Origin of the sequence: Floridaenema fluviatile BLCC-F154 (assembly GCF_041929135.1) — a bacterium.
Classification (GTDB): domain Bacteria; phylum Cyanobacteriota; class Cyanobacteriia; order Cyanobacteriales; family Aerosakkonemataceae; genus Floridanema; species Floridanema fluviatile.
Genome location: NZ_JBHFNS010000017.1, coordinates 1 through 57,671, shown reverse-complemented (window position 1 = coordinate 57,671; position 57,671 = coordinate 1). Strand labels below are relative to the sequence as shown.

Annotated in this window: 52 protein-coding genes, 2 tRNA genes and 1 pseudogene (1 of these 55 running past the window's edge); 28 read left to right on the top strand and 27 right to left on the bottom strand. The window is 40.6% G+C overall.

What is annotated here, in order from left to right:
• Together ACE1B6_RS02585 and ACE1B6_RS02580 are read right to left on the bottom strand one after the other, a co-directional pair.
• Positions 1 to 186, bottom strand: the 5' portion of a protein-coding gene (locus ACE1B6_RS02585; protein ID WP_413255669.1) for a type II toxin-antitoxin system TacA family antitoxin. 105 nt of this gene lie to the left of the window's left edge; only the first 186 of its 291 coding nucleotides appear in the window; it begins with the start codon at positions 184 to 186; its stop codon lies off the left edge, out of view.
• 89 nt (positions 187 to 275) lie between these two features.
• Positions 276 to 677 carry a helix-turn-helix domain-containing protein gene (locus ACE1B6_RS02580; protein WP_413255668.1) on the bottom strand — a complete coding sequence of 134 codons (402 nt, stop codon included), beginning with the start codon at positions 675 to 677 and terminating at the stop codon, positions 276 to 278.
• Positions 678 to 944: 267 nt separating this feature from the next.
• Between ACE1B6_RS02580 and ACE1B6_RS02575 the strand changes: the two genes are divergently transcribed.
• The 3 genes from ACE1B6_RS02575 (at position 945) to ACE1B6_RS02565 (ending at position 2,084) form a co-directional block, all read left to right on the top strand.
• A complete protein-coding gene (locus tag ACE1B6_RS02575) occupies positions 945 to 1,343 on the top strand; it encodes a hypothetical protein (protein WP_413255667.1) in 399 nt (132 codons plus the stop codon).
• A gap of 159 nt (positions 1,344 to 1,502) precedes the next feature.
• Positions 1,503 to 1,811 (top strand): type II toxin-antitoxin system RelE family toxin, encoded by a 309-nt coding sequence (locus ACE1B6_RS02570; protein ID WP_413255666.1) that lies wholly within the window; start codon positions 1,503 to 1,505, stop codon positions 1,809 to 1,811.
• A gap of 3 nt (positions 1,812 to 1,814) precedes the next feature.
• Positions 1,815 to 2,084: a type II toxin-antitoxin system Phd/YefM family antitoxin gene (locus ACE1B6_RS02565; protein WP_413255665.1), complete on the top strand. Its 270-nt coding sequence runs from the start codon at positions 1,815 to 1,817 to the stop codon at positions 2,082 to 2,084.
• A 619-nt stretch (positions 2,085 to 2,703) separates the two neighbouring features.
• Here ACE1B6_RS02565 and bchB read toward each other — a convergent pair.
• Positions 2,704 to 4,230, bottom strand: a complete 1,527-nt coding sequence (gene bchB / locus ACE1B6_RS02560) for a ferredoxin:protochlorophyllide reductase (ATP-dependent) subunit B (RefSeq protein ID WP_413255664.1) — start codon at positions 4,228 to 4,230, stop codon at positions 2,704 to 2,706.
• Between the two features lie 492 nt (positions 4,231 to 4,722).
• On the opposite strand from bchB, the gene ACE1B6_RS02555 reads away from it, so the two are divergent.
• Both ACE1B6_RS02555 and ACE1B6_RS02550 read left to right on the top strand, forming a co-directional pair.
• The gene (locus ACE1B6_RS02555; protein WP_413255663.1) at positions 4,723 to 5,214 is read left to right on the top strand and encodes a hypothetical protein; all 492 of its coding nucleotides are present in this window, start codon (positions 4,723 to 4,725) and stop codon (positions 5,212 to 5,214) included.
• A gap of 74 nt (positions 5,215 to 5,288) precedes the next feature.
• Positions 5,289 to 5,735 (top strand): DUF29 domain-containing protein, encoded by a 447-nt coding sequence (locus ACE1B6_RS02550; RefSeq protein WP_413255662.1) that lies wholly within the window; start codon positions 5,289 to 5,291, stop codon positions 5,733 to 5,735.
• Between the two features lie 136 nt (positions 5,736 to 5,871).
• Here ACE1B6_RS02550 and rph read toward each other — a convergent pair whose 3' ends face one another.
• On the bottom strand, positions 5,872 to 6,618 hold the full coding sequence (rph, locus tag ACE1B6_RS02545; protein WP_413255661.1) for a ribonuclease PH: 747 nt from the start codon (positions 6,616 to 6,618) through the stop codon (positions 5,872 to 5,874).
• Positions 6,619 to 6,640: 22 nt separating this feature from the next.
• The gene (locus tag ACE1B6_RS02540; protein ID WP_413255660.1) at positions 6,641 to 7,204 is read right to left on the bottom strand and encodes an adenylate kinase; all 564 of its coding nucleotides are present in this window, start codon (positions 7,202 to 7,204) and stop codon (positions 6,641 to 6,643) included.
• 348 nt (positions 7,205 to 7,552) lie between these two features.
• Here ACE1B6_RS02540 and ACE1B6_RS02535 point away from each other — a divergent pair, with 348 nt between their 5' ends.
• Positions 7,553 to 8,113: a P-loop NTPase family protein gene (locus ACE1B6_RS02535; protein WP_413255659.1), complete on the top strand. Its 561-nt coding sequence runs from the start codon at positions 7,553 to 7,555 to the stop codon at positions 8,111 to 8,113.
• Positions 8,114 to 8,208: 95 nt separating this feature from the next.
• On the opposite strand, the gene ACE1B6_RS02530 is transcribed toward ACE1B6_RS02535, so the two are convergent.
• The 6 genes from ACE1B6_RS02530 to ACE1B6_RS02505 form a co-directional block, all read right to left on the bottom strand.
• Positions 8,209 to 9,846, bottom strand: a complete 1,638-nt coding sequence (locus ACE1B6_RS02530) for a vWA domain-containing protein (protein WP_413255658.1) — start codon at positions 9,844 to 9,846, stop codon at positions 8,209 to 8,211.
• Positions 9,847 to 9,960: 114 nt separating this feature from the next.
• Positions 9,961 to 10,491 (bottom strand): deoxycytidylate deaminase, encoded by a 531-nt coding sequence (locus ACE1B6_RS02525; RefSeq protein WP_413255657.1) that lies wholly within the window; start codon positions 10,489 to 10,491, stop codon positions 9,961 to 9,963.
• Positions 10,491 to 11,981 (bottom strand): thymidylate synthase, encoded by a 1,491-nt coding sequence (locus ACE1B6_RS02520; RefSeq protein WP_413255656.1) that lies wholly within the window; start codon positions 11,979 to 11,981, stop codon positions 10,491 to 10,493. Before ACE1B6_RS02520 ends, ACE1B6_RS02525 begins: the two co-directional genes overlap by 1 nt.
• 59 nt (positions 11,982 to 12,040) lie before the next feature.
• The gene (locus ACE1B6_RS02515) at positions 12,041 to 12,508 is read right to left on the bottom strand and encodes an ATP-binding protein (protein ID WP_413255655.1); all 468 of its coding nucleotides are present in this window, start codon (positions 12,506 to 12,508) and stop codon (positions 12,041 to 12,043) included.
• A gap of 15 nt (positions 12,509 to 12,523) precedes the next feature.
• On the bottom strand, positions 12,524 to 13,294 hold the full coding sequence (gene sfsA, locus ACE1B6_RS02510) for a DNA/RNA nuclease SfsA (RefSeq protein WP_413255654.1): 771 nt from the start codon (positions 13,292 to 13,294) through the stop codon (positions 12,524 to 12,526).
• A gap of 6 nt (positions 13,295 to 13,300) precedes the next feature.
• Positions 13,301 to 14,509, bottom strand: a complete 1,209-nt coding sequence (locus tag ACE1B6_RS02505) for a DUF3095 domain-containing protein (RefSeq protein WP_413255653.1) — start codon at positions 14,507 to 14,509, stop codon at positions 13,301 to 13,303.
• A 64-nt stretch (positions 14,510 to 14,573) separates the two neighbouring features.
• Between ACE1B6_RS02505 and murJ the strand changes: the two genes are divergently transcribed.
• Positions 14,574 to 16,211: a murein biosynthesis integral membrane protein MurJ gene (gene murJ / locus ACE1B6_RS02500; RefSeq protein WP_413255652.1), complete on the top strand. Its 1,638-nt coding sequence runs from the start codon at positions 14,574 to 14,576 to the stop codon at positions 16,209 to 16,211.
• A gap of 64 nt (positions 16,212 to 16,275) precedes the next feature.
• Here the strand turns inward: murJ and ACE1B6_RS02495 are convergent, their stop codons facing one another.
• The 6 genes from ACE1B6_RS02495 to moaC all read right to left on the bottom strand — a co-directional run bounded on the left by ACE1B6_RS02495 (position 16,276) and on the right by moaC (position 18,399).
• Positions 16,276 to 16,581 (bottom strand): DUF3181 family protein, encoded by a 306-nt coding sequence (locus ACE1B6_RS02495; protein WP_413255651.1) that lies wholly within the window; start codon positions 16,579 to 16,581, stop codon positions 16,276 to 16,278.
• 99 nt (positions 16,582 to 16,680) lie between these two features.
• Positions 16,681 to 16,965, bottom strand: a complete 285-nt coding sequence (locus tag ACE1B6_RS02490; protein ID WP_413255650.1) for a 2TM domain-containing protein — start codon at positions 16,963 to 16,965, stop codon at positions 16,681 to 16,683.
• Between the two features lie 195 nt (positions 16,966 to 17,160).
• Positions 17,161 to 17,331 carry a hypothetical protein gene (locus tag ACE1B6_RS02485; RefSeq protein ID WP_413255649.1) on the bottom strand — a complete coding sequence of 57 codons (171 nt, stop codon included), beginning with the start codon at positions 17,329 to 17,331 and terminating at the stop codon, positions 17,161 to 17,163.
• Between the two features lie 3 nt (positions 17,332 to 17,334).
• A complete protein-coding gene (locus ACE1B6_RS02480) occupies positions 17,335 to 17,508 on the bottom strand; it encodes a hypothetical protein (RefSeq protein ID WP_413255648.1) in 174 nt (57 codons plus the stop codon).
• A gap of 270 nt (positions 17,509 to 17,778) precedes the next feature.
• Positions 17,779 to 17,889 carry a DUF2887 domain-containing protein gene (locus ACE1B6_RS02475; protein ID WP_413255647.1) on the bottom strand — a complete coding sequence of 37 codons (111 nt, stop codon included), beginning with the start codon at positions 17,887 to 17,889 and terminating at the stop codon, positions 17,779 to 17,781.
• Positions 17,890 to 17,898: 9 nt separating this feature from the next.
• Positions 17,899 to 18,399 (bottom strand): cyclic pyranopterin monophosphate synthase MoaC, encoded by a 501-nt coding sequence (moaC, locus tag ACE1B6_RS02470; protein ID WP_413255646.1) that lies wholly within the window; start codon positions 18,397 to 18,399, stop codon positions 17,899 to 17,901.
• 40 nt (positions 18,400 to 18,439) lie between these two features.
• On the opposite strand from moaC, the gene ACE1B6_RS02465 reads away from it, so the two are divergent.
• A tRNA-Arg gene (locus ACE1B6_RS02465) sits at positions 18,440 to 18,513 on the top strand.
• A 112-nt stretch (positions 18,514 to 18,625) separates the two neighbouring features.
• Here the strand turns inward: ACE1B6_RS02465 and ACE1B6_RS02460 are convergent.
• The 3 genes from ACE1B6_RS02460 to ACE1B6_RS02450 form a co-directional block, all read right to left on the bottom strand.
• Positions 18,626 to 20,206, bottom strand: coding sequence for a glycosyltransferase family 39 protein (locus ACE1B6_RS02460; protein WP_413255645.1), 1,581 nt, complete (start codon positions 20,204 to 20,206; stop codon positions 18,626 to 18,628).
• A gap of 685 nt (positions 20,207 to 20,891) precedes the next feature.
• Positions 20,892 to 21,911 (bottom strand): glycosyltransferase family 2 protein, encoded by a 1,020-nt coding sequence (locus ACE1B6_RS02455; protein ID WP_413255644.1) that lies wholly within the window; start codon positions 21,909 to 21,911, stop codon positions 20,892 to 20,894.
• Positions 21,912 to 21,941: 30 nt separating this feature from the next.
• The gene (locus ACE1B6_RS02450) at positions 21,942 to 22,910 is read right to left on the bottom strand and encodes a UPF0104 family protein (RefSeq protein ID WP_413255643.1); all 969 of its coding nucleotides are present in this window, start codon (positions 22,908 to 22,910) and stop codon (positions 21,942 to 21,944) included.
• Between the two features lie 543 nt (positions 22,911 to 23,453).
• Between ACE1B6_RS02450 and ACE1B6_RS02445 the strand changes: the two genes are divergently transcribed.
• Positions 23,454 to 25,193, top strand: coding sequence for an ArnT family glycosyltransferase (locus ACE1B6_RS02445; RefSeq protein ID WP_413255642.1), 1,740 nt, complete (start codon positions 23,454 to 23,456; stop codon positions 25,191 to 25,193).
• Positions 25,194 to 25,297: 104 nt separating this feature from the next.
• On the opposite strand, the gene ACE1B6_RS02440 is transcribed toward ACE1B6_RS02445, so the two are convergent.
• Complete coding sequence (locus tag ACE1B6_RS02440; protein WP_413255641.1) at positions 25,298 to 25,990, bottom strand: C40 family peptidase; 693 nt, start codon at positions 25,988 to 25,990, stop codon at positions 25,298 to 25,300.
• Between the two features lie 106 nt (positions 25,991 to 26,096).
• Between ACE1B6_RS02440 and ACE1B6_RS02435 the strand changes: the two genes are divergently transcribed.
• The 3 genes from ACE1B6_RS02435 to ACE1B6_RS02425 all read left to right on the top strand — a co-directional run bounded on the left by ACE1B6_RS02435 (position 26,097) and on the right by ACE1B6_RS02425 (position 29,072).
• Positions 26,097 to 27,032, top strand: a complete 936-nt coding sequence (locus ACE1B6_RS02435; RefSeq protein WP_413255640.1) for a serine hydrolase — start codon at positions 26,097 to 26,099, stop codon at positions 27,030 to 27,032.
• 209 nt (positions 27,033 to 27,241) lie between these two features.
• Positions 27,242 to 28,126, top strand: coding sequence for a hypothetical protein (locus tag ACE1B6_RS02430; RefSeq protein ID WP_413255639.1), 885 nt, complete (start codon positions 27,242 to 27,244; stop codon positions 28,124 to 28,126).
• A 193-nt stretch (positions 28,127 to 28,319) separates the two neighbouring features.
• On the top strand, positions 28,320 to 29,072 hold the full coding sequence (locus tag ACE1B6_RS02425; RefSeq protein ID WP_413255638.1) for a hypothetical protein: 753 nt from the start codon (positions 28,320 to 28,322) through the stop codon (positions 29,070 to 29,072).
• A 199-nt stretch (positions 29,073 to 29,271) separates the two neighbouring features.
• Here the strand turns inward: ACE1B6_RS02425 and ACE1B6_RS02420 are convergent, their stop codons facing one another.
• Both ACE1B6_RS02420 and ACE1B6_RS02415 read right to left on the bottom strand, forming a co-directional pair.
• Positions 29,272 to 30,603, bottom strand: coding sequence for an ABC transporter substrate-binding protein (locus ACE1B6_RS02420; protein WP_459562960.1), 1,332 nt, complete (start codon positions 30,601 to 30,603; stop codon positions 29,272 to 29,274).
• 184 nt (positions 30,604 to 30,787) lie between these two features.
• Positions 30,788 to 31,549: a 4'-phosphopantetheinyl transferase family protein gene (locus tag ACE1B6_RS02415; protein WP_413255636.1), complete on the bottom strand. Its 762-nt coding sequence runs from the start codon at positions 31,547 to 31,549 to the stop codon at positions 30,788 to 30,790.
• A 295-nt stretch (positions 31,550 to 31,844) separates the two neighbouring features.
• On the opposite strand from ACE1B6_RS02415, the gene ACE1B6_RS02410 reads away from it, so the two are divergent.
• The 4 genes from ACE1B6_RS02410 (at position 31,845) to ACE1B6_RS02395 (ending at position 37,813) form a co-directional block, all read left to right on the top strand.
• Positions 31,845 to 33,809: a PAS domain S-box protein gene (locus ACE1B6_RS02410; protein ID WP_413255635.1), complete on the top strand. Its 1,965-nt coding sequence runs from the start codon at positions 31,845 to 31,847 to the stop codon at positions 33,807 to 33,809.
• The gene (locus ACE1B6_RS02405) at positions 33,794 to 35,941 is read left to right on the top strand and encodes a PAS domain-containing sensor histidine kinase (protein ID WP_413255634.1); all 2,148 of its coding nucleotides are present in this window, start codon (positions 33,794 to 33,796) and stop codon (positions 35,939 to 35,941) included. Before ACE1B6_RS02410 ends, ACE1B6_RS02405 begins: the two co-directional genes overlap by 16 nt.
• Positions 35,942 to 36,035: 94 nt before the next feature.
• Positions 36,036 to 36,127, top strand: a tRNA-Ser gene (locus ACE1B6_RS02400).
• Between the two features lie 414 nt (positions 36,128 to 36,541).
• Positions 36,542 to 37,813 (top strand): glycosyltransferase family 4 protein, encoded by a 1,272-nt coding sequence (locus tag ACE1B6_RS02395; RefSeq protein ID WP_413255633.1) that lies wholly within the window; start codon positions 36,542 to 36,544, stop codon positions 37,811 to 37,813.
• Positions 37,814 to 37,870: 57 nt separating this feature from the next.
• Here the strand turns inward: ACE1B6_RS02395 and alr are convergent, their stop codons facing one another.
• On the bottom strand, positions 37,871 to 39,088 hold the full coding sequence (gene alr, locus ACE1B6_RS02390) for an alanine racemase (RefSeq protein ID WP_413255632.1): 1,218 nt from the start codon (positions 39,086 to 39,088) through the stop codon (positions 37,871 to 37,873).
• Positions 39,089 to 39,316: 228 nt separating this feature from the next.
• On the opposite strand from alr, the gene ACE1B6_RS02385 reads away from it, so the two are divergent.
• The 11 genes from ACE1B6_RS02385 to ACE1B6_RS02335 all read left to right on the top strand — a co-directional run bounded on the left by ACE1B6_RS02385 (position 39,317) and on the right by ACE1B6_RS02335 (position 54,418).
• A complete protein-coding gene (locus ACE1B6_RS02385) occupies positions 39,317 to 41,386 on the top strand; it encodes an adenylate/guanylate cyclase domain-containing protein (RefSeq protein ID WP_413255631.1) in 2,070 nt (689 codons plus the stop codon).
• Between the two features lie 232 nt (positions 41,387 to 41,618).
• On the top strand, positions 41,619 to 45,779 hold the full coding sequence (locus ACE1B6_RS02380) for a PAS domain S-box protein (protein ID WP_413255630.1): 4,161 nt from the start codon (positions 41,619 to 41,621) through the stop codon (positions 45,777 to 45,779).
• A gap of 283 nt (positions 45,780 to 46,062) precedes the next feature.
• Positions 46,063 to 46,560: an HNH endonuclease gene (locus ACE1B6_RS02375; RefSeq protein WP_413255629.1), complete on the top strand. Its 498-nt coding sequence runs from the start codon at positions 46,063 to 46,065 to the stop codon at positions 46,558 to 46,560.
• A gap of 373 nt (positions 46,561 to 46,933) precedes the next feature.
• Entirely contained in the window at positions 46,934 to 48,208 is a 1,275-nt protein-coding gene (locus tag ACE1B6_RS02370; RefSeq protein ID WP_413255628.1) for a DHH family phosphoesterase, read from the top strand.
• A gap of 106 nt (positions 48,209 to 48,314) precedes the next feature.
• Positions 48,315 to 48,809: a phosphohistidine phosphatase SixA gene (sixA, locus tag ACE1B6_RS02365; RefSeq protein WP_413255627.1), complete on the top strand. Its 495-nt coding sequence runs from the start codon at positions 48,315 to 48,317 to the stop codon at positions 48,807 to 48,809.
• A 95-nt stretch (positions 48,810 to 48,904) separates the two neighbouring features.
• Positions 48,905 to 50,047, top strand: coding sequence for a citrate synthase (locus ACE1B6_RS02360; protein WP_413255626.1), 1,143 nt, complete (start codon positions 48,905 to 48,907; stop codon positions 50,045 to 50,047).
• Between the two features lie 307 nt (positions 50,048 to 50,354).
• A complete protein-coding gene (gene nuoH, locus ACE1B6_RS02355; RefSeq protein ID WP_413255625.1) occupies positions 50,355 to 51,473 on the top strand; it encodes an NADH-quinone oxidoreductase subunit NuoH in 1,119 nt (372 codons plus the stop codon).
• Between the two features lie 148 nt (positions 51,474 to 51,621).
• On the top strand, positions 51,622 to 52,203 hold the full coding sequence (gene ndhI / locus ACE1B6_RS02350) for an NAD(P)H-quinone oxidoreductase subunit I (protein ID WP_413255624.1): 582 nt from the start codon (positions 51,622 to 51,624) through the stop codon (positions 52,201 to 52,203).
• A 189-nt stretch (positions 52,204 to 52,392) separates the two neighbouring features.
• Positions 52,393 to 53,013: an NADH-quinone oxidoreductase subunit J gene (locus ACE1B6_RS02345; protein ID WP_413255623.1), complete on the top strand. Its 621-nt coding sequence runs from the start codon at positions 52,393 to 52,395 to the stop codon at positions 53,011 to 53,013.
• 25 nt (positions 53,014 to 53,038) lie between these two features.
• Complete coding sequence (nuoK, locus tag ACE1B6_RS02340; RefSeq protein WP_413255622.1) at positions 53,039 to 53,344, top strand: NADH-quinone oxidoreductase subunit NuoK; 306 nt, start codon at positions 53,039 to 53,041, stop codon at positions 53,342 to 53,344.
• 153 nt (positions 53,345 to 53,497) lie between these two features.
• A complete protein-coding gene (locus tag ACE1B6_RS02335) occupies positions 53,498 to 54,418 on the top strand; it encodes an NAD(+) kinase (RefSeq protein ID WP_413255621.1) in 921 nt (306 codons plus the stop codon).
• Between the two features lie 82 nt (positions 54,419 to 54,500).
• Here ACE1B6_RS02335 and ACE1B6_RS02330 read toward each other — a convergent pair whose 3' ends face one another.
• From ACE1B6_RS02330 to ACE1B6_RS02320, 3 genes are all read right to left on the bottom strand, one after another.
• A complete protein-coding gene (locus ACE1B6_RS02330) occupies positions 54,501 to 55,343 on the bottom strand; it encodes a PEP-CTERM sorting domain-containing protein (protein WP_413255620.1) in 843 nt (280 codons plus the stop codon).
• 739 nt (positions 55,344 to 56,082) lie between these two features.
• A complete protein-coding gene (nblB, locus tag ACE1B6_RS02325) occupies positions 56,083 to 56,748 on the bottom strand; it encodes a phycobilisome degradation protein NblB (RefSeq protein ID WP_413255619.1) in 666 nt (221 codons plus the stop codon).
• Positions 56,749 to 56,892: 144 nt separating this feature from the next.
• A complete protein-coding gene (locus ACE1B6_RS02320) occupies positions 56,893 to 57,360 on the bottom strand; it encodes a CBS domain-containing protein (RefSeq protein ID WP_413255618.1) in 468 nt (155 codons plus the stop codon).
• Between the two features lie 245 nt (positions 57,361 to 57,605).
• Here ACE1B6_RS02320 and ACE1B6_RS30030 point away from each other — a divergent pair.
• A pseudogene (locus tag ACE1B6_RS30030) lies at positions 57,606 to 57,671 on the top strand (IS607 family transposase); the annotation flags it as partial.

Below are 57,671 nucleotides of genomic sequence, written 5' to 3'. Positions count from 1 at the left end.
TTCGGAAAGTGCGATCGCTTCTGGTTGCAAGGGTGTTTCTTCTGCTAGTTGCAATGCGGCTGCTAACAAATATTCGCTGAGAGTTTGAGAACTAATAGCAGCGGCTTTTTCTAGGGTTTCTTTTTGTTCTTGAGTTAGGGTTATTTCAATTGTGCTTCTTTGGTTGTTTTGGATGGGAGTTGACATAGCTACATCCTCTCATAATAACTAACGTTGTCTACAATTTCCATTTTTACAAGTGAGTAATAATTTCGTGCTTTTACCCTGTTATTAGTTTAAAAATCTAGTTCCTCTTCATTATTTTCATTATTTATTGTTCTGGATATTGATGCTCGTGATTTTGCAAAAGAAGCTTTGACCTTGTTGCGCTCTGCTTCTAAATTCGTATCGTACTCTGGCTCTTTCCAACAATTCCTGGGTGTCAGTTCATAAATGTCTGTTTTACCCTTACGAACTGTTTTTTGCACTAATCCTAATTTTTCTAGAGTTTTAAGAGCATATTGAGCCTTTCGGACGCTCATTTTACAAATTTTTGCAGTTGTTTGCAGGCTGGAGAAACATTCGCGTCTACGAGCTATGTGTGCATACAACCTGAACTCGTAAGGACTCAGACCATAGAGATCAAGGTCTGCGTGGACAAAAATCATTTGGCTGGAACGATTTTGTACTGTGTTCATAGGCTGATTTGTTGAATTTGATTATATGACATCAATATTTCTTTAACCTGCATGAGGTGCAGATGAAGTTACTTAAGGTTGCTAATATTAATCTATGATTATACCTTAAGTTTATTATTGAATCTACTTTATATGCACCAAAAACAGCACTTGCAGCATATCTTGCAGCCCCCTAAAATAAAAAAAGAAAGCCGACTGCGCCAACAGTCGGCTCTCGTTAACAAATTTTGTTGATTTCCAGTATTTAGCCCCTGGAGGTGGCCTTTTATGTCTAATTTTAACACAAATCCTACTGCATTGAGAAGCGAACACCTTGAACGTCTTCAAGAGTTCAACAAATGTTTAGCCAATGTCAAAGAGCTTGCTGGTGGTCCTATTGGCTTAGAACGCCTAGATCGCCTAATGCAATTCAGTGGGATTGACAATGTATCCTCTAGTGCATCAGCACTGACAGTTTCGGAAATTTTAAGCGAAGTAGAAGCTGCTGGAATCGAACTTACGCCCGGATTGGTGGTTTTAGTTAATTCTTCCTCACCTCAAAACGTTGCAAACGCGCTTAGTAATTACATTAAGGCTTATGGCAAGGGTGGAGGAAACAACCCAGCTAACTTGTTTTACTGCATTCTCAAAAATGAAAATCAGCGGAGATCGGAGGTGCAAGTTTAACCATTAAAGTTAAAGATGAAAGCCTCCTACAAGTGATTTTGGAGGGGGATTTCATTTTTACTATGGGCAATTTAAGACTTAATACGTATGCCTCAATAGTTTCTTCTGCTGCATACATCACTATGTTTTAGAATTGTTTAAAATATATACAGCTTAAAAATGCCTTATGAAATCCAGTTTACAACCGAATCTTTAGAAGACCTAAAACTTCTCAGACCGATCGATCGCAGCAAAGTAATCGATGCAATTGAAATTCATCTATTACACAACCCCACTCAAGAAAGTAAAAGTAGAATTAAACGCTTGCGGGGAATGGATAAACCACAATATCGACTGCGGGTTGATGAAATTCGTGTTTTCTATGACGTTGTAGATAATTTTGTGGAAATTATCGCCATTGTTGCTAAATCACAAGCAGCTGATTGGCTGTTACGTGAAGGTAAAACTACAGAACAAACGGAGGAATAGATTATGAAAACAGTAACTTTAACTGACTTACAAACCGATGTTTCAAAATATATCGAACTTGCTGAAGTGGAAGATATCATCATTTTGAAAGAAGGAAAGCCGATCGCTGTATTGCGGGGTTTTTCCGATGAAGAAGATGTGTTTGATTACGATTTAGAAAATCATCCCCTCTTTAAAAAAAGAGTCAAGAAATCTCGCCAGCAATTTCGAGAAGGAAAAGGAATTAGCTTAGATGATGTTAAAGCTGAACTCCTCAAAGATAATTTACTCTAAAACTGTCTTTGCTGTGGAGTGCGATCGCACATCCTCAATACATTATTCAGACCTTGTATTTCGTTCTATCCGACTTAGTAAGTCGATAATTGCTCTCAAATTTTCTGTAATTACGTAAATAACTACACAGCTAATTAAAACATTAAATAAAGAAAGGAAAAAGAATGGGCTGGTGAATCCTTGGTTAAAAAATAGTACAGAAGCATTAATTGCGACTACAATAAAATAACCGACAAACTGAAGTATTTTTAGATGAGTAAGGAATCTGGTGTACAGTCGATTTTGATTTGAACTGTTATTGGATATGTTACTGCTCATAAGTAAGTCCTTTTTTTACAATTTAAACTAAGCGAAAATTTCTGTAGGGTGAACATTGCCCACCCTACTAACGCAAGTTGCTAGTTATTAATTCTTTCGGAGTCCCCCCCTTGAGTAAGGGGGGTTAGGGGGGATCTAAGGCTGTGATTAGTAGGTTTAGATCCCCCCAAACCCCCGTGATGTTAATAGCGAAGCTTCCGCTGGTTCCCCCCTTATTAAGGGGGGCGGAGGGGGGATCAAAAGGGGGGCTAAGAAAGAGCCAGACTTGTAACTTGCAACTTGAGTTACTACTAACAGCTAACTAAGCGCCAACTGCTTCTTTTGCTGCATACATTACTTCAACAGTAATCTGCGAAATGTTTCTTTCACGGGCAAACTTTTCGGTATTTCGCTTCACTTTCCCTCGCACAAAACCAGGAACTTTATTCAATTCTGCTTGTGCTTCTTTTGTCCAACCTAAGTCGGAATCAGCAGAAATTCCTTTGGTAATTACTTCTTTGGTATCATGTCCGCCGAAGATTTCTAATAGGTGATCTTCCATTCCCAAGGTGAAGGAATTGTAGATTAAATCAACTATTTGATTTGTGCCTTCGTATCCGACGAAAGGTTTGTAGCCAATGGGGAAATTTTGAATGTGAATTGGTGATGCAATTACGCCGCAGGGAATGTCTAAACGTTTACCGACGTGGCGTTCCATTTGTGTGCCGAAAATGGCGGAAGGTTCAACTCTGGCGATCGCATCTCCGATCGCACCATTGTCATCACTAATAATTACTTCATCGCAATATTCACTAACCTGTTCCCGGAACCAATCAGCATCATATTTACAATAAGTTCCCGCCCAAACTACATGAATTCCCATTTCACGAGCGAGAATTTTCGTAATAGCAGCAGCGTGGGTATTATCACCAAATACAACCGCTTTTTTCCCGGTTAAATTCTGACAGTCAATGGAACGAGAAAACCAAGCAGCTTGGGAAACATACAAGGTTTGTTCGTTGATGAATTCTTCGTAATCAACTTCCCCACCTTGGGCATTAATTACTTGTTGAATTTTGCGGATACAACGCGCCGTTTCTACCACTCCCATTGGGGTGATATCTATATAAGGTGTGCCGAATTCTTGTTCTAAATATTTAGCTGCCATTAACCCAACTTCCCGATAAGGAACTAAGTTAAACCACGCTTTCGGCAGATTCTTTAAGTTCTGAACGGAAGCACCTTCGGGAATTACTTGATTAACTTCAATTCCCAAATCAGCCATTAATTTTTTCAGTTCCATGCAATCATGTTGATTGTGGAAACCTAGCGTTGTCATCCCAATAATATTAACCGACGGTTTTTCGGTTTTACCTTCAGGAAGATTGCCTTTTTTCCGCGCTTTCTCTATATAATATTGGACGATTTGATGCAAAGTGCGATCGGCTGCTTGCAGTTCATTCACCCGATAATGATTGACATCTGCTAACATCACATCGCCTTTCGCTTCAATCTGGGCGCGATCGACAAAATTCTGCAAATCTTCCTGTAAAATACTAGATGTGCAAGTCGGAGTTAACACGATCAAATCTGGGCGTTCTTCCTGATCTTTGCGGGTAATATTATCAACAACCCTTTCTTGGGAACCTCTGGCTAAAACGTGACGATCGACAATACTAGCAGTCACAGGTGTAAAATCTCTTTCCCGTTCTAACATCGATCGCATCACATTAAAATAATCATCCCCCAAAGGCGCGTGCATGATCGCATGAACATTTTTAAACGAACTAGCAATCCGTAGCGTACCAATATGTGCCGGACCTGCATACATCCAGTAAGCTAATTTCATAAACTTCTCCCTTATCCTGACAACCGAAAGATAATTGCTTGATTATCAAATCGTTTCTGATTCTCTCAGAGATACAGTCTTTTATGGAGTAGGTAATATTGCGGGTTTTGTTGGGTTTGCGATCGCTCAAATCCCTTTCCTGCCTGGAATTTAGCAGAAATTAAAACAACAAAATTGTTGTTTTAGAGCAATAAATCTTTATGTTTTAGTAAAATTTTGCAAAGCTTTCTTTGGCACAAATTTCCCCAAAAGTCAACCAAATTTAGCCATTCGTAATTACCAAAGAAACCCGGTTTCTGAACCTAATTAGATCATTTTTGTAGGGGCGGGTTTAGCAGATACCTCTTTCATCTAACAGATAACCTTTCAACAAAACCCGCCCTTACTAGCTGAGGCGACAGTACGGAAGTCTTACAGAAAACAAATCACAAAAACCTGAACCTTTTGGAAACCAGTCACGTCTAAAAGTGCAGTTTTTGTATTGGGTTAATTATGAACACCAAATTAATTGCAATTTTGGGAACAACCGCCACATTAGTAATGTCTACAGCTTGGGTAAATTTAGCCCAAGCCAAACCCCTTTCCAATACTTCCGAGCAACAGCTAATTTTGGCTCAAGGAAAAAGGAATCGACTCAATTTAACTGACGCGCAAAAAACCCAAATGCGCCAAATTCGGGAAGCAACTCGCCAACAAATTGAAAACGTTCTCACCCAAGAACAGAAAGACAAATTGCGTGCAGCCAGAGAACAAAGAAGACAAGAAAGAGGACAACAACAAGCACAAGAAGGTCGTCAACGTCGCGGTCAACGCGGTCAACTTTGGTCTACATTAAATCTGACTGCGGATCAACAAGCACAAATTCAACGCATTCGTCAGGAGTCTCGCCAAAAAATGCAAGCTGTTTTAACTCCTGAGCAACAACAACAAATGCAACAAATGCGCCAAAATCGTCAAAATCGTCCTCAACAACAACCTCAGTAAACTTCAGATCCCCAACTTCTTGAAGAAGTCGGGGATCTAGTTAGAATATATTTGCATTGCTAGAAAAGTAAAATATGCCAACTTTACAAGATTGGGAATGGTTAGCGGCGAGTTCGGAATATCAAACTGCTGTCTTAGTTCAGCAACTTTTGGAAGAGGGAAAGTTGATGGAAGCAAATCAGGGACTCTACACTTTAATCGAATCAATGGGAAAATCGAAAAAGTTGGCGCTGATGAGTCAATTAACTAGATTGATGGCTCATATCATTAAGTGGAAATGTCAGCCAGAAATGCGGAGTTCTAGTTGGAGTATTACCATTCGTTCTGCCCGTCTAGAAATTGCCGATATTCAAGAAGAAGTTCCAAGCTTGAATCGTAATTATATCGAATCTATTTGGCAGAAATGTTTCAAAAGAGCGATAAAAGATGCCGAAGATGAAATGGGTAAACGCTGCGAGTTAACTTCTCTTTCTTGGGAAGAGGTGTTTGAGGAAGATTACACCTTTTTTAAACCAAATTGAGTCATTTGTTCGCTGCAAAATTGCCTCAAAAAATTTTATCTTTTTACCCCTTGCTATTAGTTGATTTTTTTGGTATTATTTGACTCATAATGGAAAAGGTGCGCCCATATAACCCCCTCCCAAACTGAAATGCCCTCTACACAAGCACTTCAGATTTAGGTAAGGAAAGATTCAAGGTTTCCCGCTGCATTTCTAAGAGGTCACGAATACCTTTTTCGGCGAAATCGAGTAGTTGATTTAGTTGCGGACGACTGAAAAAACCATGTTCAGCGGTTCCCTGAAGTTCAATCATCGAGAGGTTTTCATTCATTACCACGTTAAAATCAACCTCAGCGGCGACATCTTCGGGATAGTTGAGGTCGAGGAAAGGTTCACCTGCGAGAAGTCCGACGGAGATAGCGGCGACTTGGTGAATAATTGGCGATCGCTCCAACTTACCTTCATTTAGTAATTTTGCGATCGCATCCGCCAAAGCTACAAAACCCCCAGTAATCGCCGTCGTTCGCGTACCAGCATCCGCTTGCAAAACATCAGCATCAACCACAATTGTTCGCTCACCCAAAGCATTCAAATCCAAAGCCGCCCTTAAAGAACGACCAATCAACCTTTGAATTTCTTGCGTTCGACCCGAAAGTTTCAAAAATTCCCGTTCTTGACGTTGGGGAGTTGCACCCGGAAGCATTCGATACTCCGCAGTTAACCAACCTTGACCCTTACCTTCCAAAAACTTCGGCACACTTTCTTGCACGCTCACAGTACAAAGAACTTGCGTATCGCCGCAGTGAGTCAACACCGAACCAGAAGCGAACCGAGTAAAATTGTGTTCAAACCGAATCGGGCGTAATTGATAAGGTTCTCTACCATCAGGACGTTGCCAAGACATCGCACTTGCCTCGAAATTTTAACTAGGATACAGCAGTTTGACTAATTCTTTTTAATATACTTTGCTGCACTTGTTCGGGAGTTTGCACACCATCGATCAATAACAGCCTTTCGCGATAACCGTAATAATCCAAAATCGGAACCGTTCGTTCTTGGAATAATTGAATTCGCCGCTGGATAATCTCTAGTTGGTCATCAATCAGTCCCCGCTTTAAACAACGAAATTCTAACACCGACTCAGGCACATCTAACCAAATTGCCCAATTTAGCTGTTGTCCCAAATCTGCTAACAGAAAATCTAACTCTTCTGCTTGAAAAGCCGTTCGCGGATAACCATCGAGTACCCATCCCTGAGCAACATCAGATAATAACAGCCTTTGCCGCATAAATTCAATCATAATCTCATCAGGTACGAGTTCCCCCTTTGCCACAAACGCCTGCGCCTGCTTCCCTAACTCCGTTTCAGTAATTATCGCATTCCGCAAAATATCCCCAGTAGAAATGCGAGGAATAGATAAATGAGCAGATAATCTTTGCGCTTGGGTTCCTTTCCCCGCACCCGCGCCTCCTAAAATTATTAATCTCATAGCACAACTTCTCCCAAAATTGGCATCAAAAATCGAAATTAGCTTAACATCTAATTTACTCTGGGATTTTCTTACTGATGATAGATGCTTAATTATTCCTAGAACTGTAGGGTGCGTCAGAGCAGAAAATTTTGCAGCTAATCAGTAAATTTAGTATTCTGACGCACCCTACGACTTGACGGGAAAGGTTAAGAATTTCCTACCAATTTTAGTATTGACTTAATTATATATATAGTGTTTTATTATGGATACTAAGCAAAAAATACACTATATTTTGTAAGGTAAACCCAATGACGGCACTAAATAAATAGTGTGGTCAGAAGGTTGCTGACCATCATTTGTTGACTTATGGTAGCCCAGATAGAAACCCCAACTGTTAGTTCTGTTCGTGAAAGTTACGAAACTACGCAGCATGACATATTACCGGAAATTGAAGGATTGGTACAGGTTTTTACCTCTTCCCATCGCAGTTTCTTCACCAGTGTCATGGCGCAAGCGTTAAGAATCGCCGGACAAGGAACGCCTGTTTTGGTAGTGCAATTCCTCAAGGGAGGAATCAATCAGGGGTATGAACATCCGGTTTGTTTAGGACAAAATTTAGATTGGGTGCGTTGCGATTTACCACGCTGCATTGATACGCCACAATTAGATGAAATCGAAATGCGTTCTTTGCGCGATTTGTGGAAGTATACTCAAAAAGTTGTCACCACAGGAAAATATGATTTGGTAGTTCTGGATGAGTTAAGTTTGGCGGTAAATTTTGGTTTAATTCCCGAAAAGGAAGTATTGGAATTTCTCGCTAAACGTCCCCATCATGTCGATATTATAATGACAGGCCCAGAAATGCCAGCCGCAATTTTAGATGTGGCAGATCAAATTACTGAAATTCGCCGCAGTCATCGTCCTTAGTTGATGCAGGGAAGAATTTTTTAACCGCAGATGAACGCAGATAAACGCAGATGGGATTTGGATAATTCATCTATGTTTGTCTGTTTTTTCTTGTTTCATCTTTGGGAAACAGCTAAGGATTTGGTTTTTTCTACTAAGTTAATGAACTCGGCGCGATAACCAGCTAAGTCTACATCTTTAGACTGACGCGCTAACTCTAAAACTTGGTCTAAGTTCGCCGTTCCTTTGAATTCGGAATCTCTTAAAATCATGCCAAATTCTGCTACTGCTGCGGCAAATTTTAAGTTATTTGAGGCGTTGGTGAATGAGACATTTTCATCGATTAATGGTTGAGTAATTAATTTAGAGATTGTGTCTTTAGGTTCTTTGTAACGCAGTTTCACCAACATTAATTCGTTATTTTGATACGCTTGGGAATCAACTTGATTTTGTTGGTAACGCAAAGAATCAACTGGGGACAATTTGACATCACTTTGCACGCCTACAGGAATTATTTCATAAAGTGCTGTTACCGAATGTCCTGCGCCTAATTCTCCGGCATCTTTCTTGTCGTTGTTAAAATCTTCTGCTTGTAACATTCGATTTTCGTAACCGATTAATCGATAAGCTTGCACTTTCGCTGGATTAAATTCTACCTGAATTTTCACGTCTTTGGCAATAGTGAAAATTGTTCCACCCATTTGGGTAATTAATACTTTCTTTGCTTCTTGGAGATTGTCAATATAAGCGTAATTGCCGTTACCTTTATCCGCGAGTTGTTCCATTTTAGCATCTTTCAAGTTTCCCATGCCAAACCCAAGAACGGTAAGAAAAACTCCCTGATTTCGGTAATCTTCAATTAATCGAACTAATTCTCCATCGCTGGAAATACCGACATTAAAATCACCATCGGTTGCGAGAATGACTCGGTTGTTTCCTGATGGGAGAAAGTTCTGTTTGGCTATTTCGTAAGCAAGTTTAATTCCTTCTCCTCCAGCAGTGGAACCTCCTGCTTTTAAGTTATAAATTGCCGAGATGATCTTGTTTTTTTGGTTTCCGGGAGTTGGGGGCAAAACTAATCCGGCATTTCCGGCATAGACTACTATGGAAACTGTATCTTTGGCGGTTAATTGATTGGTTAATAAACGAAAACTTGTTTGTAAAAGTGGCAGTTTATTCGGATCTTCCATCGAACCGGAAACATCGATTAAAAATACGAGATTGCTGGGAGGTATGTTTTCTGAGGCGATGCGTTTTCCTTGTAATCCAATTTGTACTAATTTATGTTTGGGATTCCAAGGTGTTTGGGAAATTTCGGTGGAAATGGTGAAAGGTCGATCGCCATTTGGTTGCGGATAATCATAAGTAAAATAATTGATCATCTCTTCAATTCGCACCGCATCTTTAGGTGGCATTTGTCCTTCATTAATGAATCTTCTCACATTACTATAAGATGCTGTATCAACATCAATGGAAAATGTTGATAATGGCTGATTTTTGACAGTGACAAATTGATTATCTTCAATCCGGTTATATTGCTCTGTATTAGGTGTAGGTTGAACTGCATTATCAGCACTACGAGTTATTGTTGGTGCTTCATCTATTGATGCTGCTGGTGTTGGTGGAATAGCAGATGATTGTGGTTTTGAAGCTCTCTCTCCTCGATCGCAAGCAGTTAAAATTAACAAAGGGAAGCAAAATAATAATAATTTTACTTGCCAATGTTGGCGATGGTTAGTTACTTTTTTGTTCATAGTTGCAGATTTTTTGCCTATTCTCTAAATGTCTCTTAGGAATTAATCTATAAGGCAACTACAATGCTAACCTCGCCAAATCTGAAATTACTAGTTTTTAACCTTTCGTTACTATCAACGTTTAATTGAAATCGGATTTAATAGGAAATTAGCCGCTTTTTGGGCTGTTGCTTCGGAAATGTGTATTTGTTTTAAGGTAACTAAACCATCTTTAATAAAGGAATCCCTGACAATAGCGTTATTGCCATTATTAAAAGTAGTTTCATAAAAAACTTCGTGAATTCCCGCAGAAATGATTAATTTTAAGCAAGAAAGGCAAGGTTCTAAGGTAACATAAATAGTAGCACCTTCTGTGGAAATGCCGTGTTTGGCAGCTTGTGCGATCGCATTTGCTTCAGCATGAACCGCACGGGAAGGCAAAGTACTACTAGCATCACAACTTTCTAACCCAGGATAACAAAAACCTTGGCTAATACAATGAGCCGTTCCCGAAGGTGAACCGTTATAACCTGTCGCCACAACTTGTTTATCTTTAACAATTACTGCACCTACCGGAAATGCTAAACAAGTAGATCTAGTAGCAGCTAATTTTGCCAACATCATGAAATATTCGTCCCATGTTGGTCTTGCTGAAGTTTCGTACATTATCGATCCTGAATATATTGTTTATCTGTTTTCAAACACTCCCACGCCTTCTGCAATTCTATTCCTAAATAAGCAGAATGTTCTGGCATAATTGCTGGAGAAGCAGCGCAAATTTCCCTCACAATTTTAAGTGGATATTTGCCACTATAAGAAGTAACAACCTCACCACTACCAGGAGTCATTTGCGTGACAACTATCTCATCATTTCTTGTTTCAATTAAAAAGTTTCCTGCTGGATCGTGATAGTCTCGTTGCTGGCAAATTGCGGCATATTGTTGTTCAATTAGGCGATCGGCATTTTCCCATGTATCATCATAAATATGCGCCGACTGACTAACAGTAATTAACGGCCCCATTTGCAAATTATAATCAGAACGCTTGGCAATTTCATCTCTAATATGTTTTTGCAATGCCCTTAATCCCATTGCATTTGCGGGCCATGCCATATACATATCATTACTGCGAAGAGTCGCTGTTAAATTTAATTCATTCTCCACAACTCTCACCCAAATATGATTTAAACAAGGACTCCCGCCTTTATCATGATCTTGCACATCCCAAAGAGACATTACGGCACTCGCCGCATCAATTTCTCCTATTAGTTTCTCAATCACTTGTTCAACTTGATCTTTGCCAAACCATGACCTTAAACGCTGTCCATAAGTATATTTAACTCCTTCTCTGTAAGGCGAATCATCTAAGATTTGGGAAATGTATTCTTCTAAGAAACTTCTATCAATTGGTAAATAGTTCGGTTCGGGGAAATAGAAGTTTTCTGGTTCATCGGTAACGACTGCGATTAAATCAATTAATTCTTGCCATTTGCCATCGTAACCTGTGGGTCTAATTGTGCCAGTTGTCTTAATTCGGTGAATGATTTTTACCCAAGTTTCGGCAATTGTTTTGCCTTCGATGCGATGTCCGTAACGATGTCCGGGTAATACGGTTGGAACAACTTCTACTTCGGGAAAAACTAACGGTTCTCCCCAAGGTTCTAAAGTTTCTTTTGTTGCATAGCAGTTGACTAAATCTACTGCTTCTGAAATTGATTTAACTTCTTTAACTTCAATACTTTGGCGTAATACTTCTAAAGCTGTGGCGGAAATTTCTATATCTATGTAACCTGCGATCGGCGATTTGATTACCCAACAATCTCGCCCGGTGTCGCTTTTTCCGGCGGTAAATCCATGAGTAAAAAAGTCTAATAAGCATTGACAACCACCAGCGTTTTTGTCTTCTTTGGTGGCGTTTAAAATTACTAATCTTCTAACGTAAGGATTAGCTAATAAATTGCGAATTAAAAAGGAAATTCCCCTAGTTGGACTGTATAAATTACCAATTACGGCGTAATTTTCCGGTGACAAATGTTTGGCAATTGTTTGTCTAACACTCCATCCGGTAATGATTGCGGTTTGTCCTTTGCCACAAATTAACTGATTGGGTTTGTAAAGTGCATTATATTTAAATTGAATAGCTGAATTATTAATCATATATTTACTTATTACACAATCTTTAATTGTACCAAATAATCCTATTTTTAGGTAAAATTTTAATGCTTTTGCTTCACAAGTAACAGACAGTTTCGCCCATCTTCGTCTCGATCGTAAGATACGCGATCGGTCAAACGGCGAATTAAAGACCACCCAAAACCACCTTCTTGCAGCGTACCTGGTTCTGGTTCTGGTAAAGTATTCGGATCGAAAGGTTCGCCTCGATCCCAAATCCGAATTTCTAAGCGATCGTCCCAAATAGTAAATTGAAGATCGATCGGAGTTTCTGAAGGTAACTCTTTGTGTGCATGACGTACCGCATTGGTAAAACCCTCATCAAGAGCTAATTTTATCTCATCTAAAGGTAGGTATTGGCGATCGCGTTTATTTCCTAACCAAGAAAGCTTCGATCGATTACGAAAACATAACTCATCAAACCATGATAATACTTGGTTAAGGAAAGCGAGATCGCTTTTAACCGTTAAATCCTCTTTGAAAAAGATGCCTTGGCGTTTCCACCACTTCATAAGAAGTACCTAAATTTAACTATGAGAATTAGCTGAATTTACACTCAATGTTGGCATAGTTTGTATAAAATTTGCTTTTCCCAAGTAGCGAATTCCTTCGGGTTTAGTTTCAAAGCGATAAGCTAAAACCTCCACACCTTTCGCTACTGCTTCTCTTAGCATTTTCCCATAAACCGGATCGACCAGATCTCCTGGGGCAAAACTGTCGCAGTCTCCCCTATTAATAAAATAAAGCATTACTGCCCGTCCTGTCGGTAAAATGGAAATTAATTCTTGTAAATGCTTTTGTCCTCTGGTAGTGACGGTATCCGGGAATACTGCTAATCTACCTTGCGACCAAGTTGTGTTCTTCACTTCTACATAAATAGGCAAATTTGCCTCGCTTCCTGATAATAAAAAATCAATGCGACTTTTTTTATCTTTTCCGTAGACTACTTCTGGTTTAATGTGTGTATAATCACTTAATTCCGGGAAAATTCCGGCTTCTAAACCTAGTTTAATAACTCGGTTAGGCAAGTTTGTATTAATTCCTACCCAAGTGGGTTCATTGTCGGAAACTTGAATCATTTCCCAAGTATAAGCCAGTTTTCTTGTCGGACTAGGATTGTGAGAAACTTGCACTAAACTACCAGGAGTAGAAACTCCAGTCATTGGCCCAGTATTAGGACAATGTGCTGTAATGATTTCTCCTGTAGCTAACTCAATATCGGCAAAAAATCGTTTATAACGTTTAATTAAAATCCCCGATAAAAGAGGAGGATACTGATAAATAAAATGAGAATTCATGCTGATTTATTCTAACTTTAGGACTTGCATTCTTTTTTTCATTGCCTTAGCTGCTAAGGCGTAACCGCCATCTGCACCATCGACAAAGTGTACTTGGCGACCATTGCGTTCAAAGACTAGACAGGTAACTATTGCTCGATCGGAACTATGTAAGCCATAAACTAATTTTCCTTGTTGATACTGTGTTTCTAAATAGTCAGCTAATTGCTGTCTTTGTTTTGAGTTACCAGCAATAACCATACGCAGTATATCATCAAACTTTTTATAATCTGTAGCATCTAAGAAGATTTCTTTATATTCTCCCCAATCCATTTCACTAACTTTTATTTTAAAATTCATCAAAAATGCTCCTAAATAGTTTTCTAGTTTGATTTTGGATAAATACCATTGCTGTTGTAACCAATTACCTACTGGCGACTCGCTTCCCCATCTCTTCGGGAATCGCACTTTCGCTTCGTACATCAGTTTTCTTTCATCAAAAGTCAGTTTCAAATTCGCTAAGGGAATCGGATGGAAATCTATTTCTTTACCATAAATTTCGCTAAATTTATCTAAAACTTGTCTGTAAATTTGATTAGCTTTTTTCTCTTCAGTAGTTGTTGCTAATACTAAAATACTGACAATTTCCCCACGCTGACTAGGAATATCTTGCCAACGACATTCTAAACCAGAAAAATCTGCTTCTGGTTCACATTCACGATCCTTAACTAAATAAATATCAGCATAAGCAGGATTTTTAACTAAATCTGTAGCATGAGTTAAACCATAGCTATTAAAAACTGCTTGGTGATAATTTTCCGAAACTTTGAACTTGGCAATTTTGATATTATAGGCGTTTTTATTGACTGCTGATACCGGGACAATTCCCACTCTTAAATCTAACTGAAACTCCTGCTTCGCTAAAATTTTAGTACCTAATAAAGCTTGTTTAGCTTGAGGTAAAAGTGAAGGTGGAATTAACAAGGAAGCACCATCTCCACCGAAGACAAAAGGCACTTCTAAATTTTTGGCAATATTTAAAATTGCGACAATCGAACAAGCACCAATTAAATTAACTTCCTTGTAACGACCGGACTCGATCGCTTTTGTAGAACCGATAATATCTGTAACGATAACTTGCCAGTCAGGAGGCACGGAAACATAATTGCTGGAATTAGTAATTTCCAGAAAATCTGTCAAAACAGGTAACTCAGAGTAAAATTTATCGGTTGACATACTTTTCGTAATCGCCAGTTCGCGATTGAATAAGTAAGGTACGTTTAGTAATTCTTAAGAATTCGTGTCTGGAATCAAAAAACCCTCTCGAACTTTAGTTAACATTGCCGGAATTGTAGCTGTAGCGACCCTAATCAGTAAAGTATTTGGGTTAGTGCGTCAGCAAGCGATCGCCGCTGCCTTTGGAGTTGGTGCAGCTGCCAACGCCTACAGCTATGCCTACATTCTCCCTGGTTTTTTATTAGTATTGCTGGGTGGCATCAACGGGCCATTTCACAGTGCTTTAGTTAGCGTACTAGCGAAACGAGAAAAAGAAGAGGCTGCTCCTATTGTAGAAACAATTACAACCTTTGTCAGTGGAATTTTATTATTAGTTACGATCGCCCTAATTATTTTTGCGGAACCATTGATGGATTTAGTCGCACCCGGATTAAATCAAACTCAAGGAGTCACCGCAACGCAGGCAGAAACACTAGCACTAACAAAAGCGATCGCCATTCAACAACTACAAATAATGGCACCGATGGCGTTATTTGCGGGTTTAATAGGTATCGGATTTGCTACATTAAATGCCGCCGATCAATATTGGTTGCCTTCAATTAGTCCCCTGTTTTCTAGCATTACAGTTATCGGAGGATTAGCAGGTTTAGCTATTACTTTAGGTAGCAAAATCACCTCTGATAACTATGCCATGTTAGGTGGACAAGTATTAGCGATCGGCACTTTAGCTGGAGCAATTTTACAATGGTTAGTGCAGATAATTGCTCAATGGCGATCGGGATTAGGTAAACTCAGATTACGCTTCGACTTTCACAATCCCGGAGTCAAAGAAGTATTGCGAATCATGGCACCTGCCACCTTCTCTTCCGGGATGTTACATATTAACGTTTACACCGATTTATTCTTCGCTTCTTTCATCCCCAAAGCTGCCGCTAGCTTAAGTTATGCCGGACTTTTAGTGCAAACTCCATTAGGGATTATTTCCAACGTTTTATTAGTTCCTTTTCTCCCCATCTTTTCCCGACTTACTGACCCTAAAGATTGGCATGAATTAAAAGAAAGAATTCGCCAAGCACTCATTCTTACCGCCCTGACAATGTTACCATTAGGGGCAATTATGGTATCATTAGCAATGCCAATTGTACAAGTAGTTTATCAAAGAGGCGCATTTGATAAACAAGCATCTCAACTAGTAGCATCCCTACTAGTTGTTTACGGCATCGGAATGTTTTTCTACTTAGGGCGCGATGTCTTAGTTCGAGTATTTTACGCCTTGGGAGATGCAGATACACCCTTTAGAATTAGCATTTTTAATATCTTTCTCAACGCTTTGTTAGACTTCATTTTCATCAAACCTTTTGGCGCACCAGGATTAGTTTTAGCGACAATGGGAGTTAACATAACTTCCATGATCTTTCTCACCTGGAAACTACATCAAAAACTCAATGGTTTACCCGTGAAAAAATGGTCATTAAAAATCGGTGCTTTAGCTGGTGCTAGCGTCTTTACTGGATTAATTTCTTGGGGTATTAGTTGGAGTTTCCAGAGATTTATTCCCCAGCAAAACTTGTTAATTCAACTCTTAGAATTAGCTGTTGCCGGATTAGTTGGTTTAGCCGTTTTTGCCTTCTTCGCCATCCAACTAAAATTACCAGAAGTAGATATTTTAGTCTCTCGAATCAAACAAAAACTCCGTAGGTGAAAGATAGTTATTGGTCATTTGTCAAAAGGTCAATATAAATAACCAATGACCAATGACCAATTACCTACATATCGCGTTGAAATTCTTCCAAGATATCCATCAAATTTACTTGACTGGCTGTAGGAATCAAATCTGCTAAAGGAAGATCCCGTTTGCCACCAATTTTTACCGAAATCTCTTCTAGAATTTGCAACACTTTGCTTTCATCTAGAGAATTGCTTTCTAGCATTGGATAAACTCGCTCGGCAACCACAGTATGCAGATGTGCTTCTCTAAGATACAAATGCCATTTGGCAATATCCATGTAAACATTATTGCCAATTTCAGCGGCTAGAGATTCGATCGCCTGTGAAGTATTTGTCTTAGCCATAATCACTTACTCTGGTAAAACTGCTCACAAATCTAGTTTTATCCTATTAAATCAAACTTGACTCAGCTGCAACATCCCTGAAAAGTCAGAGAATTTAGCTTAACCAGAGGAGGATTTAGAAGTAGTTTCCTCCGTTACAATTGTGGGTTGAGAGTAATTAGCAAGGACAAAAATATACAAAGCATGGGCAAACAAAATTGTCGCCCATCCGCCTGTCACCCAAACCGCCCAAGGCCATTCAGCTTGTTGTAAATTATGGAAAAACCAGATCCCGGAGTTACAAGCAGCAAAAATTGCTACATGAACAGCAAAATTCATCCGGTCATCGAGTTTACGGAAAGCGGGGTCTTTGCGATCGGGTTTTCGGGGCCAACGAGGAGGCATAAAATATTTCTAGTAAGTTGAACAACGTTAGTACTTATTTAAATTGTAGGGTAAGGGTTGCGTGGGTGAAGCGATCGCAGTTGCCAACTCACTCATTTATTTAGTTTTTACTTCAGCATCTTTAAAGACCTCAAGCATTTCAAGTAATGTTTTTCATCTGGTAACTCTGGCATAGCAAAGTTCTCAGAAATAGCACTACTCAATCCCACTAGCCTGTAATTTCTTAGCTACTCTAATTTCGGCTAAACGTTTTTCATATTTTTGGTTGATCTCCAAAGTAAAATCAGCTAATTCCTTCATTTGGTGTTCGATAATTTTAGCCAATTTCAGAAATTCTTTTAACTCCACTAATTCAGTTTCAGTCATGTCTTACTCAACTCCGCCAGCCTGTTGTTGCCTAGCCCCTCTAATTTCGCGCATCCGTTTTTGATATTTAAAAGCGATCGCAGTCGCCAATTCACTCATTTCTCTAGCTTTTACTTCAGCATCTTTAAACACTTCAAGCATTTCCAGTAATATTTTTTCATCAGGTAATTCTTTCATGGTAATCCCCTTAAGAAATTAAGAATCTGTTCAACTCGGTTTTTCCCTTCTAGAACCCGACCCAGTAAAGTTCCTAGATCTTCTCCAGACTCCTGAATCGTACTTGTTGGCACATCAACTGGCGTGAGAGTTTCAACAATTATCTCGATCTGTCTTCGAGAAGTGTCTACAAAAAGTAGGAGTGCATTGAGATAAGCCAAATACTGAATGAGTATAACAACTTAATTCTAAGAAACCGGGTTTGATAATGTTGAACAAACCCGGTTTTTGTCATGGTAAGTGCCTAATGTTTCTCGCCTCGTTATATTGGCGATCGATCAATTCAAAAAATATCCCCGGAAACTCTTGAAACAACCGATAAAAAAGCGTATCTGTTCTCAACTTATTACCTCAATCTTCCCTTTGATAATCTCCCGACTTCCCACCCGTCTTACTAATTAACCGAATTCCCTCAATTTGCATCGACTTTTCCAAAGCTTTCGCCATATCATAAAGCGTCAACGCCGCCACAGAAACCGCAGTCAAAGCTTCCATTTCCACACCAGTTTCCGCCTTAGTTTTTACCTGAGCTCGAATTTGATATCCCGGCAAATCTTGATCTGCGGTAATCTGCACCTCCACCTTTTGCAAAGGTAAAGGATGACACAGCGGAATTAGCGCCGAAGTCTGTTTCGCCGCCATAATTCCCGCTATCCTCGCCGTTCCCAACACATCGCCTTTCGGGGCGTTACCCGCTTGAATCGCCTCTAAAGTTTCCGCCGACATCCGCACCTGCGCCGCTGCTACAGCCTCTCTCACAGTGGCTTGTTTGGCTGAAACGTCCACCATCCGGGCTTCCCCGCTTGTGTCTAGATGAGTTAAAGAAGAATTTTCGGAAAACTCTTGCATCATTTAAAAAACCTGTGTTAATATAAGATTCTGTGAGTCGCAAGGGCTTGTAGCTTAGTGGATTAGAGCGTGTGGCTACGGACCACAAGGTCGGGGGTTCGAGTCCCTCCAAGCCCGTTTATTAAGAGTGTAATTTTTGAGTTATGATTCCTAAACTAGGATACTAACTCAAAATTTTCAATTTGGTACTCTTTTAAGTGGAATATTACTTTAAGTTGATTTGAATATCTCATTTTTTCTGGTTCGATCGAGACTCCGCAAGACGAATTAACTTACCTGGTTTAACTGATGACTTGGCAGACCATAAAATAGTTCCATCTAATTCAGTCTGATTAAATTTACAGTCAATTTCCGTGCAAAGAATATAGTCAAATTTTATGTTTTTAGATTTTAGCGTAGTTTCTAGAACTGGAGTAAATTTGACTTGAGGATTATATAAAAGGTAATGATATACCCAATTAGGAGACATGTGTCCTTGTGTGACTAGCGCCACTTGAGAACCTGGAGGAATAAGCTTCATAAACTCTTTCACTCTAGAATCCCCAAAGAAAGCGTCAGCATAGTAAAATCTATTTGTACCAAACTTACTTTGTCCCCAAATACTTTCTTTAAAAATGACATAGGGGAAGTTTAAGACATTGATATTAGCGGCAATATATGTATCTTTATTGAAAGTAATTAAAGGCTTCGCCACATTAATGAAACAGGCAGTTATTAAAATTAATATAGATGTATATTTGACTAAATTTAATAAAAGTTTTTTCTGCTCAAATGACTTGATGAAATAAGCAACACATCCGCCTGAAGCAACAAAGAAAACTGATACATAGCGGTTATGAAAAGGATTCCATGCCAAGGCATAGCTCAAAATAAAAATATAACCTAGTAAAGTTAAGCCTGACGCTCTTAAAAATTTTCTCCCTTTAATTACAGAGTATAAAATAGCTGGGATTACTAGGAGAAATCCTAAAGGACCAAACCAAGCCATGTCCTCATGACTCCACCAAGATAGTTGGAAAGGGCCAAGTCTTTCATTGGTAGCAGCATCACCAAAAATTGGATAGAGAAAAGTGTTGTAGATTTTTTGCAAAAGCTCAGTAAAACTAATAGCAATGAGGCGACGAACAATAATGTTCCCAGGTTCTAATACATCCATGCTTTGCAGCAGATACCTAACTAAGTTAGCTATAGCACCTTTCAGTCCATCTACCTGTTTACTGAGAGCGTTATATTCAGGCATTCCTGACCAAGTTCCCCAGACATAATAATTGTGAATAAATAACCAAAACTGGGAAAAAATTAGGACAGGAACTACAAAAATAACCCCCTGTTTCCAATGGTGGGAAATTACTTGAACCCAAAATTTTACCGGATATTTTCGTAATAGTAAAATTCCGCAAAATAAGCTGAAAGGAAGCAAAAAAGCTAGCCAGGTTGTCTTAACAGAAATCCCCCAAAATAACGCCAATATTAAAATTACTAAATCTTTGAAATTTACTTGCTCTAAAAGACGATGAACCGTTAAGAAACAAAAAATCGCTAACGCACTGACGACAATATCATTTTTAGTCGAGGTAGCTTGATAAACCAATTCTGGTAAACTAATAATTACTATGCTAGATAGTAAGGAAGTTTCCGGGGATGTGTAACGCCTTGCTAAGGCATAGGTTCCAAAAGCTATTGATAAATAAGATAAAAAACTAAATATCCCTATTCCATAGTCGTTATAAAATCTGAGAAAAATATGGTGCAATATATCAGAACCTACTGGAAAAATTGACTGCCAAACTCCGCCAACATCGGTCAGCAATAAAGTTTTTTCTTGTTGGAAAAGTATGACTCTTGCTAAGTTGTATGCCATGCTATCCCAGTTGGAAGGCGGGAGAATGATTGCCTGTAATCCCAAGTAAATCCAGACCAGGCAAATCAAAATAGTTAAAAATTTATGCTGAGTCCAGAAACAGTTGATTCTTTGATAAAAAGTCTTCAGATATTTGGTTTTTTTTCTGGCTTTTAAGAACAGAAAAATCAGCACTAATCCTTCTAGAAAGAAGGCTAAGTTTGGTTGACCAATTAAAAATACTGCTTGAAAGATAAATGAGAGTGCTATAAAGGTTAAAATTATCCCGGATGATAAAGCTTCAGAAATTCTCGTTTCAGAGCGAGCGAACAATAGAGTAAATCCCAAGCAAAACAAGATAATTTCAAGAATAGAAATAATTGCGATCATTTACGATTTTACAATTTATATTTTTGGGGTAATACCAATTACTCAATTAATTTTTGCTAACGATCGATTAATTGATTAATTAAGAAGTATATAGTCTAGAATAAGAGTATAGCAACTGCTTACCGTTTTGTAAAGCTGTCTAAGCTTAATTATAATTAACCTAACAAGAAGCATCGACAAAAAAGATTCTGGAATCTTGGATCGATCGAGATTCCAGCCTTAATTTATGAAGAAGTATTATGACTAATAATGACCAGTCAGAGAACTATTGTTCGCTATTGTGGTCGATCGCGTCAACAACTTCCCTCACCCGGTAAATTGGTCTTCCTTGAGATTCGTGGTAAGTCCGCATTAATAACTCCGCCAACAATCCTACACCAAACAACTGAATCCCAGCTAACAACAATACTACCGCCAAAACCAATAAAGGACGATTACCAATACTCTGTCCCAATCCTAATTTCAGGAAAGTGAGATAACCACCCATTAACGAGCCCAAGAACATCGAACCCAAACCTAACAATCCAAAAACGTGCATCGGACGGGTGAGGAACTTCTTCATAAACCAAATAGTTAATAAGTCCATCAACACCCGGAAAGTCCGTCCTATACCATATTTGCTCTTACCAAAGCGACGTGCATGGTGACGCACGGGGATTTCGGTAATTCTTGCACCTTCGATGTAAGCTAGTGCAGGTAAAAAGCGGTGTAACTCGCCATAAAGATTCATGTCTGCAACTAGTTCAGAACGGTACGCTTTTAAAGAGCAACCATAATCATGTAATTTTACGCCAGTAACTTTACCAATTAGCCAGTTAGCAATTTTAGAAGGTAGTAGTCTGTTGATCGCACCATCTTGGCGTTTTTTCCGCCAGCCACTTACTAAATCATAACCTTCTTCTAATTTCGCCATTAATACGGGAATATCAGCTGGATCGTTTTGTAAGTCGCCATCTAAAGTAACAACAACTCGTCCGGTAGCATATTTGAAACCTGCTGCCATTGCTGGAGTTTGACCGTAATTTCGGCGCAGGATAACCGATCTTAAATCTGTTCTTCGGAGTGCTTGTTCTTTGAGTAATTGAGTAGAACCATCTCTGGAACCGTCATCTACTAAAATCATTTCGTAGCTGAGTCCAGAGGCAATTAAGGTACTGGAAATAGCATTAATTAAATGGGGTAGACTTTCTACTTCGTTGTAAATTGGTACGACTACTGATACGTCTAGCTGATTGCGAAAGGCGTTTTGTCTATTAGAATTTTGGGTAATGATGGCGGTGTTCATGGCATTCCTCTGAATGTTTGAAGTCAGGTTTTAATGTTTTTGGAAGACTACTTGATATAAACTTGCTAGTCCAGCAGCAGAAGTTTCAGCTAGGATACTAATCATCCGGTATAAAGCGACAGTGGCTAACATCAAGGCGGGAGAAAAACTCGAACCCAAGATTGTTAGTGCGGTGGCTTCAAATACTCCCATTCCTCCTGGTGCGCCGGGAACAATTAAACCCAGCACCCAAGCTAGACTAAAAGCTGTAATTAGTAATGATATCTGAGTGGGATCGATCGGACTAAGTGCCCATAAAGTTAACAAAAAGCCTACCCCTCGCAAGCCGACAAAGCACATTTCTCCCATTAAAGGTAGCAGCGGATAACTTTTTACCTTTAAGGCAGTAGTCTTCAAGTTCGCTACACCTGTAGACTTTTGCTTCGCCTTGCCTAATTTTTGAATTACTGGATTTAAAATTCGGGGATGAACAGCAGTTAAAACTGCCGCCAAACCCAAAATTTGCCAAATTACAAAGGATGATTTATGCCATCCCACAAATTGAAAACCGATTAAGGCAACTATCAAAGCTGCCGCAGCCATCAACAAGGGTTCTAACAACACGCTGACAGTGGCTATTTCCGAGGAAATACCTACTTCTTTGGCGGCAACAATTCTACCATAGAAATGCCAAACATTTCCCGGTACGTACTTAGCTATGTTGGTTTTCAGGTAAACCGGAATTCCCCATTTGTAAGCGATCGGTTGCTTCAAATGATGAAAAATCCATACCCAAACCCAACTAGACCAAATGTGTGCGATTAAGGTAACACTCAGGGCGATCGCTAACATTGCCCATCCTGCGCCATTAATTCGGATTGCTGCTATTTGTGTAGCATGGTCTTTCAGGGCTTTTGCCAGAAAAAACAGCGTTGCACCCAGAATGACCCACCGCAAGTACGGCTTTAGGTGTGACAATGTTTGCTTTAAGGGTTTGGTGAGCGTCGTCTTACTTATCATTTGATTCAGCTGGTATTTGGGAAACCTGTTGGCTGAGAATTAGCTGCTAGGGAAAATTTCAGTAGATTTACGATGCTTTGTCAACTGGCGCTCAAAGACGCGGCAAACATTCAAAGTTACTTTTAATTTCGATTTTCTGCTTTGGTTTTAGTATTTAAACCTAAATTCCTCGCAAGTTAAAATCTAATTTATTCGGTATTGCTATCTACTTATCTAGCATTGTTCGATATTCTATAAATATCAAGGAAAATACTGCTATACTTGGTTGCTAATTTTTACATATTTTTTACCAATTCAGCAGATTTATGAATTTACGATAAAGTTAGGCAGCAACCACTATCTTAAATTCGAGTAATTTTACTATCATTTAAAAACCAAGCACCTTGGAAAACTTGGATAACTTTAGTGTGTTAACAAGAAATATACCAAACATCAAGGCTTTCATAACTTGTTATAGATAAATACCTAGAACTTAGGGCGATCGCAAAGGTCAAGTTACTTAATAATTTCAATTCCCCCTACCCTCAAGGCAGGTTAACTAAGATGATGAATGTAACAACTGAACTTTGGTCTCATAAAACCATTGCTCGAAAATTTAGCAAAATTATTGCACTCAAAGCCTTTAGCGATAAGTTTTGGATTTCTCTAGCTTTTCTCGCTCTGACAGCAGTAACAATTGCGGGTATTTTTTGGATTTTTGCTCATCCTTACGCTACCAATTGGGATGAAGCTCGGTATATTAATCGCATCTATAGAGATGTGGCTTTTTTTCAGCAAGGTGGCATCGGTGAATTTCTCAAAGGTGTAATTAATGAAGATAGAAGTAGACCTCCAGCTTATCGATTAATTGCTTTACCTTTTAACTTATTATTCGGAGTTAATCCAACAATAATGCGATTTGTCTCCCTGGCATCTTTGTGGGTAACTTGCGGATTTATTTACCTAGCAGCTAAAAAAATTGCCGGGGTAAAGGCTGGAGCATTTGCCGTAATTTTTCTAGCAGTTTGTCCGCTGATTATTGCTGGCACAATGCGCTTTTATGTAGACTATCCCCTACAACTAGCAATTGCCGCTATTCTATATTTTATTTTGCTAGATTGGAACCGAGAAACTGAGAGAAAAATTAGTTGGATTGGTTTTGGAATTGCTTTAGGTTTGGGAGCATTAGCTAAACCACCAATTTTATTGATTGCTCCGCCAATGATGGTAGTCACACTATTTTTGAATTGGCGGAGAATTATCATTAGACCTAATTTAAGCTGGATGATTAAAGGTTCGGCATTGGCGGTAGCTATCATGTTACCTTGGTGGATTTTTAACTTTAAACCAGCAATTGCTAAAGCCTTTCTTTCCGGTAAATTTGTCCGCCATTCATTAGGCGAAAAAGGTTCTTTGGTAACATTAGGAAAATGGTTATTTGCCTTTTCTCAATCATTGCTGGGCGTAGGGTTGACGCTGTTATTTTTGGCGATTATCGCTACTTTAATCATCAAATTATTGAACAAGACACTGCAAATTAATGCGGTAACAGCTGGAGCGATCGCTGTTTGTTTAGCTGGCAGTTTACCCATGATGATGCTTTCCGCAATGGGTACCAATCAAAACACTCGGTTAATTTCTCCCACCTTAATTACTTTATCTGTAGCAGTTGGCGCGATCGCCACTTTAACCGGATGGACAACTAACAAATGGTTAGCTGGTATTGCCACAGTTTTAATCTGTTATCAACTCACAGTCATGGTATCACCAACCCCAGGAGAAATTAGATATCAAAAAGGTGACGCAGCATCTCAACAATTACTTTGGGGCAATCATACCAACACCATGAAACGTCGGGAACAATGGGATTGGACCCCCGTCAAAGAAATTGTCAACCAACAAAAAATCACCAAACCTTTAATTACTTACTTGGGTAACTATGGCACTTTTAATCCCCCCCAAATTGCCCTACCTTGGGTAAGAGAAAATGAACCAGTAAGTGTAGCTTGGCTTTGGCAATTTACTCTGGGAGAACTTAACTGGGAGCAAGTACTGACAGCCGCTAAATCTAGTAACGTAATAATTACTGCTCCTCAATTAATTGGCGGCAAAGCAGACAAACAACATTTAGATAATCAACACAATGCTGAATTTGTCAAGCGGCTCGAAAAAATGCCCGAATTTTCTTCCCCAATTAAACTCATGATGGGTAGATATGAACCTGTGGAAGTCTGGGTATTCATTAATAAAAAAGCTGACCCCAGCAAATTACCCGCAGAAGTTCGCCCCTTGGATATCTTTTAATAGTGATTAGTGATTAGTCAAAAGCCGATCGCTAAGGGAACATCCCCATTTACTAAAGGCGAAGCATTTCGGTAAATAAGTTATTGATTAGAAGCAAAGCTTTACTACCGAAATACTTCGTCCCTACTAATTTCGTAACTTTTTACTACTCTGCCAAAACCACGTAATTGCCGATAATAACCTTTGCTAACTTCATCACCTCGATCGGAAAGTTCATCGATCGCAATCCCATTCCGTCCCAACTTTTCCCCAGAACTGTGAATATAACATTTATTACCTAAATAAAGTCCCACATGAGTCGCCTTTTCACTATTACCAAAAAAGACAAAATCTCCCGGTTGTAACTCCTCAAAACTCACCTTTTCTAGAAAAGCTTCCTGTTGATAAGCATCTCGCGGAATCCAAATCCCAGAAGCAGCAAAAGCCGCTTGCATTAAACCCGAACAATCGTAATTTGGCCCTAACGTCCCACCCCAGAGGTAACAATTGAGTTGTTGCATGGCATTTTGGGTAAAAGCAATAATTTCCGGTAACTTACTTTCAATTTCTGGGCGAGAAAATGCGATCGCCTGATACCCTATTGCAGCCCTCTCCAGCCACTTTAAATCATCCTTTAACAACCAACCCGGATAATTATCCTCCACCAAACAAACTGAAACCGCCATTTCCGCCGACTGGGACAAAACTTTTAGGTAACGTCCCCCTTTCGCCTGAGTTGCCAAACGATTACAGCTAGGAGAATCATATATATTGAGGTTTGTTTGGCAGATGTACTCAATTGATAGACTAAGATTCATAACACCTACTACTTTCAGGAGTGCCTCAGATTTCAGAGGTAACTTTACCTAAATATTTCTAGGTAAAGCTAAAAATCAACAATGAACAATTTACATCTAAAATCGAATGAGCTTTTTCCGCAAAGACGAAAAACTAGAAAATCTGGGTAATCAGATTTTACAGGCAACTTGGGCAGAATTTCCCGAATTAGGACACAACCAAGTAGCTATGACCTGGATTGTCTACGATCCTCCAGTAGTAGTAAACACTGGTGGGGCATTAAACCCCGAAACCTTTTGGCAGCATCAAGTTCGCGGCTTTAACTATCGGGGATTCGATCGCATTTATCCCGCCAGCGTCATCAAGCTATTCTACCTCGTTGCCGTTTACGAATGGATCGAAAAAGGCATGATCCAAACCTCCGCCGAGTTAGAAAGAGCAATCCGCGATATGATCGTTGACTCCAGCAACGATGCCACCAGCTTAATAGTCGATGTCTTAACAGGCACCACCAGTGGGCCAGAACTCACAGCAGGGCCCTTTGAAACTTGGAAATTGCAGCGAAACATCGTTAACCGCTACTTTCATTCCTTGGGGTGGGCAGAATTAGAAACCATCAACGTCAACCAAAAAACCTGGTGTGATGGCCCCTACGGGCGCGAACGCCTATTTGTCGGCGAAATGATGGAAAATCGCAATATGCTGACCACCAACGCCACCGCCCGCTTACTACATAGCATTATTGGCGGAGTTGCCGTATCCTCCAGAGCATCCCAAGCCATGATGGGATTAATGAAACGTAGCGTTAACCCCGCCGACTTAAATCTGGACGACGAAAATCAAGTTACAGGTTTTCTCGGTGGTGGACTCCCGCAAAACGCCCAAATTTGGTCAAAAGCTGGTTGGACAAGTCAAGTCCGTCATGATGCTGCTTACATCGAGATTCCCGACAAACCACCTTACTTGTTAATCGTCTTTACCGAAGGCAAACCCCACAGTAAGAACAAAGCCATTTTACCTTTCATCTCTCGGCAAGTACTTGCCGCTACCAGCAATCTTTGAGCAGCAGAAAACCCCTTTTCTCCTCTGAACAAATTGTAGGATGGGCATCTTGCCCGTCCTCATATCCAGTATTTCAGCTTTAGGATTTCTCCCTTATGGTTAGTAGCAAAACTTATAAAAATCCCCTACATTAAAACTGTAGACTAAAATTCAGTATAAAATTTCACTGATCTTTTAAGGTTGAACCACTTTATTTGTGAGGAGTGACAGTGAATCACCTTTTTTTGCAACGTGCTATTTTTCTGCTTAGTCTTACAGCTGTGGCTAGTGGGATGAATAACTTAGCCGCAAAAGCCGAAACACCAGAAGCGAAAATCTCAGGTAATTATCCCTGGATGGTTGCTCAAACTAATCAGCAATTATCAACTAATCCCACCTTTGGACAAGAAAACTCGCAACAAACATCATCAAGTAGAATTGGGATAGTTGACAAATCTAACTTCCCTCCCCAGATAGATTCCCCAGGAAAATCATTAACAAATTCTTCATCTTTAGAAAAAAGTCCGCCAGTTCCAGGGACAACTTTTACCTCTGCTGCCAGTCTGTTAGGTCAACCTGTTGGTAACTCTAAGTCGCCAACTTCTACCTCTAGAACTGAGAATTCTAGCAACAGTAATTCTGGAAGCAAAAAGGAAACTCAAGTAGCACAGTATGAAATAGAACCAGGTCGAGAAACTCGTTCTGGTTCTAGCTATGTGGGTGCTGGCGGTAATATTGGTTTAACTGGTGAATCTGCGATCGGAGATAATGGTTTTGCACTGTTTAGTAAAATCGGTTTAACCAGGGTTTTGTCTGTCCGACCAATGTTTGTTTTTTCCAATGATACTGATATTATCATCCCCGTTACTTACGATTTTCCGATCGCCGCAGAACCATTTCAAAGAATTAATTTAGCTCCTTTCGTCGGTGCCGGAGTAATTATCACTACTTACCGTGAGAGCAATTTTGGCGCTGTTTTAACTGGTGGCATTGATATACCCATTGGCACTAATTTTACCGCCGTAGGTAGTGTCACAGTAGCATTTGTCGATACTACCAGTGTCGGTTTATTGTTGGGTGTTGCTTATAACTTCGGTCGCGGATTTAGTTTCTAAAATTTAGTTATTTTGGAGGATTAATTTTGTATTCTCCAGAACCTTTTTGATTGCACCCCTTTCTTTTCCGAAGGGGGTTTTTATATAAAGCCGTCATACAAGGATGGGGTTTTGAACCCAATTTTTCTGATAAAATTTACTATAGTGTGATTTTGACTTTTGGCAATTAACCAAGTCTTTGTGAGGAGTGACCGTGAGTAATTTTACTTTTGATTTCCAGAGAAACGTTTTTCTTTATGTTGCAGCGATCGCTAGTGGATTAAGTGTATCCTTAACTACAGTTAATGGATTACCAGCCCAAGCTGAAACAATTAATAATAACAGCCCGATTAGTCAGCAAAACCCAACCTCAGAAGAAACTTCCAATTCCCCAAACGCCATAGCTTTAGATGTGGAATCAGAAGCAACAGAAGCAACAGAAACCACAGAAGCAAAACAGCAACCCTTTCCAGGGACAACAAAAACCTCCGCCTCAGTTTTGTTAGAACAACCACAAACAACAGATGAAGTAGCACAATTTGAGGATGTAGAACCCGGTCGGGCAACCGCTACTGGTAGCAGTTACATCGGTGTCGGCGGTAACTTGGGAGTTGCAGGCGGCCCAGCTGTAGGAGACTTAGGCTTTGTCCTGCTCGCTAAAATCGGATTAACCAGAGAATTTTCCGCTAGACCAGCCCTAATATTTGGCGATGACTTCGATATTCTCCTGCCCATAACTTACGACTTTCGCCTCGCCAATACTCCTTTCTTACCCTTCGTTGGCGGTGGCTTACTAATTACAACTGCCAGTGGAAATGTTGGCGGTTTAATTACTGCCGGACTTGATTTCCCCATCTCTACCCAATTTACCGCCACAGGTCGCTTTAACGTTGGGTTTACCACCAAAGATGCCGCACTAGGATTCATGTTTGGTCTAGGCTACAACTTCGGCCCAACATTGTTCTAAGGAAGGGGACTGGGGACTGGGGACTGGGGACTGGGGACTGGGGACTGGGGACTGGGGACTGGGGACTGGGGACTGGGGACTGGGGACTGGGGACTGGGGACTGGGGAAGTGAGAGACTTTTGAGTTAATAAGTCTTCTTGCCCCCCTGCCCCCCTGCCCCTCTGCCCCTCTGCCCCCTGCCCCTCTGCCCCTGGAACGCCTACTGTGGGCTAACCTTGCCTGTTACCTTCAACTTGCCGTCATCTAAGACTGTCCAAACATCGTAGCTGCCGACGACATCGCCGTTTTCATCGATGTCAACGTTGCCGCTGGCACCTTGGTAATTAATGTCTTTGCCTTGACGGACTAATTCTAAGGCTTTGCAAACATCGGTTACTTCCTCGCCAGGGGCATTGGCAACTTCGCGAATTTTACTCTTAATGCCTTCCCCAGTGTTTGATTTAGCAGCTTCGGCGGCTAATGCTAACAAAGCTGTGGCATCCCAAGCATGGGGAACGAAGGCGCTAACGGGGCGTTTTTTCTTTTCTTCCCAAGTTTTGGTGAAGTCGGTCAGTGATTGACCGTTGGCACCGGGAACAGTACCGATCGCAGAAGCTAAAATAAACTTACCGTCGCTAGTCTTGCCCACCTGTTCGGGAAACTCAGGAGAGTAAACACCATCAGTCAGCATTACCGTCACTCCCTTCATTAACCCTTGTTCGTAAGCAGACTTAAGCAACAAAGAACCAGTTTCCGCATACAAAACTGCTACTACCGCATCAGGTTTACCAGCAAAAGCCGCTGCTGCTTCTGATTCAAAAGTCGTCGCTTTTGGGTCATAACGAGTCGGTTTAGCTTCATTAACTACAACACCGCCCAAAGCTTTGAAGGCTTTCACAAATTCCTGTTCAAAACCCACACCATAATCATTGTTAATCACAACAGTAGAAACTCGTTTAAAGCCTCTTTCATTCGCTAATTTAGCCAAAGCTTGCGCCTGATAAGTATCCGGTGGGGCAGTCCTTGCCCAAAAACCTTGAAAATCACCTTTTTTCGCTCTTTCAGTAAATACTGGACTGGTACTACCGGGAGAAATTAACACGACTTTGTTTCGTGCTGCAATATCCACAGCTGCACTAGACACACTACTAGCAAAAGAACCCACAACTCCGGCGACTTTATCTACTTCTGCCAGTTTCGTCATTGCGGATGCGCCAGCTTCCGGTTTAGTTTGGTCATCTTCCGAAATTAAGGTGACGGGTTGACCGTTGACACCACCACATCGATTTACAGTTTCCACTAACAAGGGCACGGAGGCAATCATTGGCTGTCCAATGGAAGCTAAGTCACCAGTGGAGGGTAGCAAAGAACCTATTCGCAACCCATTTCCCGTGGCAGCTGGCGCTGCGGTGGATGTAGTGGCAGCATTTTGGGCTGTGGGGGTAGTAGTAGCATTATTTGTCGTAGTAGTTTGACAAGCAGCTGCTAAAAAGCCTGTGAGCAATGGGATAATCGTCAGGATAAGTTTAGTTTTCAGCTGTAGGATAGGCATCTTGCCTGTCAGATTTGGCTTTGTCAGTCTTTTCATTTTATGGCTACAGAGTTCTCGACGGTCAACTACAGAAAGATGGCAAAATTAACCTTTTGTTGGTTGACAAAGACTTTAGCATCTTCTATTAGTTTCGCCAAAAGAATCACAAAACAAAGCCGTCTTTGTAGAATGCACTTTTTTTCAATCAATAATTCATGATATAATCAAAGTTTAAAGTAAAATATGCTATTGTATTCTCTCCGAAGTTTTTTCCCTCTACAACCAAAGCACCTGTGTATTCTGGGTCTGGTTTAAATTCAGTAGAAAACCAGTGAGTGTTGAGTAAAATATCACTTTCGGTGTTGTGTAAATGAATTAAATTTTCCGATGTAAAAGAAACGGCTATTTTTTGCAGTCCCGCTAATCCTTCACCAGTGGCTTTTAAGTAAGCTTCCTTAATAGTCCAAAACCGAAAAAATGCTTCTTGCTGTTGTGCTGTTGGCAGAGCATTAATTATGCTAAATTCGCTGGGGGCAAAAAAGCGTTCTGCTAATTGTTCGATGTTGGGAATCTGGCGTAAATATTCTAGGTCGATGCCAACTGGACGGTTAAGGGCGATCGCAAACACTGCTAAATTTTGCGAATGAGATACATTAAAACATAAACTCTCTTCCGAATCAATACTCTTTAGTTTCGGCTTACCTTGGGGCGAGTATGCAAACTCAAGTTGATGGGGTTCTCTTTTTAAATAACGACTGAGAATAATTCTTAATAATCCTCGACAGGCAATAAACTTTTTTCTGTCTCGCTCAAAATAAAATCTTTCGGCTCTCTGCCTTTCCTCTAAGGATAAGTTTACTGCTAAATCTGTCAATAAGTCGGTCGATAAGTCTAGATTAATTCGCCAAATATGCACATAATCTGGGGAAATAGTTAAAATTTTAGGAGGGAAATGCCATAAAATCATAGAAGTGTAAAATTTATTACTCTCCGGCTAAAACAATTCGTTAACCCTAGATTAGGAGTTTAAATGTAAATTCGTAGGAGCTTTCGCTCCAGCGGCGCTAACAGAAGCCGCTCAGCTGAAAGATTGTAGACATCCAAGAAAAGCTAACCAGCGTTGTGTCACTCCCTAAAAAATAATTTCCAGATAAATTTGAAGTATGAGGCAAACTTTTGTAGCGGAGTAGAGACGTTGTATACAACATCTCTACTCTTAACTCATCAGCTTTCCTCAATCTTATTCGCGTTTAACCGATCAAATGAACAGAACAGGAAAAGACAACTCTCCACCATCGTCAATTCTACAATATGGAGTAGCATTTTTGACAGTGGGCATAGTGCTGGGAGTAAAATTACTCCTTGAGCCATTATTGGATGTAGAAATCCCTTTCCTACTCTTTTTTACTGCTGTGATTGTCAGTGCGCTTTATGGCGGAATTAAGGCAGGATTTTTAGCTACAATTTTGTCAGCATTAGTTAGCGATTACCTATTTTTGTCGCCCACTAATTCAGTTTTTGCTGTTAGTATTGGTCAAAATATCAGGTTAATATTATTTGTTTTGGAAGGACTTTTTATTAGTAAAATTATTCATCAATTAACTACAGCTAACCAGAAGATAAAATTAGGGAAACAGGCATTAAAAGAAAGTGAGGCAAGATATCGTTTATTAGTTGAATCAGTAAAAGATTATGCAATTTTCTTCTTAGATCTAAAAGGAGCAGTTGTTAGTTGGAATCAAAGCGCACAAAATCTCCAGGGATATCGATCGGAGGAAATTATCGGACGGCATTTTTCTTGCTTTTATCCAGAGGAAGATATTGCTGAAGGTAAGCCCGATCGCTATTTGCAAATTGCCGCTACTGAAGGATACATAGAAAATGAAGGCTGGCGAGTTCGCCAAGATGGTTCTCGATTTTGGGCAAATGCAATTATTACGGCTTTGAGAGATGAAAAGGGAAATTTAACTGGTTTTTCCAAATTAATGCGAGATTTGAGCGAACGCAAACAAGCGGAAGATTCTCTGCAACAGCTAAATAGTAATTTAGAATTTCGTATCCAAGAACGTACCGCCCAACTAACAGCAGCAAATCGAGAATTACAACAGCAAATCGAAGAAAGAAGGAAGGCAGAAATAGCATTGCAAAAAAGCGAAGAACTTTTCCGGGTTATCTTTAATCAAACTTTTCAGTTTATTGGATTAATGCAACCAGATGGCATTTTAATTGAAGCTAATGAAACCGCTTTGAATTTTGCTGGTTTACAGCGAGAAGATGTACTCGATCGCCCATTTTGGGAAGCTCGCTGGTGGACAATTTCCCCAGAAACTCAAGCAAGATTAAAACAGGCAATTCAAAGAGCCGCTAATGGTGAATTTATTCGCTACGAAGTAGATGTTTTAGGTGTAGGAGATACTGTCGTTACGATCGACTTTTCCATCAAACCAGTACGTAACGAAACCGGAGAAGTAGTATTACTAATTCCCGAAGGACGAGACATTAGCCAACTCAAACAAGCAGAACAAACCTTGCAAAGTTTCTTCGACGCTGCACCAATGATGATGGGAATTGTAGAATTAATTGAAGATCGAGACATTCTCCACATCGCTGATAATCCAGCTACAGCCAAATTTTTTGGTAGTGAAGTTGAAGAAATGCGAAATCGCCGGGGTAGCGAAATGGGCAGCCCCGAACAACATATTCAAGAGTGGATTAGATATTACCAAGAAGCCGATCGCACCCAAGCCCCAGTTCGTTTTGAATATCCGCATAATAACTCTGAAGGTGAACGCTGGCTATCTGCAACGGTTAGTTCGATTCCAGTGAAATTGGGCAATCGTTCCCGCTTTGCTTATATTGTGGAAGATATTACCGAAAGAAAACAAGCTGAAGCGCAAATTCGCCAACTAAATGCCGAACTAGAACAAAGAGTTCAAAGGCGCACTGCTCAATTGCAAATAGAAGTAATTCAAAGAGAAAGAGCTTTGCAAGAGTTACAGGAAACAGAAGAGGCACTGCGGCACAGCGAACAGCAATTTCGCATGGTAGCTGAATCGATGCCCCAAATTGTTTGGACGGCTTTGCCCGATGGTGCTGTGGATTATTATAATCAGCGTTGGACGGAGTTTAGCGGGATTCCTCAAGTAGCAGGACATAATTGGGGTTGGCAACCTGTTCTTCATGAAGAGGATAAACAACGGACGGTAGATGCTTGGAAAGTGCAGTAGCAACTGGAGAACTTTACGAGTGCGAACATCGAATTAAAAGGGTAGATGGGGAGTTTCGCTGGTTTCTCAGTCGCGGTTTACCGCTTCGCAGTAGTCAAGGGGAAATTATTAAATGGTTTGGTACTGCTACTGATATTCACGAACAAAAGCAGGTGCAAGAAGCTTTGCGGCAAAGCGAACAAAGGTTCCGAGTTGCGGTTGATAATATCCCGGATACCTTTGTAATTTATGATGCCGATCGCCGTTTGCAGTTTGTCAATGCCGAAGGGTTACATCGATCGCAATTACCATTAGAAGCATTTTTAGGTCGTCGAGATGAGGAAATTTATCCACCAGAAGTTACGGAAAGCTATTTACCATTTTTGCTGCGAACGGTGGAAACTCTGACTACTCAAACTTTTGAATGCACTACTACTTTACCTACTTATGGTACTTACACGACGATCGTTAGCTATATTCCTTTACTTAATGACCAAGGAAAACTCTATCAAATTCTCGGTATTACTCACGATATTACTAAGCGCAAACGTGCTGAAGAAGCTTTGCGATTAAGTTTAGAACGCTTCCGTATTGCTTTGGAAAATTCGCCGATCGTAGTGTTTAACCAAGACCGAGAACTTCGCTACACTTGGATTTACAATCCGCAACTAGGACAAAAACCGGAGGATATTCTGGGCAGAACAGATTTAGATCTCATGCACCTGGAAGATGCGGCTAAGTTAACTGAAATTAAGCGGCGAGTGTTATTAACTGGAAAGGGAGTTCGGGAAGAAGTTCACGCCAGTAAAACGGGAGAGTTTTCTTATTACGATTTGACTGTAGAACCTTTACGGGATGAGTCAGATCGAATTATGGGAATTACTGCGGCAGCGATCGATATTACGGAACGCAAACGTACAGAGGCAGCTTTGCGAGTGCGGGCACAACAACAGGCGGGGATCGCCGATCTAGGGCAAAAGGCTTTATCTGGAATCGGTGTAGATGAATTAATGAAGGAAGCTACAAGTCTAATTGCCCAGATTCTCAAGGTGGAATATTGCGAAATTTTGCAACTGTTGCCCGATGGAGAAAAAATGCTGTTGCGTTCCGCTTTTGGTTTCCCGGAAGAGTTAGTTGGAAAAGCTACAGTTAATAGTGGTTTGCGATCGCAAGCTGGTTATACTTTACACGCTTTGGAACCAGTTGTGGTAAAGGACTTGCGATCGGAATCTCGGTTTACTCCTTCCTCGCTGTTGCAAGAATATCAAATCATCAGTGGATTAAGTACGATAATTGCGGGTGTTCCCCAAGCTTTTGGTGCTTTGCAAGTTCATACAATCGAAGAATACAGCTTTACTCAAGATGATATTCATTTTTTGCAAGCCGGAGCGAATATTCTTGCAGAGGCGATTCAAAGACAAAAAGCTAGAGAAGTTTTACAGAAACAATCTGAAGAGTTAGCATTAGCAAATCGCCTGAAAGATGAGTTTTTAGCAACTATTTCTCATGAATTGCGGACTCCGTTGAATTCGATGTTAGGTTGGGCGAAACTGCTCCCGACGCGAAATTTTAGCCCGGAAACTGTGGCGAGGGCGATCGAAACTATTTCTCGCAATACTCAAGCTTTGGCGCAATTAATTGAAGATGTGCTGGATATGTCGGATATTATCCGCGGCAGATTGATTTTACAAGTTGAACCTGTATCTTTACAGATGGTAATCGAACAGGCGATCGCTTCGATTAATTTAGCCGCAGAAGCCAAAAATATTCAAATTCACTCTGATTTAGATTCCTCTGTGGGAATTGTCTTAGGCGATGGCACACGCTTACAACAAATAGTTTGGAATTTGCTTTCTAACTCGGTGAAATTTACTCCATCTGGAGGACAAATAGAAGTGCGGTTAACTAGATGTAATCATCAAGCACAAATTCAAGTTAGTGATAATGGCAGAGGTATTGGTGTCGAGTTTTTGCCTCATGTATTCGATCGATTCCGCCAAGAAGATGGTTCGATCACTCGTTCCTACGGGGGGTTAGGTTTGGGGTTAGCGATCGTCCGCTACCTAGTCGAACTACACGGCGGCACCATTCAAGCCGAAAGCCCAGGCTACGGACAAGGCTCAACCTTTACCGTCCAAATCCCCCTAGTTTAAGGACACAGATGCTTAAAACTCAGAACCCAAAAATTAATTGAAAATTGACTGGATTATCTGAGGAAAACGTGCTACTATAAATTTCTGTCACCTTGGAGAGGTGGCTGAGTGGTCGAAAGCGGCAGATTGCTAATCTGTTGATGGAATCGTAAGACCCATCCGAGGGTTCGAATCCCTCCCTCTCCGTTCTTTTCGTAAAATTAGCTGATTTTGATGCAGCACAGGACTGGTTTTCGGGACTAGGAACTGGAGACTGGGGAAAGTTTTCAGTTTTGAATGTTCCCCTGGAGTCCCTGGAACCCCAAAGGTTCGGTTATTGGCACTTGCCAAGAAGATGAGAATGGCTGAAGCTATACAGGAGAAAAGTGGAAACGAGAGATAAAAGTTGTTGTATTTCAATTTCAAACGTTAACATCTCAAGCTGAGAAGAACAATCTCTCCCACAGTCGATGCGATCGGACAAATTGATGTTTAATCTAAAAATCAAAAGCTCTTACTTAATTTTTAGAGCTAATCAGACAGCGAACCTCAAACTACTAAAACTAACAGAAACAAGATCTTTTTTAGCTGTCATTTAATCACACCAACCATTACAAAACTATGTTTTCCCCAATCAAAAAGCACATTGCTCTCATATCAGTGCATGGAGATCCAGCAATTGAAATTGGTAAGGAAGAAGCTGGCGGACAAAATGTGTATGTGCGTCAAGTAGGTAAAGCACTAGCACAAAAAGGTTGGCTAGTTGATATGTTCACTCGCAAAGCCAATTCTCAACAAGCGACAATTGTGCAACATAGTCCCAATTGTCGAACAATTCGCTTAACTGCTGGGCCAGAGGAGTTTGTCCCCAGAGATGATATTTTTGCCTATTTACCAGAGTTTGTTAATAAATTCCTCCAATTTCAGCAAGACAATCAAATTAATTACTCGTTAGTTCATACTAATTACTGGCTTTCTGCTTGGGTGGGGATGCAACTGAAAAAAACACTTGATGTGAAACAGGTGCATACTTACCATTCTTTAGGTGCTGTAAAATATAAGTCTGTCACCACAATTCCCATGATTGCTACTACTCGCTTGGGTACAGAAAAGGCGGTGTTAGAATCTGCTGATAGAATTGTGGCAACTAGTCCCCAGGAAAGGGAACACATGAGAAGTTTAGTTTCTCAGAAAGGTGAAATTGATATTATTCCCTGCGGTACTGATATTAGTCATTTTGGTTCTATTAGTCGGGAAGCTGCTAGGGAAAAGTTGGGAATCGATCGCGAAACTCAAATAATTTTGTATGTGGGTCGTTTTGATAAACGCAAGGGAATTGAAACTTTAGTCCGTGCAGTTGGTCAATCTGAAACCAGGAAAAATAATCAGTTAAAATTAATTATTGGCGGTGGATTTAGACCCGGACATAGTGATGGGAAAGAACACGATCGCATTGCCAAAATTGTCAACGAACTTGGCTTAAATGATATTACTATCTTTCCCGGAAGATTGAGCCGAGAGGCTTTACCAATTTACTACACTGCTGCCGATTTAACTGTTGTTCCCAGTCATTACGAACCTTTTGGATTAGTAACAATTGAAGCGATGGCTTGTGGTACACCAGTTATTGGCAGTGATGTTGGCGGTTTACAGTTTACGATTAAGCCAGAAGTAACTGGTTTACTTTGTCCTCCTAAAGATAGCGCCGCTTTTGCAGTGGCGATCGATCGCATTCTCAGCCAACCAAAATGGCGCAATGAATTAGGAATAAATGCCAGAAAACGAGTCCAAGAAATGTTTAGTTGGGATGGAGTTGCTTCTCAATTAAGCAACCTCTACCTCGACTTAATCAAACAACCAGTCGCAAAAGAATTAAGTACTGTGAGTGCTTAGAGATAGAGTCAAGGGAGTTAAGCTCATAAGCTTAACTCCCTTGACCTGGCTTTCCTTTTACCTTCTGCCTTCTGCCTTCTGCCTTCTGCCTTCTGCCACCGCTACACGGGGGAGGCGATGTTTAAAACCGCAAAGAATTTCCCAGGAAATAGTACCTAAAATTTCGGCCCAATCATCAGCACCAATTTGTAAATCCCCATCTTTACCCAAAATAGTTACTACTTCTCCCGATTGTAAGTTGGGAATAGCAGTAACATCGAGCATTATTTGATCCATTGTAATCGCTCCGATTTGGGGAATTTGCTGACCGCGGATTAGAACTTTCATTTTGTTAGAAAGGTTGCGAGGAATACCATCTGCGTAGCCAATTCCGACTACTGCTAGACGCATTTCTTTGTCAGCAATGAATTGATAACCGTAGCTAACACCAGTACCAGCAGCAATGGTTTTCACTTGGGTAACTCTGGCTTTTACCTGCATGACTGGTTTCAGTTCTACTACTTGTTTTAAATGAGTTGCCGGGTAAAGTCCGTAGGTAGCCAAGCCAACTCGTACCATATCGTAATGTAAGTTGCGGCTAGTTAAAGTGGCAGCTGTATTTGCTAAATGTAGTCGGGGAAATTTCCTACCTAAGTCGTTAATTTTGGTGTTGGTTAAGCGAGTAGTTATGGCACTTTTCGCTGCTGCAAACCGCCGATGTTGCTCTTTCATAATCGTCGGATCGACACTATCAGCAGTTGCTAAGTGCGAATAGATACTAGCTATTTTTAAGTTTGGACAGTGATAAACTAGCTGGACAAAATCAGCGGCTTCTTGCCAGTTAGTTCCTAGTCGTGACATTCCCGTATCTAATTTAATGTGTACAGGTAAAATTTGATTTAGGGAAGTCAAAGTCTCGGAAAAAGTTAAGGCTTGTTGCGGCGTACAAAGGGTTGGTTGTAATTGCCATTGTGCGATCGCTTGAATTTGATCTGCTGTATTCGTTGCCCCTAAAATTAAAATTGGTGCATTTATTCCCGCTTGGCGTAACTCAATTCCCTCTGGAATTGTTGCTACTCCCAGCCAACTTGCTCCCGCTTGTAAAGCCGTTTGCGCTACAGTACAAGCACCATGACCATAAGCATCTGCTTTTACCACCGTCATCAGTTGCGTTTGGGGTGCTAAAAGACCTTTCATTTGCTGTACATTGTGAGCTAAAGCTGCTAAATCTATTTCTACCCAAGCACGTTCACATCGCATTCCAGCTACGGCAGCGGTTTGATCCCAACTTAACATTCCGTCTCACTCCTTGATCGCTCACACATTTAGCCCTTTGCCAAGCATAATCAGAAAATACCTGACTGGTTTGGCAAAATTAAACCACTAAATTGATACTAGATTAACTTGCTCTTGAGCAAATTTTACATTTAGCTAACAGAGCGTGCCAAGCTTAAATCTCAGTATTAATATCATTCTACAAATATTTATCTCCAAGCTAGACTATAGGAAATATCAACTGCAATCATGAAGCAAATCCTCCCTAGTCATAAAATAATTATCTCCTTTTCAGCGATCTTTGCTTTTGTTATCCCATTTTTACTTTTGATTTATCAAGAAAACTTAACTTTGACTCATCAAGTTAGATTGATACGTCAAGAAAGGTTAAGTTTAAAATATCAACGTTACTTACGGGAACCACTAGCTAATCTAATTCAACACCGTCAATTAGCTTATTCTTACTTAAAAGGGCAAGGTTTTCTGAAACAAAATGTTTTATCTAAGCAACACCATATAGATAATTATTTTCAAGCTGTAGATGCGCTGAAAAAAGAAAAGATTTTTACTTTAGAAAATTATCAAAAATGGCAATTGATTAAACAGCAGTGGTTAGAAATTAAACAGAAAACTTTTTCTCAAACTGCTGAAGAAAGTTTTGCTCATCATACCTTGCTGATTAAACATATTCTTTCTTTAATGGCGAATGTTGGAAATTTATCTGAACAATCTCCCAAGTTAGTTATCAACAGTGATAATTCCCCAAAATATATTTTAAATCTACTACCTGCCACGGTAGAAAATTTGGCTCAAGTCAAATTAATTAGTAGTAATATAGCCGATCGCAAAAAGTGGCCCGATCGAGAAAAAGGTCGTTTAGTAACTTTGTCTCGATCGATTAAGTCTAACTCAGTTTTGAGCAAAAGAGGTATTGAAAAAATATTAGTCGAGCATCGAGAATTGCAGCCGCAACTAACAGCTTATTTTCAAGAAGCTGTTAGTTCAAAAAATCTGTTTTTAGAAATGTTAAATAAACAGCTAATTAGTCCAAAAACTATTAATATTCAACCAATAGAAATATTTGCATCTGCTACAGAAGCAATAGAATCAGAATTACGACTTTATGATGTTATGCAACCAGCTATAGATGAATTGCTAGAACTTCGCATTAATAAACTTTTAGAAACTCAATATTTAATCAGAATTTTCGGATTAATTGGGTTATTATTTGTGATTTATTTATTGATTAAAATCATCCGAAAATTGAATAGCCATAAAGAATATGAGCGAGCTTTATTGCAAGCAGAATCAAAGTATCGGAGTATTTTTGAAAATGCTACTGAAGGAATTTACCAAACTACCCCTGACGGCAAATTTATTAGTGCTAATCCAGCTTTAGCCAAGATTTTAGGTTACGATTCAGCGGAAGAACTAATTAACACAATTACTGATATTAGCACTCAAGTATATGTTGAGCCGAAGATCCGAGGAAAATTTGTTTCTACTTTGAAAAAGAATCATAAAACCCAGAGATTTGTCTCCTTAGCTCGGCGCAAAGATGGTACTACGATCTGGATTTCAGAAAAAGCGCATAGTGTGAAAAACTCCCAAGGTGAATTGCTTTATTATGAAGGGAGTGTGGAAGATGTGACTAATCGCAAAATTGCGGAAGAAGCAATTCAATATCAACAGGAACAAACCGAAAGGTTATTATTTAATATTTTACCTGGACCGATCGCCGTGAGATTACAAATGCAGGAGAGTACTATTGCTGATAGTTTCTCGGAAGCCACAGTTTTATTTGCGGATATTGTGAATTTTACCGAACTTTGTACGGCTATTCCGCCTACAGAATTAGTGAAGTTGCTCAATGAAATCTTTTCGGTATTCGATCGCTTAGCCGAGCAATATGGCTTGGAAAAAATTAAAACTATCGGCGATGCTTATATGGTAGCAGGGGGAATTCCGATTTTCCGGGAAGATCATGCAAAAGCGATCGCAGATATGGCCTTAGATATGTTAAAAGAAATTAAAAATTTTCATACCAAAGAGGGACAACCATTTAGCATTCGTATTGGAATTAATAGTGGCCCTGTGGTAGCAGGAGTAATTGGAATTAAAAAGATTATTTATGACCTTTGGGGAGATACCGTAAATATTGCCAGCCGCATGGAATCCCAAGGTGTTCCTGACAAAATTCAGGTAACGGAATTTACTTACAAAATTTTATGTGGTAAATATTTATTTCAGGAAAGAGGGATGATTCCCATTAAAGGTAAAGGAGAAATGAAGACATATTTTCTGATTGACAAGCTGTAAAAATGGCACAATAAAGGTAGGTTTCACTAGATTTAAGTTAAATTAAGTGATTAAGAAAAACAACCGCTAGTTTGGTGATGGAGGGGTGTTTTCTTCGGGAAACGTGGCAAATTTAGCTAAATTCAGCAATCAAACTAAAATTAGCTAAACTGTCAAGATAGCATTCTTGCTGAATCATTGTTTGACCCATGAAAATCCAATTAGGTAGAACTTTACGATTAATGTATATCTTATGAGAATTCGCCTTTTACCTTACTTAGCAGCACTGTCAGCAGGAATGGTAGTTCTGGCTGGTGTCTCGACGATCGATCGCGCCGAAGAACAACGTTTCCGGGAAAATAATCGCGCCGATATACTGCATCAACTCAGTACTGTTCGCGCTAAATTAGAAGGCGCTTTAAACTCCCGATTATTTCTCGCACGAGGCTTAGTAGCTTACGTTTCCAATCATCCCGAAATTGACCAAGCAGAATTTGAACGTCTTGCTAAAGTGTTAATTTCACAACAAACTGGCATTGGTAGTGTGGCATTGTACAGGGATTCGATAGTTTCTCATATTTACCCTTTGAAAGGACATGAAGCAGCGATCGGATTCGATCCGACATCAATACCGGAAGAACGAGAGGCGATTCAAAGAGCAATTAATAGCAGAAAAACTGTCATCGCAGGGCCAGTAAATTTAGTAGAAGGGGGTGTAGGTTTTATCAACCGCACTCCCATTTTTCTTTCACCTCCCAATCAACTCCCGGAAACTGGGAGATATTGGGGATTAGCTGGCGTAATTGTAGACAGAGACACGATTTTTCAAGAAGCTGGACTGATAAATTCAGGAAAAGCGGAAAAAGTAGAATTTGCTTTGCGGGGAAAAGATGGATTAGGTGCAGAAGGCGAGGTATTTTTCGGCAATGGCGGGATTTTTCGCAAAAATCCGGTAATTTTAGAAATAAAATTGCCTAACGGTTACTGGCAAGTAGCAGCAATTCCGGTGGGTGGTTGGCAAACCCAAGCACCAATTTCTTATTGGTTGCGAATTGGTGGGGGAATTTCTGCTGTATTAACTGGTGTTTTGGTGTATATTTGGGTGCGATCGCCGGACAAATTACGCCAAGCCGTACAAAGAGCAACGATCGCCTTAAAAGAATCAGAAACTAAATATCGCGAATTAGTCCAAAACGCCAACAGCATTATTTTAAAGGTCGATCCCGAAGGGAATATTACCTTTTTTAATGAATTTGCTCAGCACTTTTTTGGTTATTCGGAAACAGAAATTATTGGACAAAATATAGTGGGAACTATAGTTCCCTTTACTGATAATTCTGGTCAAGATTTAGCAATATTAATGAAACAAATCTTGCTACATCCAGAAAGGCACAAAGATCAAGAAAATGAAAATATTCGCCGCAATGGAGAAAGAGTTTGGATTGCTTGGCGAAATAAAAGTTTATTCGATCTAGATGGAAACTTTACTGGTTTGCTTTGTATTGGGACGGATATTAGCGATCGCAAACAAGCCGAAGCCAAACTGCAAGAATCAGAACAGAAATTCCGCACCCTTTATGAAGCTACAAGTGATGCCGTAATGCTGTTAGATGAAACAGCATTTATTGACTGCAACCGTGCTACTTTAGAAATGTTTGGTTGCAGTAATAAAGAAGAATTTTGTGGCAAAAACCCTGCTGATTTTAGCCCAAAATTCCAAGCAAAAGGCGAAGATTCTGCTACACTTGCCGCCCAAAAAATTCAAATTGCTTTGCAATTAGGTAAATGTCGCTTTGAATGGCTACATTCTCGACTAGATGGTAGTATATTTCCCGCCGAAGTTTGGTTAACTTACATGGAATTAGTAACAGAAGATAATCATGGTTTACCTCGGCAAGTTGTCCAAGCAGTAGTGCGCGATATTACCAAAAGAAAGCAAGCAGAAGAAGCGTTACGTGCCTCACAACAAATGTTACGTTTGGTGATGGATAATATTCCCCAAGCTATCTTTTGGAAAGACCTGAATTCAGTTTATCAAGGTTGTAATCAAAGGTTTGCAGAAGATGTTGGCTTAACAGATCCAGCCGCAGTTGTCGGGAAAACTGAATACGATATTTGTGAGAGTGAAAGCCAAGCAGAGTTCTTACAAGAGATCGATCGGCAAGTGATGCAAAGTAATATCCAAGTCACTCAATACTGTGAATTTTTTAAATTTAAAAACGGTCGAGAAGCTTGGTTAGAAACTAGTAAAATTCCCCTGCATGATGGCGAAGGAAATGTAGTCGGAATTTTAGTAACTTACGAAGACATTAGCGAACGCAAACGCACCGAAGAAGCCTTGCGCGAAAGTGAAAATAAATTCCGCTTATTATTTGAACAATCAGGAGATGCCATACTGTTATTACAAAACGATAAATTTATCGACTGTAACCAAGCCGCTATAGAAATGATTCGTGCTAGCAGCAAAGAGCAATTATTAAACTTACATCCGGCTCAATTATCACCAGAAAAACAACCTGATGGTAGCAACTCTTTGATAAAAGCCAATGAAAATAATGCCTTAGCGATTAGTCGAGGTAACTGGAGATTTGAATGGATACATAAACGTTTAGATGGCTCAGAATTTCCAGTAGAAATATTACTGACAGCGATTCCTTTGCAAACTGAAAAAGTTCTCCATGTAGTTTGGCGTGATATCACCGAACGCAAACGTGCCGAAGAAGGTTTAAAAGCTAGTGAAAGACGTTTACGCAGACAAAGTACGGCTTTGTTAGAATTAGCCACTAATTATAAACTTACCTGCGGTGATTTAGTAGTAGCAATTCAAGCAATTACCGAAACTGCGGCTAAGACTTTGGAGTTGGAAAGAGCTAGTGTATGGTTGTATAAACCAGAGAAATTAGGAATTATTTGTTTAGATTTATATGAACGGAGTAGCGATCGCCACTCATCAGGAATAGAATTATTATCTGTAGACTACCCCAACTATTTTGAAGCTTTGCAAACCGAACGCATCATCGCCGCACATGATGCCAATACCGATCCAAGAACCAGCGAATTTTCAGTTAATTACCTAACTCCTTTAGGGATTACTTCCATGTTAGACGCACCAATTAGATTAAGTGGGCAAATGATTGGGGTAATCTGCCACGAACATATTGGAAATGCACGTTTTTGGACTATAGAAGAAGAAAATTTCGCCGCATCTTTAGCCGATTTTGTCGCCTTAGCAATGGAAGGCGCAGAACGTCGTCGTGCTCAACAAGCACTTTTAAAAGCTAATGAAGAATTAGAAATGCGCGTTGAAGAAAGAACAGCCGCCTTAAAAGAATCTAATCATCAATTAGTAGTAGAAATCCGGGAAAGAAAACGTTCCGAGGAAGCCTTACGCCAAGCCGAAGAAAAGTATCGGAAAATTTTTGAAAATGCCATAGAAGGAATTTTCCAAACCTCAGTAGATGGACGTTACTTAAGTGCAAATCCCGCATTAGCTAGATTGTACGGTTACAATTCACCCGAAGAATTGATGAATTGTATCCAAAATGTTGAACAGCAAATTTATGTCGATCCCCAACAGAGAACGAAGTTTATTCAATTAATTGAAAAACAGCAAAGCGTATCAGGATTTGAATCCCAAGTTTATCGAAGAGATGGTAACATTATTTGGGTTTCCGAAAATGCGCGTGCTGTCCGAGATGAACAAGGAAAAATTCTTTATTATGAAGGCATAGTAGAAAATATTACCAAACGGAAAGCAGCAGAAGAAGCATTACGCTATCAACAAGAACAAACCGAAAAATTGTTATTAAATATTTTGCCTCAACCGATCGCCGAACGCCTGAGAAAAGAAGAAAGTACGATCGCAGATATCTTTAAAGAAGCCACAGTTCTCTTTGCCGATATAGTCGGATTCACCGAACTATCAGCGAACATTCCCCCCGTAGAACTCATAGAAATGCTCAACGAAATATTTTCCACCTTTGACGAACTAACCGAAGAACATGGCTTAGAAAAAATTAAAACTATTGGTGACGCTTATATGGTAGTGGGAGGATTACCAATTCCGCGGCAAGATCATGCTCATGCGATCGCTGAAATGGCATTAGATATGAAAACACAGATCGATCGTTTCAACCGCCAAGCCGGACAAAACGTACAACTCCGAGTAGGCATAAATACAGGCCCCGTCATCGCAGGCGTAATCGGCATTAAAAAATTCATCTACGACCTTTGGGGCGACACCGTAAACACCGCCAGCCGCATGGAATCCCACGGACTAGCCGGAGAAATCCAAGTCACCACCACAACCTACGAACTCCTAAGAGACAAATACCAATTTCAAAAACGCGGCAACATCCCCATCAAAGGCAAAGGAGAAATGACCACCTATTTGCTTACCGGAAGAATGCTTTAAGAAAGGCAGGGGGCAGAGGGGCAGGGGGGCAGAGGGGCAGGGGGGCAGAGGGGCAGGGGGGCAGAGGGGCAGGGGGGCAGAGGGGCAGAAAATAAAACTTAAAACTTAGAACTTATTCCCTAACTCAAAACGCAAAACTTTCCCCCATCCCCCTATCCCCCCATCTCCCCATCTCCCTTGCCTCATCTCAAAAAAAATTTCTGTCAACTCAAATGAGGTACCGAGATTATACCGATTATAATCTTGACATAATCACTAAATTATCCACGCAATTTTAATTCTCATGGGCAAGGTTCTGGTGTTAAATGCCTCTTATGAACCGCTCAACATCACCAGCTGGCGACGGGCGGTTATCCTATTGATCAAAGGTAAAGCAGAGCAAGTCGAACACAATGGGAAATATATTTATGCAGAATTTCCCTTACCAACCGTGATTCGATTGCGTCATTACGTCCGGGTTCCCTACAAAGATATTCCCCTGACCAGACGTAATATATTGCACCGAGACGGGCACAGTTGTCAATATTGCGGTTACACAGGAGATGATCTAACCCTCGATCATGTTCTACCTCGTTCTCGCGGTGGAGGCGAAAGCTGGGAAAACATGGTAACAGCTTGTGTCCGTTGCAATATCAGAAAAGGCAACCGCACGCCCTCCGAAGCAAATATGCTATTAAGGAGTACACCGCGAAAACCCTACAGCAGCTTATATTTTGAAGTTGCTAAATACATAAAAAGTGGTACGCATCAAGAGTGGCGAAAATATGTGATCGGTGTTTGAAAAACCTGCACGAAATCAAGTGCAGGTTTTTTTGTAACCGAAGGGGTGGGGAGGTGGGGAGGTGGGGAGATGGGGAAGTTTATTAACTCAAAACTCTGTAAGAGCGGGTTTTGTTGTTAAGTTTTCTGTTGCTAGTATAAATTTACCTACTAAACCCGCCCCTACAATTCAAAACTTAAAACTTTTCCCCTTCTGCCTTCTACCGAAATAAATACTCAACTTGGGGGTATGTACAATCTGGATTTTTTTGCGAAGATCGAAGAGAAGCAACTTAACTCAACCTGGCGAATGCTGCTTTTTAGCCCAGCATAGTCAGAGGAAATAAATTGTACATTCTAGACTTCGTACAGTACCCTTACCCCTTTTTAATATTATGCAATCTCGTTCGATCGAGTCACTCGACCGTTTAGCCCTATTAGCTGATTCTCCCGTGGAACTAAAGGCAAATACAGCCAATACTGAATCTCATCCTAAACGTTCAGGTTCGTCTAGCCAAGAATGGGGAAACGAACCTAACAGACGTTCACCGAGTCAATTATCCTCTCAGAAAGCCCAAGCTCTCCAACAAACCTTAGAGCGTCACCGAGAGGAAAAGCAAATTGTCGTAGTTCAAGATTTCCCAGACCCCGATGCCTTATCATGTGCTTGGACGTACCAATTAATCGCCCAACAATATGGCATTCAATGCGACATTGTTTATGGAGGGACCCTAAGTCACCAAGAAAATATTGCCTTGGTGAAACTGACTAACCTCCCAGCAATGCGTTGGGCACCTCAAATTCTGAGAAACAAAGATTTATCGGTTTACCAAGGTTGCGTCTTAATCGATAACCAAGGTACAACCAGCCAATTAATGTCTCAAGTCCAGCAAGCGGAAATCCCCACAATTGTAGTAGTTGACCATCACCAACTACAAGGCAACTTACAAGCTGAGTTCATCGATATTCGTCCAGCTGTACGTGCCACTTCGACAATTTTTACCCAATACTTGCAAGCGGGATTGCTGGAATTAGACAACGGCATCAGCGAGCACGTCAAATGTGCTACTGCTTTGATGCACGGTTTGCGCTCTGATACTAATGGTTTGCGACAAGCGCAGGAAGAAGAATTTTTAGCTGCTGCTTATCTCAGCCGTTTTTACGATCCGCAAATGCTCAATGCAATTTTACAAGCAACTCGTTCAAAACGAGTCATGGATGTAATTGAGCGAAGCTTGAAAAATCGGATTGTGAAAAATAATTTCTCCATTGCTGGAGTTGGTTATTTGCTTTATGATGATCGCGATGCAATTCCCCAAGCTGCTGACTTTCTAGTAACAGAAGAAAACGTTCATACGGCAGTGGTTTATGGTATTGTTCATGATGAAGATAAAGAACGGGAATTGGTAGTTGGTTCTTTAAGAACGAGTAAATTAACTCTCGATCCCGATGAATTTATCAAGGAAGCTTTTGGACAAGATAACCAAGGACGTTTCTTTGGTGGTGGACGTTCAATGGCGGGTGGTTTTGAAATTCCCATTGGTTTCTTAGGTGGCAGTAATGAAAATTCGGAATATGCCAAATTGAAATGGGAAGTTTTTGACAGCCAAATTAAGCAAAAGCTGTTAAAACTAGTTAATCCTACTCATAACCTAATTGAAACCGAATAGTTAGGGAAAGGCGAGAAAGTTCAGATTTTAGATTTTTTGCTCAATTCAATATACAATCAAGAATCTTGAATCTGTTCGTGAAGCTTGTAGGTTAGCACGTAAGTCAATGTTGGAATTGTATTTGCTGCGTCATGGCATTGCTGCGGAAAGAGAAGAATATTCGGAAGATGCGTTAAGACCGCTGACAGGTGAGGGGAAGCGGAAAACTAAGCAAGTAGCGCAGCAGTTGTTTGATTTGGGTCTGCGTTTTGATTTAATTTTGACTAGTCCGTTGGTGCGGGCTCGTCAAACTGCTGATATTCTAAAAGCGATCGGACTAAGTTCCCAGCTAGAAGAATCAACTTACTTAACTCCAGAAGGTAATATTTACTCTTGGTTAAGTTGGTTAGAGGAGTGGCAAAACAAAGGTGGTAATAATTTAGCATTAGTTGGTCATGAACCAAACTTAGGCGAATGGACAGAAATTTTGGTTTGGGGAGAAGCTAAAGGCAATTTGTTAGTCAAAAAGGCAGGAGTTATCGGCGTGAAAATTCCAGAAACTGGTTCTCCTGTCGGGCGTAGTTTGCTATTTTGGCTAACACCACCAAAGTTTTTGCTGTAGGAACTGTTAAATCATTTCGGTGCTAAACGTAACAGGCTGAGACTTTCTGGTAAGTTAGCCTGAAGAGATATTCATGTAAAGCAAAGAGTAAGGATATGACCGTCTGCGAGTATAGACCAGGTTTAGAAGGAATTCCCGCTGCTGAATCCGCTATTAGTCATGTTGATGGACAACGGGGAGTTTTGGAATATCGGGGTATTAAAATTGAAGAGCTAGCAGAAAAAAGCAACTTCTTAGAAACAACCTATCTGTTAATTTGGGGTAAGCTACCGACTAAGCCAGAATTAGAAGCTTTTGAATCAGAAATTCGTTATCATCGTCGGATTAAGTATCGCATCGTCGATATGATGAAATGCTTCCCGGAAAGTGGTCATCCGATGGATGCTTTGCAAGCTTCGGCGGCAGCGTTAGGGTTATTCTATTCTCGGCGCGATTTGCACAATCCAGCTTATATTCGTGCAGCTGTGGTGCGGTTGATGGCAAAAATTCCGACGATGGTAGCGGCTTTTCAGTTGATGCGGAATGGGAATGAGCCTGTGAGACCTCGTGATGATTTGGGTTATGCAGGTAATTTTCTCTATATGCTCAATGAAAGGGAACCAGACCCATTATCGGCCAGAATCATGGATATTTGCTTGATTCTTCATGCTGAACATACGATGAATGCTTCGACCTTTTCGGCGAGGGTGACTGCTTCGACTTTGACTGACCCTTATGCGGTGGTAGCTTCGGCGGTGGGGACTTTAGGTGGGCCTTTACATGGCGGCGCGAATGAGGAAGTAATTGCCATGTTAGAAGAGATTGGCTCGGTGGAAAATGTCCGCCCTTATTTAGATAATTGTTTGGAACGGAAGTCGAAGATTATGGGCTTTGGTCATCGAGTTTACAAGGTGAAAGATCCCAGAGCGACTATACTTCAAGGTTTAGCGGAGCAGTTGTTCGAGAAGTTTGGTTCTGACAAGTACTATGAAATCGCTGTGGAGTTGGAACGGGCGGTGGAAGAGAGATTAGGACATAAGGGAATTTACCCAAATGTTGACTTTTATTCTGGTTTGTTGTATAGGAAGATGGGTATTCCCACTGATTTGTTTACGCCGATTTTTGCGATCGCTCGTGTAGCTGGCTGGCTAGCTCACTGGAAAGAACAACTCGAAGAAAACCGCATCTATCGCCCCACCCAAGTTTACACCGGATACCACGAGTCTCATTACACCCCGATGGAGAAGCGGTACTCTTGAGAAGGCAGAGGTGTAGGGGAGCAGGGGGGCAGGGGAGCAGGGGAGAATTAGCACAAGGAAAGTAAGGATAAAGTTTAAATTTCTCCTTGTCCCCTTATCCCCTTGTCCCCTTGTCCCCTCTGCCCCCCTGTTCCCATTAGTCTGTCTGAGGGGTGATTATAAGTAGAAATTGTGATTACATAAGCTGGGGTGTAGTCCCTGCAACGATATACTATGCAGAGAAGTTCTAAAAAAATCTTCACAAACTCAGAGACCGATGATTAACGGTTGATTGGTTTGGGCGAGAAACAGAAAAATATCGACAAACATGAACTCAGGAATAGACCTGCAAGGCATTTTTATTAAGTCTCTGACGGACTTTGGCATCCCATCGGGAGCAGCTAAAGCCTTATGGCTTCCCCTACCGATGTTGTTGATGATCATCGGTGCAACGGTAGGCGTATTAGTGACCGTTTGGTTAGAACGGAAAATTTCTGCGGCGGCGCAGCAACGGATTGGCCCGGAATATATGGGGCCTTTTGGGGTGTTAGCGCCCGTAGCCGATGGAATTAAGCTGGTTTTTAAAGAGGATACAGTTCCGGCGAAGACTGATGGAATTTTATTCACTTTAGGGCCAATTCTCGTAGTTATCCCGGTGTTTTTGTCCTATTTAATTGTGCCGTTTGGACAAAATTTGGTGATTACTGACATTGGGATGGGTGTATTTCTCTGGATTGCTTTTTCCAGTATTGCGCCGATTGGTCTGCTGATGTCGGGTTATGCCTCGAATAATAAGTATTCGCTACTGGGTGGATTAAGGGCAGCGGCACAATCGATTAGTTATGAAATTCCTTTGTCTTTGTCGGTGATTGCGGTGGCGATGATGTCGAATAGCCTCAGTACGATCGACATTGTAGATCAACAATCTAGTTTGGGAATTCTCAGCTGGAATATCTGGCGACAACCTCTAGGTTTCCTAATTTTTTGGATTTGTGCTTTAGCAGAATGCGAACGGCTACCTTTTGACCTTCCCGAAGCAGAAGAAGAACTAGTTGCAGGTTATCAAACCGAATATTCCGGGATGAAATTTGCCCTATTTTATCTTGGTTCTTACGTTAACTTAGTTCTCTCAGCTTTAATCTTTGCGGTGCTGTATTTGGGAGGTTGGAATTTTCCAGTTCCTATTGAAAAATTGGCGAGTTGGTTAGGAGTTAGTGAAGCTAATTCCTGGTTACAAATTATCACTGCTTCTTTGGGTATCGGCATGACTGTACTCAAAGCTTACTTCCTGGTATTTTTGGCAGTTTTGGTACGCTGGACTGTACCTCGCGTCAGAATCGATCAATTGCTAAATTTAGGATGGAAGTTCTTACTACCTGTTGGTTTAGCAAACTTGCTATTAACGGCAGCTTTGAAGTTAGCATTTCCAGTTGCGTTTGGCGGGTAGTTATTAGTCATTAGTCATTGGTCGTTGGTCGTTGAAAAAGTAAGTCAATCAGTAAATGAAAAATTGCTCTTTCTCACAAATGACGAATCACAAATGACGAATGACAAATAACAAATGACAAATGACAAATGATAAATGACGAGAGATTATGAAATTCCTCAAACAGGTTGGAGATTACGCGAAAGAGGCAGTTCAAGCTGCTAAGTACATTGGTCAGGGTTTATCTGTAACTTTTGACCATATGCGTCGCCGTCCAATTACGGTACAGTACCCTTACGAAAAATTGATTCCTTCGGAACGGTTTCGGGGTCGGATTCACTTTGAATTTGATAAGTGTATCTCTTGCGAAGTTTGCGTGCGGGTTTGCCCAATTAATTTACCTGTAGTGGATTGGGAATTTAATAAGGAAACGAAAAAGAAACAACTCAAACACTACAGTATTGATTTCGGAGTTTGTATTTTCTGTGGCAATTGTGTGGAATATTGTCCAACTAATTGTTTGTCAATGACAGAAGATTATGAGCTTTCGGCTTACGATCGCCACGAGTTAAACTACGATAACGTGGCTTTGGGTCGCTTACCTTATAAGGTCACAAACGATCCAATGGTGACACCTTTGCGCGAATTAGTTTACTTACCAAAAGGTGTAATTGACCCCCACGATTTGCCCCCAGGTACTCGCGGTGCTGGTAAACTACCAGAAGAAATTCTCCAAGAAACAGAGAAATAGGAACTGGGGATTGGGGACTGGGGATTGGGGATTAGGGACAGGGATTCCTGAAAATCAAGCATTCCTGAATTAATTTAGGTTTACTTATTCCCATAAATAGGAAATAACTAAATCTAAAATTACCCAGTCCCCAATCCCTAATCCCCAGTCTCCAATCCCCGAATTAACGTTATTAAAGGACGAAAAACTGTGAATTTAGCAGAAGGAGTTCAAATTGTTTCTTTTGGACTGCTGTCATTAATGATGATTGGTGCAGCACTGGGAGTAGTGCTGTTGTCTAATATTGTCTATTCAGCTTTTTTGCTGGGTGGCGTGTTTATTAGCATTGCCGGATTATACATTTTGTTGAATGCTGATTTCGTGGCAGCAGCACAAGTGCTAATTTATGTGGGAGCAGTGAATGTGTTGATCTTGTTTGCCATTATGTTGGTAAACAAACGGCAAGATTTCGCGCCTCTTCCTAATGCTTGGGTGCGCCAAGGAGCAACAGCTTTAGTTTGTGCTGGGTTGTTTGTGTTGCTGGGAACGATGGTTTTGGCAACTCCTTGGACGACAACAAATGTGCTGGGTACTCTCCCGGCAGAATCTACCATTGTGAGAATTGGAGAGCATTTTTTCACTGACTTTTTGTTACCTTTTGAATTGGCTTCTGTATTGTTGTTAATTGCAATGGTAGGGGCAATTATTTTGGCTCGTCGGGAGTTCTTACCAGAGGAAACAATGTCTCCAGAGGCCAAACAACAACCAGCTTTAACTTTACCGGAAAAACCCAGAGAGTTGTTAACAGCTGGTAGCGATAAAAAGGGTTAAATTTTGAGTGGGAAGTTCAGAATTCATGCAATTACAATATTTTCTGCTATTAGCAGCGGCTCTTTTCTGTATTGGGATTTATGGATTGATTACTAGCCGCAATGCTGTGCGGGTGTTAATGTCGATCGAACTATTGCTCAATGCGGTAAATCTGAATTTGATGGGGTTTTCTAATTTTTTAGATCCCCAAGCAATTAAAGGACAGGTGTTTACAGTATTTGTGATTACTGTTGCTGCGGCAGAAGCAGCGGTAGGTTTGGCGATCGTACTGGCGATTTACCGGAACCGCGATACCGTGGATATGGAGGCGTTTAATTTGTTGAAATGGTAATGGGGGACTGGGGATTGGGGACTGGGGATTGGGGACTGGGGATTGGGGAGGATTTTGGTTTTGAGTTTTTCCTCCTGCACCTCTGCCTTTCCCAGTTTCCAGTCTCTAATCCCTAATCCCCAATTACCGGAATAATAGGAGTGTGTTATTTAAGTGGATTTAAAGCACATAATTATTGCACACAAGGCAGGAGATAATCTGAGTCGGCAATGGGCGGAAAATTGTGCGCGACAGTTGGAAAAGCGGAATTGTCAGGTATTATTGGGGCCAAGTGGAGCGAAGGATAATCCTTATCCGGTTTTTTTGGCTTCATCAATTCACAAAGTAGATTTGGCGTTGGTGTTGGGTGGGGATGGTACGGCATTAGCTGCGGCGAGGCATTTAGCGCCAGCGGGGATTCCGATTTTGGCGGTAAATGTGGGGGGACATTTGGGGTTTTTGACTCAGCGGTTTGAGGAATTTAAAGATACAGAAAAAATTTGGGATCGGTTGGCGGAAGATCGTTATGCGATTCAACGACGAATGATGTTGCAGGCGATTTTGTTTGAGGGCGATCGCACTAATCTAGTACCAATGAGTCAGCGGTTTTTGGCTTTAAATGAAATGTGTGTGAAACCTGCTTCTGCCGATCGAATGCTGACTTCAATTTTAGAGATGGAAATTGATGGCGAAGTGGTGGATCAGTATCAAGGTGATGGGTTAATTGTGGCTACGCCTACGGGTTCCACTTGTTATACTGTTTCTGCTAATGGGCCGATTATTCATGATGGGATGCACGCGATCGCAGTTACTCCCATTTGTCCTTTAAGTTTAGCCAGTCGTCCCTTAGTTTTACCTCCTGGTTCCGTGGTTAGTATTTGGCCTTTGGAAGATTATGATTTAAATACTAAACTTTGGATGGATGGTGTTTTAGCAACTTCAATTTGGCCCGGACAAAGAGTGGATGTCCGCATGGCTGACTGTCTGGCTAAGTTTATTGTTTTACGGGAAAACTATTCTTATTATCAAACTTTACGGGAAAAACTAATGTGGGCTGGTACGAGAATTCACTACAACAATAACCATCGTCACTGATAGAAAAAAGAAAAAAGCAAATAGTTGCGCTTCAGCGCGAAAGAAAGGCGCTGAAGCGCAACTACGTACCGAGAAAATATACTTACGAAACTTTACGAGCTTGGCGTTTGCGAGATGCAGCCATTGCGCCTGCTACTAATCCTAAACCGAGAAGAGTCGCAGGTTCGGGAACTTTCATTGTCGCACCTACTAAGGAAAAGTCATTATTTGCAGGGCTATCTCCAGAAACATTAAATCCTTGAGTTGGTGCTGATAATTTCAATCCGGCAATTTTTGTATCACCAAAGGGATTCAAAATGCTATACCAACCACCACCAGAATTAGTTGAGGCGCTAATAGCTTCAATTATAGTGTTAATCCCCAAATCTGCTACAGACCAGCGTGCCTTAGTATTGCCAGTACCAGTAAGATCTGCGAGTACTTTGAGAGTTCCTGTTAACCAACCACCATCACCAGCAGACAGGAAAGATACTTCATATACCTGATCTCCTTTGTGTCCAGGTTTGTACAAGAAACTTAAATCGATCGATTCTAGAACACCAGTTTCTGGGAGAATTAAGTCGATATATTCGCCAAGGTCAATCTCTCCAGAAACAGCATCAACATTACTCTTTGATACGCCTACACCCAAGACTGAACCGTTGTAACCGTCATCTGATAACTTGTTGTCAACTACTTCTTTACCTTGTAGTTTAGCGTTACCTGCATCTGCACCAGCAATTAATTTAAACCCGTCGCTTGTCGTACATTCCTTGCTTAATGTGGAGTCGAGTCCACCACCTTTGGGTAGTTCGTCTACTAAAGAAGCACAAGTTCCTAAATCAGTTTTGTTGGTGAAGTTGAAAGCTTGTGCGGGAGTAGTGGACATTAAGAGAATGCTGCTAGCGACTAAACCAATAGTTGGGGAAATTTTGTTGAGTTTCATAAGATACCTCGAAGAAGTTCAAAAATTTTCTGTTAGTAAAAACACTGTTGTATTCGGTGGTTAATTGTTGGCAAAGGAACAATTTCACCGCTCGAATAGATGCTTGTTTTCAGCGACTGATAAGTAAAAATCTGAAATAGGAATGGTATGTACCTTTGTTGTCAAGGAGCTTCCCGATCCAAGCTGTATCAATTCCTTTCGGCTCTTTGAGTAAGTTTTCTGATTGAAGAAGAGATTGCTTCTGATCTGAGGGTTACTTACTTTTAATCGCTTAAGTGAATTCGTTTCTTAAGATATTGGTTTTACAGAGCCAGCTAGGAGATTTAAGTATTTTCTCTTCAGTGCTGTATTCCTGTTAAACAATATATGCAAGTAATACCTAAGTGGCAATGTATAAACTGATTATTTGGCGGATCTTTATTGTCTCTTTAAAAATCAGAAGTGTTTTTTGTGGAACTGATAAAGTTAGTCCGTATTTTTTCAGAAGTTCTTTATGTTTTTCTTAAAAAAAATTAGTAACCGCGGAGTTTATTAGCAAAATTAATACCTTTTTAGGATACATAGATTCTTGATTTACTAATAGTTTTGATTAGGATATTTATGTTAGAAATAATCCCCTACTTGCCAAAAGTAAAATAAGGATAAGTAGGGGATTTTTGGGTTAAATGGAGGAGAAAAAGACGCTTTGGGAAAAGTGATAGGTAGTTTTCTCAGTTAGAGAACTGGGAAAATACTTAACCTAAGCGATCGGCAAAGAGTTCCTAGCTTCTTGGGCAATTTGCTCTACTTCATCGTTGGTCATTGTTTGCAGTATAGCGAGGGCTTCTGGGCTACCTAAACGATTGAGTGATTGGACTAACCGAAAGCGAATATGCCAGTCTGGATCTTTGGCATAGTCACTGAGAAGATGAACTGCACGTAAATCACCTAATTCACCGAAGGAACTGATGGCGGCTATTTTGACTAGATCTACTTCCGATTTCAAAGCTTCTTCAAGTAGGTCAAAAGCTCGGTTGTCTCCCATTTCTCCTAAAGCGGCGATGATGCTAACTTGTAGCAACCACTCGGAGGTATTGCGGTAAATTTGTTCTAAGTCTGGGAAAGCTTCTTTAAATTTTAAAGCTCCCAGACAGTCAGCGGCGGCGGCTTGTACGTCTACTTCGGAGTCGTTTAGTAGGCGATCGCGCAAGATATCAAAAGATTTTGTCAGATTTTCCCCGCCAAGGGTGTCTAATTGACTGACAGCAGCATAACGAACTCTGGGGTTACTGTCTTTGATGGCGATTTGAATTAGCCGAAAGGCGTTACGTCTGTCTAACTGACGTATTTGATTGACGGCGCTTAAGCGATCGCCAAGTTCTTCTGAACGAAGCAATTTTTGCACAGACTCAGGGGTGATGCTCATTTGTCAGTAAGGAGGTTTTTCAAAAAACAAAGCTAATTGGTCACAGGTCAAAAGATTTGAGATTTTAAATTTTAGATTTTAGATTGTCCGATCGCAAATCTAAAATCTCTAGTAATTCCATGACAAATGACCAGGACTAATAAACTAGTCTTGACTGGCTGCCATTGCCCGAATAATATCTCCACGGGTGAGAATACCGATAATGTGTTCGCGATCGTCAACTACTGGCAAGCGACGAATGTTTTTGTCGTGCATTAGTTGTGCTGCTTTCTGCAAGGGTTGATCGGCTTGAGTGGTAATTAACGAATCTTTCGTCATCACTTCTCCCACTGTTTGCCCCAAAGCTTTGTGTAAGTCTCGCTCATAACGGGCAGGATTTTCTAAGTAAATCACGCTATCGAGAATCATGATATATGCTGGAGGAGTCACTCCTGTTTCCCGCCACATTAAATCTGTTTCCGAGAGTACACCCACTAATTTGCCAGTCTGATCCACTACTGGCAGTCCACTGATACGTTGCTCTGCCATAATTTTAATCGCCTCTTGGAGAGGTGTTTCTTGCCGCACTGAAATTGGATCGCGGCTCATTACATCGGCAACAGTTTTGGGCATAATCGACTAAATTCTTCCTGATCAATTCCCCGGCTATCCTATTGTAGGAAATAATAGGAATGAACTGGGTGTGATTTACAGATTATTAATCATTGGGGACTGGGGACTGGGGACTGGGGACTGGGGACAAGGAGACAAGGGGACAAGGAGACAAGGAGACAAGGGGACAAGGGGTTCGTTAACTGCTCCTAAAATTTTACCTAAACCTTTCTAGACCTACTCAAAAGATGTGCTAAACTGCCATTATGAGTAAGCTAACCAGATCGGAAGCAGCAAAAATCAAAGGGGTGTCAGTTTCCACGTTGAGAAGG

Coding starts and splice junctions, on each gene's coding strand:
- ACE1B6_RS02580 (WP_413255668.1), bottom strand. CDS start 677: ATGAACACAGTACAAAATCGTTCCAGCCAAATGATTTTTGTCCACGCA.
- ACE1B6_RS02575 (WP_413255667.1), top strand. CDS start 945: ATGTCTAATTTTAACACAAATCCTACTGCATTGAGAAGCGAACACCTT.
- ACE1B6_RS02570 (WP_413255666.1), top strand. CDS start 1,503: ATGCCTTATGAAATCCAGTTTACAACCGAATCTTTAGAAGACCTAAAA.
- ACE1B6_RS02565 (WP_413255665.1), top strand. CDS start 1,815: ATGAAAACAGTAACTTTAACTGACTTACAAACCGATGTTTCAAAATAT.
- bchB (WP_413255664.1), bottom strand. CDS start 4,230: ATGAAATTAGCTTACTGGATGTATGCAGGTCCGGCACATATTGGTACG.
- ACE1B6_RS02555 (WP_413255663.1), top strand. CDS start 4,723: ATGAACACCAAATTAATTGCAATTTTGGGAACAACCGCCACATTAGTA.
- ACE1B6_RS02550 (WP_413255662.1), top strand. CDS start 5,289: ATGCCAACTTTACAAGATTGGGAATGGTTAGCGGCGAGTTCGGAATAT.
- rph (WP_413255661.1), bottom strand. CDS start 6,618: ATGTCTTGGCAACGTCCTGATGGTAGAGAACCTTATCAATTACGCCCG.
- ACE1B6_RS02540 (WP_413255660.1), bottom strand. CDS start 7,204: ATGAGATTAATAATTTTAGGAGGCGCGGGTGCGGGGAAAGGAACCCAA.
- ACE1B6_RS02535 (WP_413255659.1), top strand. CDS start 7,553: ATGGTAGCCCAGATAGAAACCCCAACTGTTAGTTCTGTTCGTGAAAGT.
- ACE1B6_RS02530 (WP_413255658.1), bottom strand. CDS start 9,846: ATGAACAAAAAAGTAACTAACCATCGCCAACATTGGCAAGTAAAATTA.
- ACE1B6_RS02525 (WP_413255657.1), bottom strand. CDS start 10,491: ATGTACGAAACTTCAGCAAGACCAACATGGGACGAATATTTCATGATG.
- ACE1B6_RS02520 (WP_413255656.1), bottom strand. CDS start 11,981: ATGATTAATAATTCAGCTATTCAATTTAAATATAATGCACTTTACAAA.
- ACE1B6_RS02515 (WP_413255655.1), bottom strand. CDS start 12,508: ATGAAGTGGTGGAAACGCCAAGGCATCTTTTTCAAAGAGGATTTAACG.
- sfsA (WP_413255654.1), bottom strand. CDS start 13,294: ATGAATTCTCATTTTATTTATCAGTATCCTCCTCTTTTATCGGGGATT.
- ACE1B6_RS02505 (WP_413255653.1), bottom strand. CDS start 14,509: ATGTCAACCGATAAATTTTACTCTGAGTTACCTGTTTTGACAGATTTT.
- ACE1B6_RS02495 (WP_413255651.1), bottom strand. CDS start 16,581: ATGGCTAAGACAAATACTTCACAGGCGATCGAATCTCTAGCCGCTGAA.
- ACE1B6_RS02490 (WP_413255650.1), bottom strand. CDS start 16,965: ATGCCTCCTCGTTGGCCCCGAAAACCCGATCGCAAAGACCCCGCTTTC.
- ACE1B6_RS02485 (WP_413255649.1), bottom strand. CDS start 17,331: ATGACTGAAACTGAATTAGTGGAGTTAAAAGAATTTCTGAAATTGGCT.
- ACE1B6_RS02480 (WP_413255648.1), bottom strand. CDS start 17,508: ATGAAAGAATTACCTGATGAAAAAATATTACTGGAAATGCTTGAAGTG.
- moaC (WP_413255646.1), bottom strand. CDS start 18,399: ATGATGCAAGAGTTTTCCGAAAATTCTTCTTTAACTCATCTAGACACA.
- ACE1B6_RS02455 (WP_413255644.1), bottom strand. CDS start 21,911: ATGAACACCGCCATCATTACCCAAAATTCTAATAGACAAAACGCCTTT.
- ACE1B6_RS02450 (WP_413255643.1), bottom strand. CDS start 22,910: ATGATAAGTAAGACGACGCTCACCAAACCCTTAAAGCAAACATTGTCA.
- ACE1B6_RS02445 (WP_413255642.1), top strand. CDS start 23,454: ATGATGAATGTAACAACTGAACTTTGGTCTCATAAAACCATTGCTCGA.
- ACE1B6_RS02440 (WP_413255641.1), bottom strand. CDS start 25,990: ATGAATCTTAGTCTATCAATTGAGTACATCTGCCAAACAAACCTCAAT.
- ACE1B6_RS02435 (WP_413255640.1), top strand. CDS start 26,097: ATGAGCTTTTTCCGCAAAGACGAAAAACTAGAAAATCTGGGTAATCAG.
- ACE1B6_RS02420 (WP_459562960.1), bottom strand. CDS start 30,603: ATGCCTATCCTACAGCTGAAAACTAAACTTATCCTGACGATTATCCCA.
- ACE1B6_RS02415 (WP_413255636.1), bottom strand. CDS start 31,549: ATGATTTTATGGCATTTCCCTCCTAAAATTTTAACTATTTCCCCAGAT.
- ACE1B6_RS02410 (WP_413255635.1), top strand. CDS start 31,845: ATGAACAGAACAGGAAAAGACAACTCTCCACCATCGTCAATTCTACAA.
- ACE1B6_RS02395 (WP_413255633.1), top strand. CDS start 36,542: ATGTTTTCCCCAATCAAAAAGCACATTGCTCTCATATCAGTGCATGGA.
- alr (WP_413255632.1), bottom strand. CDS start 39,088: ATGTTAAGTTGGGATCAAACCGCTGCCGTAGCTGGAATGCGATGTGAA.
- ACE1B6_RS02385 (WP_413255631.1), top strand. CDS start 39,317: ATGAAGCAAATCCTCCCTAGTCATAAAATAATTATCTCCTTTTCAGCG.
- ACE1B6_RS02380 (WP_413255630.1), top strand. CDS start 41,619: ATGAGAATTCGCCTTTTACCTTACTTAGCAGCACTGTCAGCAGGAATG.
- ACE1B6_RS02375 (WP_413255629.1), top strand. CDS start 46,063: ATGGGCAAGGTTCTGGTGTTAAATGCCTCTTATGAACCGCTCAACATC.
- ACE1B6_RS02370 (WP_413255628.1), top strand. CDS start 46,934: ATGCAATCTCGTTCGATCGAGTCACTCGACCGTTTAGCCCTATTAGCT.
- sixA (WP_413255627.1), top strand. CDS start 48,315: ATGTTGGAATTGTATTTGCTGCGTCATGGCATTGCTGCGGAAAGAGAA.
- ACE1B6_RS02360 (WP_413255626.1), top strand. CDS start 48,905: ATGACCGTCTGCGAGTATAGACCAGGTTTAGAAGGAATTCCCGCTGCT.
- nuoH (WP_413255625.1), top strand. CDS start 50,355: ATGAACTCAGGAATAGACCTGCAAGGCATTTTTATTAAGTCTCTGACG.
- ndhI (WP_413255624.1), top strand. CDS start 51,622: ATGAAATTCCTCAAACAGGTTGGAGATTACGCGAAAGAGGCAGTTCAA.
- nuoK (WP_413255622.1), top strand. CDS start 53,039: ATGCAATTACAATATTTTCTGCTATTAGCAGCGGCTCTTTTCTGTATT.
- ACE1B6_RS02330 (WP_413255620.1), bottom strand. CDS start 55,343: ATGAAACTCAACAAAATTTCCCCAACTATTGGTTTAGTCGCTAGCAGC.
- nblB (WP_413255619.1), bottom strand. CDS start 56,748: ATGAGCATCACCCCTGAGTCTGTGCAAAAATTGCTTCGTTCAGAAGAA.
- ACE1B6_RS02320 (WP_413255618.1), bottom strand. CDS start 57,360: ATGCCCAAAACTGTTGCCGATGTAATGAGCCGCGATCCAATTTCAGTG.